The organism is Bradyrhizobium sp. 62 (assembly GCF_023073035.1).
Classification (GTDB): domain Bacteria; phylum Pseudomonadota; class Alphaproteobacteria; order Rhizobiales; family Xanthobacteraceae; genus Bradyrhizobium.
Window position 1 is genome coordinate 1 of the sequence record NZ_JADPIT010000024.1, and the last position, 50,169, is coordinate 50,169.

The 50,169-nt window shown below is 59.2% G+C and carries 68 protein-coding genes; 18 read left to right on the forward strand and 50 right to left on the reverse strand.

Translation table 11 applies throughout. The features are described 5' to 3' along the window. The 6 genes from IVB47_RS25400 to IVB47_RS25425 form a co-directional block, all read left to right on the forward strand. Window positions 1-264 (forward strand): hypothetical protein (locus tag IVB47_RS25400; RefSeq protein WP_247465326.1); only part of this gene is annotated, 264 nt, incomplete at its 5' end. Further along, entirely contained in the window at window positions 261-470 is a 210-nt protein-coding gene (locus tag IVB47_RS25405; protein WP_247465328.1) for a hypothetical protein, read from the forward strand. The genes IVB47_RS25400 and IVB47_RS25405, both read left to right, overlap by 4 nt. A 12-nt stretch (window positions 471-482) precedes the next feature. Further along, the gene (locus IVB47_RS25410; RefSeq protein ID WP_247465331.1) at window positions 483-863 is read left to right on the forward strand and encodes a hypothetical protein; all 381 of its coding nucleotides are present in this window, start codon (window positions 483-485) and stop codon (window positions 861-863) included. Beyond that, window positions 860-1,012: a hypothetical protein gene (locus IVB47_RS25415; protein ID WP_247465333.1), complete on the forward strand. Its 153-nt coding sequence runs from the start codon at window positions 860-862 to the stop codon at window positions 1,010-1,012. The genes IVB47_RS25410 and IVB47_RS25415 overlap by 4 nt, the downstream gene beginning before the upstream one ends. Window positions 1,013-2,053: 1,041 nt before the next feature. After that, window positions 2,054-2,299 (forward strand): hypothetical protein, encoded by a 246-nt coding sequence (locus IVB47_RS25420; protein WP_247465336.1) that lies wholly within the window; start codon window positions 2,054-2,056, stop codon window positions 2,297-2,299. 103 nt (window positions 2,300-2,402) lie between these two features. Further along, complete coding sequence (locus IVB47_RS25425; RefSeq protein WP_247465338.1) at window positions 2,403-2,816, forward strand: hypothetical protein; 414 nt, start codon at window positions 2,403-2,405, stop codon at window positions 2,814-2,816. A gap of 145 nt (window positions 2,817-2,961) precedes the next feature. Here the strand turns inward: IVB47_RS25425 and IVB47_RS25430 are convergent, their stop codons facing one another. The 3 genes from IVB47_RS25430 to IVB47_RS25440 all read right to left on the reverse strand — a co-directional run bounded on the left by IVB47_RS25430 (window position 2,962) and on the right by IVB47_RS25440 (window position 5,700). Then, window positions 2,962-3,843 carry a metallophosphoesterase gene (locus tag IVB47_RS25430; protein WP_247465341.1) on the reverse strand — a complete coding sequence of 294 codons (882 nt, stop codon included), beginning with the start codon at window positions 3,841-3,843 and terminating at the stop codon, window positions 2,962-2,964. A 3-nt stretch (window positions 3,844-3,846) separates the two neighbouring features. Then, the gene (locus tag IVB47_RS25435) at window positions 3,847-5,352 is read right to left on the reverse strand and encodes a hypothetical protein (RefSeq protein ID WP_247465344.1); all 1,506 of its coding nucleotides are present in this window, start codon (window positions 5,350-5,352) and stop codon (window positions 3,847-3,849) included. A gap of 66 nt (window positions 5,353-5,418) precedes the next feature. Beyond that, window positions 5,419-5,700, reverse strand: coding sequence for a DUF4406 domain-containing protein (locus tag IVB47_RS25440; RefSeq protein WP_247465347.1), 282 nt, complete (start codon window positions 5,698-5,700; stop codon window positions 5,419-5,421). Between the two features lie 221 nt (window positions 5,701-5,921). On the opposite strand from IVB47_RS25440, the gene IVB47_RS25445 reads away from it, so the two are divergent. Further along, a complete protein-coding gene (locus IVB47_RS25445; protein ID WP_247465350.1) occupies window positions 5,922-6,437 on the forward strand; it encodes a hypothetical protein in 516 nt (171 codons plus the stop codon). A 124-nt stretch (window positions 6,438-6,561) separates the two neighbouring features. On the opposite strand, the gene IVB47_RS25450 is transcribed toward IVB47_RS25445, so the two are convergent. The 6 genes from IVB47_RS25450 to IVB47_RS25475 form a co-directional block, all read right to left on the reverse strand. After that, window positions 6,562-6,765 carry a hypothetical protein gene (locus tag IVB47_RS25450; RefSeq protein ID WP_247465353.1) on the reverse strand — a complete coding sequence of 68 codons (204 nt, stop codon included), beginning with the start codon at window positions 6,763-6,765 and terminating at the stop codon, window positions 6,562-6,564. A 251-nt stretch (window positions 6,766-7,016) separates the two neighbouring features. Further along, window positions 7,017-7,703, reverse strand: coding sequence for a metallophosphoesterase (locus IVB47_RS25455; RefSeq protein ID WP_247465357.1), 687 nt, complete (start codon window positions 7,701-7,703; stop codon window positions 7,017-7,019). Window position 7,704: 1 nt separating this feature from the next. Continuing rightward, a complete protein-coding gene (locus IVB47_RS25460) occupies window positions 7,705-7,911 on the reverse strand; it encodes a hypothetical protein (RefSeq protein WP_247465360.1) in 207 nt (68 codons plus the stop codon). Window positions 7,912-8,196: 285 nt separating this feature from the next. Next, window positions 8,197-8,583, reverse strand: a complete 387-nt coding sequence (locus IVB47_RS25465) for a hypothetical protein (protein WP_247465363.1) — start codon at window positions 8,581-8,583, stop codon at window positions 8,197-8,199. Window positions 8,584-8,672: 89 nt separating this feature from the next. Continuing rightward, a complete protein-coding gene (locus IVB47_RS25470; protein ID WP_247465366.1) occupies window positions 8,673-9,272 on the reverse strand; it encodes a lysozyme in 600 nt (199 codons plus the stop codon). A 6-nt stretch (window positions 9,273-9,278) separates the two neighbouring features. Then, complete coding sequence (locus tag IVB47_RS25475) at window positions 9,279-9,497, reverse strand: hypothetical protein (protein WP_247465369.1); 219 nt, start codon at window positions 9,495-9,497, stop codon at window positions 9,279-9,281. Window positions 9,498-9,680: 183 nt separating this feature from the next. On the opposite strand from IVB47_RS25475, the gene IVB47_RS25480 reads away from it, so the two are divergent. Next, a complete protein-coding gene (locus tag IVB47_RS25480; protein WP_247465372.1) occupies window positions 9,681-11,021 on the forward strand; it encodes a hypothetical protein in 1,341 nt (446 codons plus the stop codon). On the opposite strand, the gene IVB47_RS25485 is transcribed toward IVB47_RS25480, so the two are convergent. Next, window positions 10,975-13,434, reverse strand: coding sequence for a hypothetical protein (locus IVB47_RS25485; protein ID WP_247465375.1), 2,460 nt, complete (start codon window positions 13,432-13,434; stop codon window positions 10,975-10,977). The two genes, IVB47_RS25480 and IVB47_RS25485, sit on opposite strands and share 47 nt — an antisense overlap. A gap of 69 nt (window positions 13,435-13,503) precedes the next feature. Here IVB47_RS25485 and IVB47_RS25490 point away from each other — a divergent pair, with 69 nt between their 5' ends. Then, window positions 13,504-13,695, forward strand: coding sequence for a hypothetical protein (locus tag IVB47_RS25490; RefSeq protein WP_247465378.1), 192 nt, complete (start codon window positions 13,504-13,506; stop codon window positions 13,693-13,695). Here IVB47_RS25490 and IVB47_RS25495 read toward each other — a convergent pair whose 3' ends face one another. From IVB47_RS25495 to IVB47_RS25540, 10 genes are all read right to left on the reverse strand, one after another. After that, window positions 13,696-15,264: a hypothetical protein gene (locus tag IVB47_RS25495; protein ID WP_247465381.1), complete on the reverse strand. Its 1,569-nt coding sequence runs from the start codon at window positions 15,262-15,264 to the stop codon at window positions 13,696-13,698. It abuts the gene before it with no gap. After that, the gene (locus IVB47_RS25500) at window positions 15,167-18,127 is read right to left on the reverse strand and encodes a hypothetical protein (protein ID WP_247465384.1); all 2,961 of its coding nucleotides are present in this window, start codon (window positions 18,125-18,127) and stop codon (window positions 15,167-15,169) included. Before IVB47_RS25500 ends, IVB47_RS25495 begins: the two co-directional genes overlap by 98 nt. Next, window positions 18,128-20,524 (reverse strand): lytic transglycosylase domain-containing protein, encoded by a 2,397-nt coding sequence (locus IVB47_RS25505; protein ID WP_247465386.1) that lies wholly within the window; start codon window positions 20,522-20,524, stop codon window positions 18,128-18,130. It lies immediately after the preceding gene. Continuing rightward, window positions 20,524-20,982 carry a hypothetical protein gene (locus tag IVB47_RS25510; RefSeq protein WP_247465404.1) on the reverse strand — a complete coding sequence of 153 codons (459 nt, stop codon included), beginning with the start codon at window positions 20,980-20,982 and terminating at the stop codon, window positions 20,524-20,526. Before IVB47_RS25510 ends, IVB47_RS25505 begins: the two co-directional genes overlap by 1 nt. Continuing rightward, window positions 20,972-21,415 carry a hypothetical protein gene (locus tag IVB47_RS25515; protein ID WP_247465406.1) on the reverse strand — a complete coding sequence of 148 codons (444 nt, stop codon included), beginning with the start codon at window positions 21,413-21,415 and terminating at the stop codon, window positions 20,972-20,974. Before IVB47_RS25515 ends, IVB47_RS25510 begins: the two co-directional genes overlap by 11 nt. After that, complete coding sequence (locus tag IVB47_RS25520) at window positions 21,412-24,348, reverse strand: hypothetical protein (protein WP_247465409.1); 2,937 nt, start codon at window positions 24,346-24,348, stop codon at window positions 21,412-21,414. Before IVB47_RS25520 ends, IVB47_RS25515 begins: the two co-directional genes overlap by 4 nt. Then, window positions 24,348-24,971, reverse strand: a complete 624-nt coding sequence (locus IVB47_RS25525) for a hypothetical protein (RefSeq protein ID WP_247465411.1) — start codon at window positions 24,969-24,971, stop codon at window positions 24,348-24,350. The genes IVB47_RS25520 and IVB47_RS25525 overlap by 1 nt, the downstream gene beginning before the upstream one ends. Window positions 24,972-25,133: 162 nt before the next feature. After that, entirely contained in the window at window positions 25,134-25,574 is a 441-nt protein-coding gene (locus tag IVB47_RS25530; RefSeq protein ID WP_247465416.1) for a hypothetical protein, read from the reverse strand. A gap of 52 nt (window positions 25,575-25,626) precedes the next feature. Next, a complete protein-coding gene (locus IVB47_RS25535) occupies window positions 25,627-26,082 on the reverse strand; it encodes a hypothetical protein (RefSeq protein ID WP_247465419.1) in 456 nt (151 codons plus the stop codon). A gap of 67 nt (window positions 26,083-26,149) precedes the next feature. Beyond that, window positions 26,150-27,052: a phage capsid protein gene (locus IVB47_RS25540; protein ID WP_256467921.1), complete on the reverse strand. Its 903-nt coding sequence runs from the start codon at window positions 27,050-27,052 to the stop codon at window positions 26,150-26,152. Window positions 27,053-27,218: 166 nt separating this feature from the next. Between IVB47_RS25540 and IVB47_RS25545 the strand changes: the two genes are divergently transcribed. Beyond that, a complete protein-coding gene (locus tag IVB47_RS25545) occupies window positions 27,219-27,896 on the forward strand; it encodes a hypothetical protein (protein ID WP_247465425.1) in 678 nt (225 codons plus the stop codon). 10 nt (window positions 27,897-27,906) lie between these two features. Here the strand turns inward: IVB47_RS25545 and IVB47_RS25550 are convergent, their stop codons facing one another. From IVB47_RS25550 to IVB47_RS25690, 29 genes are all read right to left on the reverse strand, one after another. After that, window positions 27,907-29,139, reverse strand: a complete 1,233-nt coding sequence (locus tag IVB47_RS25550) for a hypothetical protein (protein WP_247465428.1) — start codon at window positions 29,137-29,139, stop codon at window positions 27,907-27,909. Then, a complete protein-coding gene (locus IVB47_RS25555) occupies window positions 29,139-29,549 on the reverse strand; it encodes a hypothetical protein (RefSeq protein WP_247465430.1) in 411 nt (136 codons plus the stop codon). The genes IVB47_RS25550 and IVB47_RS25555 overlap by 1 nt, the downstream gene beginning before the upstream one ends. Continuing rightward, entirely contained in the window at window positions 29,549-29,857 is a 309-nt protein-coding gene (locus tag IVB47_RS25560) for a hypothetical protein (RefSeq protein ID WP_247465432.1), read from the reverse strand. The genes IVB47_RS25555 and IVB47_RS25560 overlap by 1 nt, the downstream gene beginning before the upstream one ends. A 3-nt stretch (window positions 29,858-29,860) precedes the next feature. Beyond that, window positions 29,861-30,139 carry a hypothetical protein gene (locus IVB47_RS25565; RefSeq protein WP_247465434.1) on the reverse strand — a complete coding sequence of 93 codons (279 nt, stop codon included), beginning with the start codon at window positions 30,137-30,139 and terminating at the stop codon, window positions 29,861-29,863. Next, complete coding sequence (locus IVB47_RS25570; RefSeq protein ID WP_247465436.1) at window positions 30,108-30,869, reverse strand: hypothetical protein; 762 nt, start codon at window positions 30,867-30,869, stop codon at window positions 30,108-30,110. The genes IVB47_RS25565 and IVB47_RS25570 overlap by 32 nt, the downstream gene beginning before the upstream one ends. Window positions 30,870-30,887: 18 nt before the next feature. Beyond that, on the reverse strand, window positions 30,888-31,250 hold the full coding sequence (locus IVB47_RS25575; RefSeq protein ID WP_247465437.1) for a hypothetical protein: 363 nt from the start codon (window positions 31,248-31,250) through the stop codon (window positions 30,888-30,890). Then, on the reverse strand, window positions 31,247-31,429 hold the full coding sequence (locus IVB47_RS25580) for a hypothetical protein (protein ID WP_247465439.1): 183 nt from the start codon (window positions 31,427-31,429) through the stop codon (window positions 31,247-31,249). Before IVB47_RS25580 ends, IVB47_RS25575 begins: the two co-directional genes overlap by 4 nt. Beyond that, entirely contained in the window at window positions 31,426-33,117 is a 1,692-nt protein-coding gene (locus IVB47_RS25585; protein ID WP_247465441.1) for a portal protein, read from the reverse strand. Before IVB47_RS25585 ends, IVB47_RS25580 begins: the two co-directional genes overlap by 4 nt. Beyond that, a complete protein-coding gene (locus IVB47_RS25590; RefSeq protein ID WP_247465443.1) occupies window positions 33,114-33,365 on the reverse strand; it encodes a hypothetical protein in 252 nt (83 codons plus the stop codon). The genes IVB47_RS25585 and IVB47_RS25590 overlap by 4 nt, the downstream gene beginning before the upstream one ends. 231 nt (window positions 33,366-33,596) lie before the next feature. Further along, on the reverse strand, window positions 33,597-33,788 hold the full coding sequence (locus tag IVB47_RS25595) for a hypothetical protein (protein ID WP_247465444.1): 192 nt from the start codon (window positions 33,786-33,788) through the stop codon (window positions 33,597-33,599). Further along, the gene (locus IVB47_RS25600; protein ID WP_247465448.1) at window positions 33,785-34,330 is read right to left on the reverse strand and encodes an HNH endonuclease; all 546 of its coding nucleotides are present in this window, start codon (window positions 34,328-34,330) and stop codon (window positions 33,785-33,787) included. Before IVB47_RS25600 ends, IVB47_RS25595 begins: the two co-directional genes overlap by 4 nt. After that, window positions 34,327-34,749: a hypothetical protein gene (locus IVB47_RS25605; protein WP_247465450.1), complete on the reverse strand. Its 423-nt coding sequence runs from the start codon at window positions 34,747-34,749 to the stop codon at window positions 34,327-34,329. The genes IVB47_RS25600 and IVB47_RS25605 overlap by 4 nt, the downstream gene beginning before the upstream one ends. Beyond that, entirely contained in the window at window positions 34,746-36,317 is a 1,572-nt protein-coding gene (locus IVB47_RS25610; protein WP_247465453.1) for a terminase, read from the reverse strand. Before IVB47_RS25610 ends, IVB47_RS25605 begins: the two co-directional genes overlap by 4 nt. Next, window positions 36,314-36,793, reverse strand: a complete 480-nt coding sequence (locus IVB47_RS25615; protein ID WP_247465456.1) for a terminase small subunit protein — start codon at window positions 36,791-36,793, stop codon at window positions 36,314-36,316. Before IVB47_RS25615 ends, IVB47_RS25610 begins: the two co-directional genes overlap by 4 nt. Window positions 36,794-36,999: 206 nt before the next feature. Further along, window positions 37,000-37,170, reverse strand: a complete 171-nt coding sequence (locus tag IVB47_RS25620) for a hypothetical protein (RefSeq protein WP_247465458.1) — start codon at window positions 37,168-37,170, stop codon at window positions 37,000-37,002. Beyond that, complete coding sequence (locus tag IVB47_RS25625) at window positions 37,167-37,355, reverse strand: hypothetical protein (protein ID WP_247465460.1); 189 nt, start codon at window positions 37,353-37,355, stop codon at window positions 37,167-37,169. Before IVB47_RS25625 ends, IVB47_RS25620 begins: the two co-directional genes overlap by 4 nt. Window positions 37,356-37,546: 191 nt before the next feature. Then, window positions 37,547-37,834, reverse strand: a complete 288-nt coding sequence (locus tag IVB47_RS25630; protein ID WP_247465463.1) for a hypothetical protein — start codon at window positions 37,832-37,834, stop codon at window positions 37,547-37,549. A gap of 598 nt (window positions 37,835-38,432) precedes the next feature. Further along, entirely contained in the window at window positions 38,433-38,609 is a 177-nt protein-coding gene (locus IVB47_RS25635) for a hypothetical protein (protein ID WP_247465466.1), read from the reverse strand. Then, window positions 38,606-39,019 carry a transcription termination/antitermination NusG family protein gene (locus tag IVB47_RS25640; protein ID WP_247465469.1) on the reverse strand — a complete coding sequence of 138 codons (414 nt, stop codon included), beginning with the start codon at window positions 39,017-39,019 and terminating at the stop codon, window positions 38,606-38,608. The genes IVB47_RS25635 and IVB47_RS25640 overlap by 4 nt, the downstream gene beginning before the upstream one ends. 131 nt (window positions 39,020-39,150) lie before the next feature. Then, on the reverse strand, window positions 39,151-41,157 hold the full coding sequence (locus tag IVB47_RS25645) for an AAA family ATPase (protein WP_247465472.1): 2,007 nt from the start codon (window positions 41,155-41,157) through the stop codon (window positions 39,151-39,153). A gap of 33 nt (window positions 41,158-41,190) precedes the next feature. Further along, window positions 41,191-41,931: a hypothetical protein gene (locus IVB47_RS25650; protein ID WP_247465475.1), complete on the reverse strand. Its 741-nt coding sequence runs from the start codon at window positions 41,929-41,931 to the stop codon at window positions 41,191-41,193. Beyond that, window positions 41,918-42,469, reverse strand: a complete 552-nt coding sequence (locus IVB47_RS25655) for a hypothetical protein (RefSeq protein WP_247465477.1) — start codon at window positions 42,467-42,469, stop codon at window positions 41,918-41,920. Before IVB47_RS25655 ends, IVB47_RS25650 begins: the two co-directional genes overlap by 14 nt. A 1-nt stretch (window position 42,470) precedes the next feature. Then, window positions 42,471-43,061 (reverse strand): hypothetical protein, encoded by a 591-nt coding sequence (locus IVB47_RS25660; RefSeq protein WP_247465480.1) that lies wholly within the window; start codon window positions 43,059-43,061, stop codon window positions 42,471-42,473. A gap of 29 nt (window positions 43,062-43,090) precedes the next feature. Next, window positions 43,091-43,528, reverse strand: coding sequence for a hypothetical protein (locus tag IVB47_RS25665; protein ID WP_247465484.1), 438 nt, complete (start codon window positions 43,526-43,528; stop codon window positions 43,091-43,093). 11 nt (window positions 43,529-43,539) lie between these two features. Continuing rightward, the gene (locus IVB47_RS25670) at window positions 43,540-44,361 is read right to left on the reverse strand and encodes an ATP-binding protein (RefSeq protein WP_247465487.1); all 822 of its coding nucleotides are present in this window, start codon (window positions 44,359-44,361) and stop codon (window positions 43,540-43,542) included. A gap of 22 nt (window positions 44,362-44,383) precedes the next feature. Next, window positions 44,384-44,863, reverse strand: a complete 480-nt coding sequence (locus IVB47_RS25675) for a VRR-NUC domain-containing protein (RefSeq protein ID WP_247465490.1) — start codon at window positions 44,861-44,863, stop codon at window positions 44,384-44,386. Continuing rightward, window positions 44,860-45,027 carry a hypothetical protein gene (locus IVB47_RS25680; protein WP_247465493.1) on the reverse strand — a complete coding sequence of 56 codons (168 nt, stop codon included), beginning with the start codon at window positions 45,025-45,027 and terminating at the stop codon, window positions 44,860-44,862. The genes IVB47_RS25675 and IVB47_RS25680 overlap by 4 nt, the downstream gene beginning before the upstream one ends. Continuing rightward, on the reverse strand, window positions 45,024-45,566 hold the full coding sequence (locus IVB47_RS25685; RefSeq protein ID WP_256467922.1) for a GcrA family cell cycle regulator: 543 nt from the start codon (window positions 45,564-45,566) through the stop codon (window positions 45,024-45,026). The genes IVB47_RS25680 and IVB47_RS25685 overlap by 4 nt, the downstream gene beginning before the upstream one ends. Before the next feature lie 58 nt (window positions 45,567-45,624). Next, window positions 45,625-45,990, reverse strand: a complete 366-nt coding sequence (locus tag IVB47_RS25690) for a hypothetical protein (protein WP_247465499.1) — start codon at window positions 45,988-45,990, stop codon at window positions 45,625-45,627. A 30-nt stretch (window positions 45,991-46,020) separates the two neighbouring features. Here IVB47_RS25690 and IVB47_RS25695 point away from each other — a divergent pair, with 30 nt between their 5' ends. Then, window positions 46,021-46,218 carry a hypothetical protein gene (locus tag IVB47_RS25695; RefSeq protein WP_247465502.1) on the forward strand — a complete coding sequence of 66 codons (198 nt, stop codon included), beginning with the start codon at window positions 46,021-46,023 and terminating at the stop codon, window positions 46,216-46,218. Window positions 46,219-46,541: 323 nt separating this feature from the next. After that, window positions 46,542-46,808, forward strand: a complete 267-nt coding sequence (locus tag IVB47_RS25700; protein ID WP_247465505.1) for a hypothetical protein — start codon at window positions 46,542-46,544, stop codon at window positions 46,806-46,808. Here the strand turns inward: IVB47_RS25700 and IVB47_RS25705 are convergent. Continuing rightward, window positions 46,802-47,005: a helix-turn-helix transcriptional regulator gene (locus IVB47_RS25705; RefSeq protein ID WP_247465508.1), complete on the reverse strand. Its 204-nt coding sequence runs from the start codon at window positions 47,003-47,005 to the stop codon at window positions 46,802-46,804. The genes IVB47_RS25700 and IVB47_RS25705 overlap by 7 nt on opposite strands. A gap of 555 nt (window positions 47,006-47,560) precedes the next feature. Between IVB47_RS25705 and IVB47_RS25710 the strand changes: the two genes are divergently transcribed. From IVB47_RS25710 to IVB47_RS25735, 6 genes are all read left to right on the forward strand, one after another. Then, entirely contained in the window at window positions 47,561-47,914 is a 354-nt protein-coding gene (locus IVB47_RS25710) for a hypothetical protein (protein WP_247465510.1), read from the forward strand. Beyond that, window positions 47,911-48,126 carry a hypothetical protein gene (locus IVB47_RS25715; protein ID WP_247465513.1) on the forward strand — a complete coding sequence of 72 codons (216 nt, stop codon included), beginning with the start codon at window positions 47,911-47,913 and terminating at the stop codon, window positions 48,124-48,126. The genes IVB47_RS25710 and IVB47_RS25715 overlap by 4 nt, the downstream gene beginning before the upstream one ends. Window positions 48,127-48,446: 320 nt before the next feature. Beyond that, window positions 48,447-48,917, forward strand: coding sequence for a hypothetical protein (locus IVB47_RS25720; protein ID WP_247465516.1), 471 nt, complete (start codon window positions 48,447-48,449; stop codon window positions 48,915-48,917). After that, a complete protein-coding gene (locus IVB47_RS25725) occupies window positions 48,914-49,264 on the forward strand; it encodes a hypothetical protein (protein ID WP_247465520.1) in 351 nt (116 codons plus the stop codon). Before IVB47_RS25720 ends, IVB47_RS25725 begins: the two co-directional genes overlap by 4 nt. Beyond that, on the forward strand, window positions 49,264-49,449 hold the full coding sequence (locus tag IVB47_RS25730; RefSeq protein WP_247342782.1) for a hypothetical protein: 186 nt from the start codon (window positions 49,264-49,266) through the stop codon (window positions 49,447-49,449). The genes IVB47_RS25725 and IVB47_RS25730 overlap by 1 nt, the downstream gene beginning before the upstream one ends. Next, window positions 49,446-50,169, forward strand: a 724-nt coding sequence (locus tag IVB47_RS25735) for a hypothetical protein (RefSeq protein ID WP_247465523.1), incomplete at its 3' end; no start/stop codon positions are given. The genes IVB47_RS25730 and IVB47_RS25735, both read left to right, overlap by 4 nt.

Genomic DNA, 50,169 nt, shown 5'->3' on the forward strand with positions numbered 1-50,169 from the left:
ATCGAGACGGCGCCGAAGGACGGCACCAAAATCGATCTACTCTTCCCCTACCCGCGCGGCCGCACGATCGACTGCATGTGGAACCAGGGCGGCGCCCATGGCGATGGGCGTTGGATCTGGATTAGGCCGACGTGGGGATCTCAACCCGGCATCGGGATCGAGTGGCACCTTTTGCCAGAGGCTGACTGGGAGATCGGCAGCTACCCGAACTTGGAGCCCACCCACTGGATGCACCCTCCCGCCCCTCCGGAGACATCCCCATGACCGACTTCACCGAGACCCGATCCAAGCTGAAGAAGCTGGCGATGGCCCACGGCGCCGAGACCGCGATCGGCCGGGCCTGTCACAACCTGCTTGAGCAGACGGAGAACTACGCGAAGACGACCGACTTCGACCAGCGCGTCCAGCTCAAGGCGAACATCAACCGGGAGATGGCCCGCCTGGACGATCTTGTCAGTCAGTTGCATTGAGCAGGGGTCACCATGGTAGCGATTAACTTCTCAGCGCAGTTTGCCGACGCCGTGGCCTCCGGCCGGAAGACGCAGACCATACGCCAGACGGCCAGAGCGACCGCTGGACAGGCTTTGCAGCTCTACACCGGCCAGCGCACCAAGGCCTGCCGCAAGCTCGCTGATGCCGTCTGCATCGATTGCACCTATGTCGGGCTCACAGCGCGCGGCGTGACGTTGGGAGACAAGTCCCGCTTTCCCGGCGACATAGACGACTTCGCCAGGGCGGACGGATTCGAGGACTACGCCGCCATGTGGAAGTGGTTTTCGGAGCGGTACGAAACCAACAGCTTCACCGGCAACATTATCCGGTGGCAGATCACTCCCGCAATCAGGCAAGGAGAGTCCAAGTGACTGATAAACCGAAAGACCAGCCGGAGCAGACCCCGCGCGAGATCATGGACAAGCTCTACGCCATGACGCCGCAGGAGGTGAACCGCTTCCTCGGCGATCACTTCCAGCGCCTGTGCAGTAAGCCACTGCCGAATGGAGAACGAGCATGACACCGCTAGAAGCCCTTATCGTCCTGCGAGCGTACAAGAACATGCCCTACAAAAATAAGTACGCCAGCCACGTCTGTTATGAAGCCGAAAAGCTACTGACGGAGGAAGCCACTCGGCTCATGCAGAACGAGTGCCAAGGGCTATGTCTGACCTGCTTTGGAGACGGATTCCATCGCGCGTCTGACAGTATCCTGTCTGGGCCATGCGAGACTTGCGCCGGCACTGGCCAGCGTTCCTGACCGACAAGTGGGGAAGTGAAATGGACTTTAAGCCTGGTCTTAGCAGAAACGCCCTTTCCGAACTCATCGGGAGAGCGAACCGCAGTCGTGGCCGAGCGACAAAGGCGGCGATGGAGCGTATCTTAGCAGACATCCCGCGGCTGGAGGAGCTGGGCAAAAAGCTCAATGTCCGCCTTGAGCCCGAGCGGATAGCAGGACGGCGCAAGCCGCCACATAACCGCAGTTGAGCAGTGAGTTCTGGACATGACACCAATTGCAAAGTGGAAGCGGGTCGAAGGCCTGGGCTATATCTGCTGGGTCGTAATGCCGGACGGCTCGGTCGGGACGATGTTTATCCCGTACCCCAAGTCCTAAGCGACACGTTGTTAAGACAGAGAGACTGACATGACCGCCCCAGAGCCTGTAAAGCCGTTTTGCCTAGACGTTGTCGGGCTCGACACGGGCGCAATTTATTCTACCCATTTTTTCTATGATCGGCGCGACGCCTTTTATTGGTTGCGCCACATCAGAACATCGGAAAATCTTTGCGCAATTTTGCATGACGATGCTGGAAGTTTCATGGGGTCATGTACCGGACCGTTTCGGCGCACCCCGGCACCTGGGCAAGGAGCGGAAGTGTGACGCCAGACAAAGAGGATTTTAACACCATAATTATGCTTCTCGGGATCGCCAGCACGGAAACTCAGATACCGCCGGAGCGACGGTGGGACGCTGCGCAGACGATATTGCGGTTCCTTCAGCAGTTGCGCGACGCGGCGCCCGCCGCAGATCAAAGCACTTAGCAACAAGCGCAAGTGAGGGAATGATGACTCCGAAGGAAGTTGCGACGGCTTGGCACAGCGTTGCTGACCGCTGGATTACTCGCCGGAACAAGATGCACGACAGCCGCCAGTGGGAAGTTGTCCACGATTGGGGCGTGGATGTAATCTCGGAATCCACCATGAAGGTCGTCGGCCGGTTCGAGACATTGGCGGCAGCCAAGGCCAAGGCTGATAAGCTGGAAGACGAGGCTCGGGGCACCGCCGTTCTCGCGGCACTCCCCCGTTGACCCTGAGTGATCGCGCCACACCCTTGAAAAGGGAGTGAACGAGGGACTCGACTTTTCCGCGTGCTGACGCTCAGATGGTCTCTTTTATTGTGCGGAGGAGACCATGAGCGAAAATATAGACCCCATCCAGAGCATCAATGACGCCGCAATTGATCCAGCAGGAAAACTGATCGTCTTCACGATCAATACAGCCAGCGGTAAAAACCTTCGAACCGCCTGCAGCGCAGCCGATTTCGGGAAAATACCGTTTTGGCTATTAGACCTTGGTCAACAGGCGTTCCATAAATGGTCGGAGGCCGAACGATCGGCTGCGGCGGCACCACCAAGGCAGATTCAGGGGTTCGGTCTCACGGCCTTTTCTTTAGACCTGAGAGATAACCAGGCATCCGGGCGGGTTGGGCTATCGATCAATCTTGGTTTTGCTCACCTTCCTGTATCAATTCCCAGACGCTCACTTGAGGCTTTTGTGCAGCATGCCACGAAACTTCTGGCTGGCTCAGGAGCAAAAGACAATTAGTCGCCCCCTCGAACACCAGGTTCGACACGCCATTGACAGTTGCGGGAATGAGGCTTGGCTCGCTCACTTTCTCTCTCCAACATTGGCTGCGTGTAGACCGCCAACGGCGGCCGATCATTGAAAAAGTAGATCGTCGCGACAGGGATCACCCCGGTATCTCGCTCATGTGATACCCCGCCGCGATGATCTTGATTCTACGGAGGTCGGGGTAGACCGTGACGATCGAATGATTGACGGCTGGATAAGCGTAAGACGAAACCGCATCGAGGGTGGCGTACACGCAACTTCCGACCTTCCTGATGTGGTTGTCGTGGATGTGCCCGCACACGCAGGCGATCACCTTGCTTCCGGCAGCGTCGATGATGGTACGCACGGCCGCCGCATTCGTCAGCCCCCATGACTGTTGACCTGGATACAAATAGTAGACCGGGTAATGGCAGAAGATCACGCAGGGGTAGGCAGACGCGGCGATCGTCGCGGCCAACCACGCGCGTTGCGTCGGAGGAATGTACGAGATGAACGGTGAGCGCGTGTAATCAACCGACCCGCTCGGCGTTGACGGGCTCAAATCTGCCGTGTCGTCATCAGCGGTAAAGTTTCCATCCAGAACGATGAAAGTCACGCCGCCATATGCGAACGAATACCACTTTGCAGACTGGCCTGTGACTCCGTGGGTTTGGGCTTTCGTCAGCGTGAACAGCTCGTGGTTGCCGACGTTGTGGTATCTCGGCGCATTTGCTCCGTCGAACACACCTTTGATGGCGGCAAGATCAACCAGAGCAGTCGCCGCGTCCGCGCTGCTGTCAATGAAGTCGCCGTTCTGAAAAACGAAGCTCAAGCCAGGGATCGCGTTGAACGCAGCGACCGACGCCGTTACCTTGTTCACGGCGTCCTGATAGTATTTGCCCAAGCTGGTTGCCTTGGCTGGGTCGTGGTGAGTGTCGGTGATGAACCCGAACGAGACCGAATTTCCGGTAGGTCCGAAAAGGTCGCCGTTGGCACGGCAGGGAGTCTTGAACGTTGTCATTGCTTACCTGCTACCGAGATAGTTTTGAAGGGCGGACGCCTGATCGACAGGAAGCGGCAACGTCACGACCACGGCGACAATCTGGCCTTGCCAGAAACTGACAGCCGCTGACGCATTGCTTGCGCCAAACCGAAGGCGGGTGTTTGTGGTCGCTGGAACCACAGATGAAGCCGTTGGGACTCCAGCATCAACCGTCAGTGCGCTGGCGGTGGCGCCTATCGTGTACCTGATGACGTGGCTTCCAGAGAGGTCCGTTGCCGTGTCGTCGGCGTTCGTTGCCGCCGCACCAGTTCCGGTCCTGCCTCGTGCTCGGTTGGTGCCAGTTGTGACGATGCGGGAGATCGCTCGCCCCGTGATGAGGCTGCTATCTCCAACCGCTACAACAAATCTCTCAGTCGTATCTGCGGGCAAGGCGTCTTGGGATACGAGCGCCCAAATCTCGTATGGGCTGGCGCCGGAAGGCAGCGCAGCTAGGAACGCTGCATCCGTACACATCAGGAAATCATCCACGCCATCGAAGGTGATGCCGGGACTGCTGTTGAAGGAATTTGCGCCGTATATCGGCTTAAGAGTTGGCGTCCCCTGAATGGCCGGATATCCGGCAACCACGTCATTCCATGACGCAACCGCGCCAAGCAAGACAGTAAGGGTGTCCCCTCTAGCCGCATCCCAATAGGCAATTGCATTCGAGCCAAGCGCAGGGATGACGCCGGGGAAGCTGTAGCTACCGCCGGCCTTCCGGCGCGTAAGATAGGATTGAAGCGCTGCCGCCTTGGCCGCGCTGAGCGGCTGCGTGATGAGGATTGCCGCTATCTGCCCCTGCCAGAAGTTGACGGCAGCGGTCGCATTGCTTGCGCCCAGCCGGAGGCGTGTATTCGTGGTTGATGGTACGACCGAGGCCGTGCTTGGCGTGCCGCCATCGACAGTGAGAGCGCTCGACGTCGCGCCAACAGCTAGCCGGAGAACGTGCCGAGTAGACAGATCGACAGCCGTATCGTCAATGTTGGTTGATGCTGCGCCATTTCCGGTTCGACTGCGAGCGCGGTTGGTTGCAGATGTCACGATGCGCGACAGAGCGCGGCCTGTCACGAGGCTGGCGCCGCCGACCGCGACCGCGATCCTCTCGGTCGTATCCGCCGGCAATGCGTCTTGCTGGATCAGAGCCCAGATCTCATACGGGCCTGCACCTGAAGGAAGCGCCGCCAGGAAAGCCGCATCCGTGCATGTCAATTGCTGGCTTGCGCCATCGAAGGCGATGCCGGGGGCGCCATTGAACGAGCTGATCGAATAAACCGGCTGCGCAGAGCCAGTCGCTTGAACGGCAGGATATCCGGCAACGATGTCACGCCACGACGAAACGTTAAGCCCAGTGATGAGGTCGGGCCGGTTCACGTCCCAATAGGCGATAAGATCGGCTCCGAGCGCTGCTACCGGGCTGTACCCCGCTGTCCCAAGGGCACCGAGGTGGCCAAATCCCCGGCCCATTGCGCCGAGCTTTCCAAATGACATTCATTGTCTCCAAGCAGCAAAAAGGCCCCCGTTAGGAGGCCTCGTCAGGTCAGGTGTTGGGGTGGGTTAGAGCTTGATGATCTTCAGCCCGAGATATCGGGCGAGCAGGTATTCGATACGCGCGCCACCGCTGCGCCACCAGCCAGGAAGGAGCGCGATGGCCTCGGCCTCAAGGCACAGATACGGGAGCAGATACGCCATGATCTTGTTGAGCGGCGTTCCTTCGAGATTCGCAGCGGCGGGGTTGAAGACCTCATGCCCACGCTTGCGGAGGTCGTCTGCGGCGCTGGCGAATACGTCGAAGTAGTTCGGCCTGCCGGAGATCTTGCCCGCGAGGTAGACCTTCATTTCACAAACCACCATAAGCCGACGTTGCTGAAAGCATATTGTGATATACTGCCCCAACTGATTTGGAGGGGGTTCATATGCGCGGTTATAGAGCCGAAGATTTGTCTGGCCGTCGATTTGGTCGGCTTACTGTTCTTCATCGATATGATGGCCCTTCAAGCGACGTAAAGTGGGTCTGCAAATGCGACTGCGGGAACACAACGAACTCATTTCGAACGCACTTGAAGACCGGCAAATCGCAAAGCTGCGGTTGTCTCAGGTCAGAACTCACGTCTAAGCGGGCGGCGACTGGCGATATACGCCGCACCCACGGTATGAGAAGAACTCCAGAATACGGCGTCTGGTGCGCTATGCGGCGGCGCTGCGAAAACCCGAAAGTCGATAGATATCCACAATACGGCGGACGAGGAATCAAGGTTTGCGAACGCTGGAAACGCTTCGAGAATTTCATTTCCGACATGGGGCAGAGGCCGGACCCAAGCTTCAGCATCGAGCGACGCGACAATAACGGCAACTACGAACCCGCGAACTGCAAGTGGGCTAAAAACGAGGAGCAGACATACAACAAGAGAACGACGCGCCTTCTAGATTACAAGGGACGTAAATTAACGGTGCAGCAGGCCTCCGAGATAGCGGGCACCCCGAGGGCCAACATATTCAGCCGCCTCTACCTTGGTTGGTCCGTCGAGCAAGCCATCGAGACACCAATACGACGGGCCTACCTGAGTAAAATGTAGATTCCGCAGTTCGACACGGCATATCCAGCATAGCATATTCCCATCGCCGGGTTGTCTAAATAGAACTGCTCAGCGGCAATATATGCGTAGATTCCGCCAACAAGGGCGACAAGACCAGCGCTCATCATTCTTCTCTGAACCTCGTTCGTGCGCCGCCGGTAGCGCGATGATCCCTGAAGGTCTGGATGTGAATGCGGCCCTTCTCATCCACCTTGAAATTCATCATGTGAACGAGACCGCAGTCGCAGCATTGCTCTTTGTAGCCACGCTTGGGGACAACGATCCATTCGCCGTGGCTAACCTGGTAGTAAGCTGGCTTTTTAGACACGATGTAGCGCTCCCCGGAACTGTACGTGCTTGTCGTCCCATTTGGTGAATAGCTCGGGATAAAGCAGCTTGCCGTCCCGATAGGTCAGGAGGGCGAAGCCGGATCTCCAGTCGAGCGGGGAATCTTCCGTGTACGAGAACGCCCGATGTTCCTTGTCAGCCACGCAGCCAGTATCGACGCCATAACGATCAAAACTACGATAGTCAGAAAGCGGTCGAACATTCTGGCAGTGCAGATGGCCCGTGACGACGCTAACCCCAGCGTTGAGGGCGTTCGCTCTCGTTGCACCCTGCACCACCCTTCAAGCGGTGCTTGACCATGGTAGCGCCGCCCTCGACGCCCTCATTGATGAAGCAGGACATGGCCTTCTGCCAGCATCCGAAATGGTCTGAGAGATGCACGCCACGAACGCCGCGATACTGGGGCGCCGCGCTGGCAATCATCAGCTCGAACCGGGCGTCATGATTACCCAAGGTCCATATTTTGTGAGTGCCGCGCTTGCAGGAGCCGACAATATCATTGAGATGGTCCTGTGCAGCCTCGATCTCTTCCTGCGGATCTGGTGCGCTCTCCCAATTCTGCGGATGCCGGCTGATCCTTGGAAAGTCCATAACGTCGCCATTCAGGATGACGGCGGCTGGCTTGATCTCGCCAACAAACTTCTTGAAGGCGCGGAGGCAGGTTGACGGCTCGCCGGGCCAGATGTGGAAGTCGCTGCCGACCAGAATGGAGCCGTTCTTGATGTCGAGAGGAAGCCGTCCGGCGACTACGGGTCGCGGTCGGTTTGGTGCCGATATGGGACCGAAGAAAGCCTCTAATCTCCGGCGGCGTTTGTAGATGTTGTGTTCTTGAACCCCTAGGATTTTGGCTGCTTTGGCGCCCCCTACGGCATCGAATAACGCGATGAACTCTTGATCCGTCGTCGTTGCTGCCGACAATCTAGATTCCCTTTGATGGAGTTCCGATGACGCACTTCCACCCGGCCAGACGTTGACTGGGATGCTCCTTCATCCAATCCGCAAGCTGCGGCGCGCCCATCAGGCACGACTGCATCGAGACATCGGCGAAGTCCGAGGTGGTGACGGTTTGCTCGTGACAGTCGGCCGGAGATGACAGGCTGCACAGGACGGCGATGATCTGGATCATTGAGGGCTGATCCTGACGTTGCAGAGGAGAAGGATCAGAGCGACCATTGCACCGAGAGCAACCAGGAGCGCCGGGTTCTTCAGCTCTCGGAATAGCTCCTTGAGTTCATCCATCATTTGCGCTTGACCTGATGCAGCCTCACAACGATCTGCACGCAAAGCCAGAGAACGCCGAGGATGGGCAGGACAAGCGCCGCCACCTCGGAGACCCCGTGAAGAGCAGGCAGCCACCAAGGGCTTGCGATGGCGGCGATAGCCCCGGTGTCAGTCACCATTTCTCCGTTTGTCATTGGGCAGGCTTGTGCCTGAGAAAGCGGTCATACCAACGCTTGCGGAACGTCGTCGGCTTCGGGTCGTCAGCGCAGGTTCGGCCTTCGCTCATGGCCTTGTATCGCTCCGCCCCAAAGCAAGCGTATGCGTCTGGTGCGACGTTGGCTGCTACCGGCTTTGGATTGAGAGTCGTCGGGCGCTTTGCCGGCCGCTTCCATCCGAAGCCGGCGATGCCCGCCTCAGTCGTTTGATCGATCCACTTCTGATCGTATCGGGTTTTACCGAGCACCTGATACTTTGGGGCTACAAAGCTATTGCTTGCGCCCTTCAGCGTGGCGAAGCTGCCGTCAGTTACACACCCCGCCAACAGCATCCCACTGCTTGCCAGCAGCATAACAGTCATCAACGGTTTTGATCGCGGCTTTAACGGCATTGGCTGCCCTCTCATCCTTTGCTGCAATGGCTGCAATTGCTTTGTTCCAGCCGGCGTTTTCATAGTGAAATTTTAGAAACAAAAATCCGCCACCAATTGCGGACGTAATCAGTCCAGCGATAATGATGCGCAGCAGGTACGGGGCCGCGATCTGCTTTAGCAGCGCGATTAACATCGACATCGGTCAGTCCTTCCAGGCACAGTTGCCGTTCTTTGGTTCTGCGGTTGACGAGACCGCGCACAACTTTCCCCTGCGCTCTGGTCCACTGCATGAGGCCGTCGCATGCGCCGCGATAATCGCCAGCGTTAAGACGGCGAGCAGAGGAAGAACGGCAAAAGCCAGCAGAACCCACGTTGTAGGCAAAGGAGATGAAAGCGGCCCGCGTCTTGTCGGATATCGGGACATGGATGCACCTCGATATCTCGTCGTTGTAACGAGGCAGTTTTGCCGCCAGCATGTCTTCGCATTGCTTTGGCGTGAACTTCTGGCCGACCTTCACTGGACCTTCTGTCTCGCCGTAACACCACGTCACGGGTCGGCCGGTCCCAATGGTGTCAACCTTTGCCGTGGTCCATAGACCTTCCCACGGTTGGATGAAGGCACAGGCGAGGACGATCGCGCCGGCACCAGCGGCGCCAGCCTTATGAGCAGTTTTCACGGTTGATCAGTCCCTCGATTGAGCCACGAAACGGGCGAGGAAGGCTGCGATTGTCACAAGACCGGACAGAGCGGCGAATGTGCCGGGGGGCACGCCGGTATCGACCTGGTAGGCCGACAGGACCGAAAAGCAGACCTCAAGACCGGACAGGAGGCCGGCAAAAACGATGAGGCGGACTGACCATGCCTTGCGCCATAGCCACCGCCATTCGTCTACGAGGCGCATCAGATCTTCGCCACTAGAGCATCATACCAGGCCACGAGCTTGGTTTTGATCGCAGGCCAGAAGTAAACGGTAGCCACGCCCATGGCGAAGCCGAGGAAAAAGCCCATTCGAGCCTCCTTGTTGGGGTTGATGAACCTGGGGTTGTGGTGGTAGCGTCCCGCCCGGTTTCGGGATGGGGACACCATGACGGCGATAGATCAGCCACTAATTTCAGTGGCTATTTCCAGGAATTCAAACCTGACGGGCCTAGTCCTTGCGGCGCTCCTGTCAGCCAATTCCATCAATGTTCTTATTTACTTCTTCGTCGGCAGCAGTAGCGAAGTGACTGCCGCCTTGCTCGCGGTCTACTTGGTAGGTCTTTTCGCGCTCACGTTCAGAGCCGATGTCGTGGTCAACTCCGCAGATTACCTGTTCGCGCTGTTTGTTTTTTGCGTGCTCATGTCGCTTGCGAGCAATGGAAACACCGCGCTCACGAAGGAATGGCTTATTTTCGTAACATCTCTGTCGGCTTACCCGGCGTGTCGCTTCTTAACTGTCAGCCAGCTTCATGAGTCGCGGCGCGCGTTCAACTGGACAACCGGCGCCGTCGTCGCGCTGGGAGTGATTGTCACGGCGCAGGCACTCGTACATCAATGGTATGAGATGCACGGCAAGCCGACCATCGCGGGGTATGATGCCGCCTCAACCATATTTATGGGTTCGCTCGCCTTCTTATTGATTTCACTAGCCACAGACAGGCTAACCAGGCACCGCACGATTATTCTTGTCGCCTGCGCTTGCCCGGCCGTTACAATCTTTGCGGCCTCGCTGGTCAGGGGCACCTTTGTTGCGCTCATTGCCACTCTGCTTATTCCACTAACCATGAGCCGAGGAGCGCGGCGAAGATACATCGCCATCACCGTCTCTGTTGTCGTTGCGTCGGTCGTTGGAGGCGCCGCCTCCCGGTCAATGCACTCAAAAGTGCTGCTGTCCTACATCTCTGCTGACGAGAGCCCCGTAGCTGCTGCACCCCAGTCAGCCTCTACCGTAGCTGCACCACAAGCCCCGACACCCGCTGCTACCGCACCCGCCTTGCCACGAATCGAGGAGGCTCGACCGCCGAGTTGTTCCACCCAAGTTGACCTGAACAACTCAATCTCCGAGAGGAAGGCATTATTGCGCGATGGACTCTATCTGCTTCCACTCTCCGGGGCATTCGGCTTTGGCTTGGACGGGTTTATGAAGCATTCCTGCATGACCGGATTTCAGGTCCACAATTCAATTTTGCAGGCCGTCATCGAGTTCGGCTGGGTCGGTGGATCAACTTTGACGATACTGATAGCCATCAGCCTTTGGCGATTGTTCCCATTGGCTAGGGGGAGCATCGATGCGCAATTTGCGTTGTGCAGTCTCGCCTACATCGTGCTGATAAGCCTCATGCACGGGCGCACCAGCCGCGACATTGCGCTGTTTGCGCTGCTCGGACTATCGGCCGCCGTCAGCCACCAGTCGGAAGCCGGCGCGGAAGCCAGGTCGCGCCCGTGACGCAAACCCATCCAAGTATGGTGTATTTCGGCGTGACGCCGGCCTCGGTGTAGGCTCCACTGGAAATATCCTGAACGACATCGCCGGTGATGCCGTTGAACACTGGCGCGGTATATCCCATCGAGCCGACAACAACCCGCAGAGTGCCGGAGCAGAAGCGGAACTTGATTCCCTCCATGCCTCCCGTCGCGCCAATTGCGGTAACGCAGGCGAGCCCGGCTGACTTGTTCAAGAATACGGAATCATAGAAGCCAACATTCGTTGACGACCCGATATTGATGCCGTAGCCGGTGTTGCCTTGCAGATCGAACGTCTCGCCTTGGACGACGAGCGCCGAGGTAATTCCGTTAGCCAGGACGGCCGCCGACGAGTTCGCGCCGCTGTACTTATTGCCCTTGATCGTTACCGTCCCAACGGTCGTCATGGCGCCGAAATCGATGCAGGCATACGGAGAACTAAAAACGTTGTTCTTTACAGTGACGGTTCCTAGATAGCTTGCGCCGCTGGTAATTTGCCTAATGCCGATGCTGGCAGATCCCGAGAGCTTGATGTCATTATCGCGTACAACAATGCGCGAATTGAGGGTTGTGCTGACGGACGCCGTCAAGACCACGCCGAACGAGTCGGACGCGCTGCTGCCCTCAATCTGGTTTTCCGTCGCCTCCACAAGAACGGTATCACTCGGACCCGTTAAGGCGATTCCTCCCCAGCAATTTATAAGTCGATTGCGCGAAACCCGGCTGCCCTCCAGCGGATTCGTCAGAGAGATGCCGGCGCGTCTAATCGAGGTTTCGTCAGTTCTGAATTGCCCAGTGATAAGGTTATCAAGGATATCGATGTTGGCAGCGCCAGCAGTATAGATTCCAGCCGAAGGCGGGCTGACGATGATGTTGCTCTGGATCGTTCCGTTCTTCGCTGCGCTAGTCGTTCCGGAACCGACGTTATCGTAGGCGAGAATGCCATAGCAGTTCTGGCTACCGACGGCCGCGTTGAACGCTGAATTCGCGCCTACATTTTTGATAAGGTTGTTGCGACAGATGAAGCGATCGTTGCCACTCCAGAACGCAATGCCGATGGTTAGAGCGTTCCCATCGATGACGCAATTCTCAACAATCGAGTCGCGCCACTTACCCGTCGCGCTACCGAATAAATTAATTCCGACTCGCGTCTGATCTGTGTAAGTCCCGAGCGTCGAGTCCAACTTGATATTGCTGCAACGAAATCCGTCAATTCCACCACTCCCCGTCATCTGGCCGATGATGATGTAGTTATCGGCAAAATTCGTGAGATAGCAGTCCTCTATGGCAATTCGATTGAATGCCGTTGAAGTCGTGTTGGTGAATTGAAGCGCACCGTTTTTTGACGAAGAATAATCCAGAGTTGTCGAGCCGTCGCCCGCGAACCAGACACGGCGAATTTGCCAGTTCGTCTTGTCAGCAAAATTAATGATGGGATGCGCCGCGTTGGTACTCTGGACCATCTTACAGTTCCGGATTTCAATGTCGGAAATGCCGGTCAACGTCGTGGTGATCTTGTACGACAAGCCGTCGCCGTCAAGAACCCCGCCGGCCGAGGCGGTGATTGTTGACTGAAATGCCGTGGTGTCGTCGGTCGTCCCGTCCCCCTTGGCCCCGAACCATTGCGGAAGTATTGGACCATCAAACGAGCGCACCCAACGCCCAATGCCGCCAGCGTCTGGTTGTACAACGATGCCAGTGTTTGGCGTCGCCGTAGATGATGCATTCCAGATAAAAACGCCCTCGCCGCCATCGTTGTTGACAGCGTATCCCTGCATAAACACGACAGCACCAGCGAAGGGTGTCATCGCTTTGAGGGTCGTAATGGTGGCAGTCAGGACAATCCGATTGAAGCCACCGCTCGTTGCAAGCGCGCCGGACAATACGGTGTCCAACGTGGCAATGGTGTTGTCGCTGACGATCGGCGTCCCATCAGCCGGAGAATATCCCGCAACCTTGCCCTTGCGGATTTCGATGGTCGGAATCGCCATGTCCGCAATATCATCACCATCGCTCAGATGCATCGAGCGGGTGACCAGGTCGCGCGTGCGCTGGTCGATCGTCAGAGCCTTATCAAGCGCAAGCTCATGGCTCTTCGCCGGGAACGGATCATTGTTGTTATAGGATGTGGTCTGGGTAAGCGCCGGGTCGCGATAGATGACGACGCTGTAGGTGTTGGCCGGCGCTGTGATGAAGGTGCATGTGCCGCCGGCAGACAGGGTGGCGCCGGTCAGATTGTAATTTGTGCCGAGCACCTGCAAGGTGCTATTGCCGCCCGCGTCCCGCAGATACACCACAAGATCGGCATTTGCAGCAAAATAGAACGGCACCGAAAAAGCGGTGGTGGAGCCGTCGCCATTGTAGCTGATGCGGGAGGTTTGGCTTGCGATGGTCATTGATACCTCAAAGGAAAGACCCCGCGAGGGGCCTTGAGTAAAGTCCGGTACGGTGGTACGGCAGCCACCATGAGCCCATTCAAGGCCCGCTGGCGCGGCGTCGTCTATTGGTGGTCCAAGCGATCCGATTGGCTGTTGCCGTTGCTGGCCGCCATGATCGGCATCTCAATCATTGTTGTGTCTGGCGGTCCTAAGCCGGTCGGGAGCGATCCCAACCCGCCGCAGGAATGCGGCTCAGGTCTCGCGCGCGAGATATGTTGATCACTGCGGCTGCTGCGGATTCACGACATACCGGATCATTTGCCTGATGCCGGGGTAAGACGAGAAAGGCATCAGCCGCTCAACCGCGTTCTTTTGACCCTGCGTGACCTCTTGCCCGTCAATCATCTTCTTCGGCAGGCCCATGACTTGGGTTGCGTCATCGATCAGACCCGCAGTAGGACCGACCACCGAGCCAATCAGGCTGCGGTTTTGGTTCTTCTGAGAGATCGCCGAGCCTTGGTCGAAAGCCTTCATTGGCGTCTTGATCGGGTTAAAGCCCGTCGCCTTCTCGAATGTGTTGGCTAGCTCCATGGGCACCGCGAAGATGCCGGCCTTGTCGAACCCCTCGGCCACCCACCAGCCGGGATTCTTGCCGGCGTCCTGAAGCTTCTCCACCCGATTGCCGGAGACTGCCTTTAGCCAGGTCGCCATCATGCCAATGGTCGTCATGGCAATGAGGCCGCCGACAAACCGAGCCCGGTCTTCCTGCAATCCCCGCAAGAGCACCCGTTGATGTGAGGCTAGGGCGAACGACTTGAACTGGAGCATCGCCCGCCCGGTTGGCGTATTCGCAAACAGCGGGGTGTCCGCGACGCCCTTGGTGGTGATGATCGAATCCACGTCCTTGGACAGTGCCGCGCGATAGGTACGGGCCGCCACTTCATCCGACCACTTTTCATGGCTGGCGACGCGGACTTTATCGACGCTCTCGCCGTGTTCCGCGAACTGCTTGGCGATGCGCTCAGCCATCGACTGGTCGATCCCGAGATAGGCGAGATACGCCTTTTCCTTTTCGGCCAGTTCCGCAAAATTGGTAGAGCCCTTGATGATGCGATTCTGTGTCATCACTGCCGCGATGGATTTCTGCATATCGGTCAGGAGCCGAATGCCGTTCCACTTCGAGGCAACGTTCGTCATGTTCTCCAGGAACGCCTCCACAGGACCACGGGAGGCGTAGGGGTCGATGATCTCGGACAGGGTAGCCAACCGAGTGCCTAGCACGCGCTCCGTCACCACACCCGCTAGCTGGGCATCCTTGACCGACGCCTTGATGCCCTTCAGGTTCGTCAGCGTCTGGCCCAGCGTTTCCATGTACGGCATCAGCCCGTGCACCATTGCCGGCCGCACGGTTTCCGTCAGGGACGCGATCGCGACCTCGCCCATCGAGCGAAGGTAGTTGAAGTGGTTCACCGCCCGAACGATCCGGGAGTAGTTGGCGTCAACCGAGGCGCCCGGGTTGGTGCCGCGCAGCATGTCCCGAACGGCTTCCAGATCCTTAATGTCGGAATCTTCCCGCTTCTGCAAAGCCAGCAATTGCTTTTCGTCGGTAATGCCGGCGCGCAGGTTGCGGTAGTCGTCCCTGATTTTTGTGAACTGATCAGCCATATCGACCGAGCCGAACTTGCGGGCAAGTTCTACGTCCGCGCCCATGACGCGGGTATACCGCCGGCCGACGTGCTCAACATCGTGTTCAAGGTAGTCTTCCACGGCGCGACCGTTGGAGGCCTGAAACAGGTCTTGAATATTGAACGTGCGTTCCTTCAGAGGCCCGCGCGCCTTGATCGTCATGAAGTCGTTTCGCACGCCCTGCCCGGTCCTGCCGGACAGCGTCGAACACCTCGTCAGCAATGCTCTTTGCCAATTCCTTGGGATCGCCGAGGAAGCGACCTTCCCGGTCCACCCGGATATCTGCCTGCCGCTCGTTCAGCTTGTCCTTGAGGACCGCAAGCTTGCGATCGGCCTCGGCATCCAGTGCTTGGTAAACCCGCTGGACCGCGCCCTTCATTTCCTCAGACGTGGAGAACCTGGGCGCCTTGCCATCGCTACCAACGCCGGCCCGCGCAAGATCGGCCTCAAGCTGGGCAACCAGTTCGTTGAGCCGGTAAGCATCCTTGTCGCCGTGCTTCAGAACCGCGCGAACTTTATGGAAGTCGTCGTTCAACGCTTCCACGAATTCATCGATTGACGGGCGCTGGCTATGGTCCGGGAAATAGTCGTTTTCCCAAGCGTGCCGCGCCATGTCATCCAGCGTCCAGCCGCCGTTCTTGCCCTGAGCTGTACGGCGCTCCTTGCGGATGAGGCCCGGACGGGCTTTGTTGGTGATACCACGATGGGCCAGCTCGCCGGCATCATCGACGAGACCCCCATTCTCAAGCACGAATTGCGAGAGCGTCTTGACGCCCTTGGGCCTCGGAGCTCCGCCCTCTACGATCCGCAGGGCCTGCCGGATATCGTTCTCGGTCATCTCGGAGGTGTCGGCCACGTCCGAGCGCCCCTTCAACTCCTCAGCCCGCCGCACCTTCTCCATCTCCAGAGCGGAGATTTCCTGGTGCATAGGGTTCAGCCGCCGTTCGGCAGACTTGTCGAACTGCTCGGCCCAGGTCGGAACCTGACGCTCAGCCCAATCCTGCACCATGCCCTTGAAGCCCTGCTCGTCGGCAGAGATCTTCCGGCTATTCCACATGCGGGTGAAATAGGACACCGCCGTATCAACCGAGACATCCTTCGGCAGAAGCCCGGCCTTGATGGCCTGCTCCTTCAGCGGCTCGAACACCTTCGCGCGCCACTCTTGCGCGGTCTTGGTCACGACCGGATCGGCGTCCTCATCGCCCCGGCGCATGGCCTTGCCGACAGCTTCCCGGAACTCCTCCCGGTCCAGTTGCCCGCCCGCCTTTCGATGCTCAAGATAGGCATCGTTGGTGGACTGGATCGCCTTAGCCAAGCCGCCGTTGTATTCCTTCATCAAGGTCTCGACGGCCGGCTGAGACGCCACGCCCTCGAAGTTCTTGGTCATGTAAAGCGGGTTCTCCACCAGATTGGTGGCAATGTCGCGGTATGCCGCCGAGGGGCTATGGAGCGCCCTCAGGAGCGGGTTTAGCTGGGCCGTAGCAGCCGCCGTGGCGCGTGCAGCGCCTCCGGCAATGGTATTGCCCACCAGATCGCTAGGCTCATTGGCGGCTGCGCCTACGGACTTCAGAGAGCCGCTAGGGCTAATATCTAAAGGAATACCATTGCGGTCTAGGATGTGAACCAAGCCATCATCAAAGACAACAAAGTTGCTGGTGCCCTTACCCTTATCGCGAGAGAATGCGTCCAGATATTTTAGTCCGACAATACCAGCCTTTTTCAATACTTCCGATGCCGCAGCTTCCCGGCCAACCGTATCGGCCATTTCGGTAGGACCAACTCGAAGGCCGATCCTTCGGTACATCGCCTGAACATCATGCCCCCATTTTTCAGCCGTACCAGCAATGGCCGCGTCTGGGTGTTCCAAGAGCGCCTTCCTTATGAAGTCGCTCTGCTCGCTCAGAGGCTTATCCCAATCCAATATTTTCTCAGGGTCGGCATTGATGCGGACCCTGTAAAGATTGCCCTCGGTTCCGCGCAGTGATAGCTCGGCCTGCTCTCTCGATGGAAAAGGTCCAGCTTGAACACCAAAGTCGTCAACAATATTAAACTTACCGTCTCCGGTTCCTTGAAGGCGGCCGTTAACTGTTGGTATCGCCCGCGAAAGATTGTCACGGTACTGCTCGGCAACCTTACGGTTTTCAGCGAAGTAAAGGCCGTGGCCTTCAGCCTGATAGCCTTCACCCGTGCCGATCTGCGCCAAATCGAATTTGTCGAACTTATGCGGAGACCCGTGCCAAGCTTCGAAGCCCGGATAGTGCCTCGCAAGAATGTCAGCCGACACTCCGCCTTCGTTGAGAAGATCGGCAGTAACCGGCGTCCCCCGAACATTGACCCCAAGATGGACATCGCGATCTAAATCCCGCGTTGCCCTAAACCACTCTCCCTTTGACAACAGCGCCTGACCGCCAGCCCCGAGCAACCCGCCCAGAAACAGCGACGATCCGATAGCCGTAGCGCTCTCGCCGGCCGTCCGGGTCTGCTCGACTGAGTGCAGCGCGCCTTCTTGCAGCGCAGCGCTGGCCGCATTGGCGATGCCGACCTCGGCACCAGCCTTAACCAGCGCGATACCACCCTTGGCACCCTTCACGAACGAGCCGCCGGGGATCAACGAGGTAGGGCTGAGAACGCCGGCCGCGCCCTCGGTTACAAGACCCATCCACCACGGCTGCGAGTCCAGAAGCTTCCGGTCGGCCTGCTCGCGGGCAATGTCCGACTTGATCGCGTTGAACTTCTTCTCGTTCCGCGCCTCGGACAACTGCTTAAAGTTTACCTCGTCAGGCGTGCCCTTGATCTTGTCCCACGGGTTGAAGCCGGGCTCGGGCTCGTTGACGATCCAATGGCTATCTGAGGCGGCAAGGGCGGCCACTTCGTTGTTGCGCCGGAACGCAGCGCCCCAATTCCACTGAGGTTTTTGCGAGCCGTCCTCAAGGTCTTGAGCGCCCGGCGTCACCGCAAAGCCCTTCGGAGTGTCAATCCGCTGGCTCAGATCGATCGGCTGGCCGCTATCTTCCAGAAAAGGCAATTACTGCACCCCGAAATTAGCGCGACCGAGATCCGCATTGTCCGCGTCGATATCAACCCGCGTCTGGATCTTGGCCGATTGTGCCGCCCGTTCCGCCGTTTGCTTGTCGCGCATGGCGTTCGGATCAGCGTAGAACTGCTTCGGGATGGTCTGGATGTGACCGTTTTTGTCCACGTAGCTCAGCACGTAGACCGGAGGCTGGCCGCGCATGTAGCGCTCAGCCGTGTTCTTGACCTCATCAAGCCGAATGGCTGAGCGTGGCACGTCAGCGCCGTTCAAATCCTTCACGGCCTGGATCGCCTGCCCGGCAATATGCTCTGGCGCGTTCTCAATCCCGGCGTAGACCGAAGACCGCTCCGGCGGATACTTCATCACCGTCTTTGAGCCATTGACCTGAGTTGTTCCCCAGGTCTTCTTCATCTCGTCAAGCGCGAGCTGCTTGCTCAGCGTCACATCGCCGGTCTTGGCGAAGTTCTCCCGGAAACCTTCCTCATAATCCCCCATGGCACGCTGGCGCATTTCGGGATTGAAGGTCAGTTTCGGGTCGTTGAATGGTATCCAGGAGTCGTCGAAGGCGTGGCGGATATCGCCGTCGCTCAACTGCTTCTTGACGATTTCGTTCACGTCTTCGGACTTGATGCGGGCCTTGACCTTCTGCTGGTACTCCGGCGTCCGCTCCTCGATGATGCGCTTGGTGGCATCCGCAGCCGTCAGGCCGCGATCATAGACGTAGTGGCGGAACGTGTTGGCCGTCGTCGTCAGATCATCCCCGCCCTTGGTGTTGGCGAAGACATCCGGGAATTTTCCGCCCACCAAATTGGATGAAACCTGCAAAGCCTGCTCGACCTTCTGAGGATCGGCCGAAACAAGGTTGCCGCGCAGCGCCGTCACCGCCCCCTCAGGCACCATGCCCGTGCGGTTGGTCACGATCTCCAGCGCCTTCATGTCGCCGCCAAGCGAGTTGAAGATACGGTCAACGTTCTTCTTTTCGTCGGTATCGAACGGATTGAAATCGCCGCCGTTGGGATCGCTGAACTTCTTCATTGCCGATTGCAGCTTGATCACGTCAGACGCGGCGCTGTCGTATTTGGCAAGCAGTGAATTGCGCGTGCTCTCGCCAAGGAATTGATTGGCCTCGATCTCGGAACGGGACGGCAGCGAGCCAATGCCGGCGCTGGCGTCAACGAGTTGCCGAGTGAACTGGGTTTCAGCCGCGTCCGAGGCGGTAGAGACAGCCCGCGTTTTGGCCGTTCCGATCTGCTGATGCCAGTACAGCGCCCGCTCAGGGTCGGCAATCTCTGCCTTCTGCGGCTGCTTCCCGTTCACCCGGCCTAGCACATCCGAGACATAGGACGAGACGGTCTTGCCGGTCGGGTCTGCTCTGTCCTGCTTCCAAGGAGTCGGGCTGCCGGGAGGGGCAATGTTGCCAGCGCCGGAGAAATATCCCACCGCAATACGCGCGGGATCGCCGCCGGACTTGGCGCTCAAATCATCAATGATACGCTTGCCGACAGCTTGGTTATCGGACGGGTTGTCGATGTTCTCGCCGGGACGCGCATACTGCTTGAAGGTCTCGGGCTGAATCTGCATCCCGCCACGAGCGCCTGTGACGCTGGTGGACGTGTTGCGCCCCCCGCCGGACTCCTGTGCATAGATCGCGTCGTAAACCTTCTGGCTCGGCTCAGGAACCGAACCATAGAACCGCTTGGTCAGCGCCTCGGCCTGATCATAGTTACCGGCCGCCTTCATGCCGGCAATGACGGAATCGACGACAACCTTCTTGGATTTCGAAGCCTGCGTATTCAGATCGTTCTCAGGCACCACGCCGCGCATGGCACCAACGGACTGATCAACCTGCTTCAGAGCCCCGTCAACATCGCCGGTTGCCATCGCATTGGAGGCAATGGTCTTGACCGTCTCGTCATGCGCTGTACCGAGCCCGGCAACGATCTGGTTGTTAGCCTGCGTGACTGCGCTCACCACGGCATGACCGCGCAGTGTCGTCAGGTGTCCCGTCAGCTTGGCCGCGTCGAGATCGTTCAGGCCGTATTTTTGCTTGGTCTCGTTGACGATCTGCTCTTGAGTTGGGGCGAGATCAGCATCAACCTGCTGGCCCGTGCCTGCCGCGCTGGTCGGGTTGCTGGTCGCAATCTTCTGCTGGCGCTGGATCGCCTGTAATTGGAACTTGGCCGTCGCCTCCGGCACAGCCATGGCAGCCGCAGCGGCTTCCCGCTTGCGATCCATGAGAACTCCGACCTCGACCGCAGCATTGCCGAGGTGCTGCATCCCCTCGCCGATCTGGGAGCCAAAATCCTCCGGCGAGGCGCGCACGCCCGGATCACGAGCCGGGCCGACGCTGGCAATGTTGTCTGCGCCTGGGATGCGAACAGCGACCACTAGAAGCCACCGCCCTTGCCAAACTTACCGGCAGTCGTCAGCAGCGAACTACCGGCATCCAGATACGACCCCGTAACCGCATTCTCGCCCCTCATCTTCTGCAACTTGGCATCATCCTGCAATCGACCGGCCCTCAATTCCCCGCCCTGCAACGTGCGGGCCGCACCCAGCGCGACTTGGCGCACCGTGTTCTCATCCACCATCAGCGGAGAACCCTCACCGGTGACGCCCGTAACGCCTCTGGCGGCCACGCCGCTCTCAACCGTGTCGGAACCCTTTCGGATGTAATCCTGCGTATCCGCCTGAGCCTGGTCCTTTTCCTCGGCCGCGCGCTGGGTATCAACGGCAGTATTGTACTGCGCCGCCTGATTGGTAGCCTGCCCCTTCTGGATCGACCCGGCCGCACCTAGAACGCCACCGCCGATCGTGGCAGCAAGCGCCAGCGTCTCAAGTCCCATGGTGATCATTCCTGAAGACGAACCTGCGGAATTCCTTACCCTCGGGGGTAAAGCATCGCTCGCCGTGAACCGGCTCGAAACCCAAACACTTCACCCAGCGGTGGGACTGATAGAACGTCTCCACGCAATGAGCCTCAATCCACTTGTACGGCGTCGCCTTCATGTACTTTCGGAACGCCCGGACCAGCCCGACATAGGCCGTCTCAGGCACCTTGCCGAGAATCGACCACGCCACAGCGACCTCGTTGCCTCGGTCCAAAAACCCGCCAGCGGCGACTGGATAGCCGTTTACCGTCGCAACATTGGTGTGCGGCTTTTCAAGCAGCCCCGAGAAGTCAGCGCCATTGCGAAACCGATCGCGCACCCACTCCTCTGCGGCGTCCTTGCCGATCGTTTCAAGATCGCCATGCACAGGCGCCCTCACCTCGATCAAAGCTCAGACTCCGAAATGCGCGGCTGGATCGCCAGAAGCGTCCAGGGCATCGGCGCCGTGCCCTGCATGACCACACGAGGATCTGTGCTGAAGCCGGAACCGGAAGGCGGATCAACCAGAACCTCGCCACTAAACAGCGGATAGGCCTCAGACATCGCATCGCCAGGACGGCGAAACGGCACTGACGAAAACTCCAAAGCCCCGGCCTCCTCGTCGCCGTCTCCGGCAAGGTCAATGGCATAGTCGAATGATGCGGAATCACGCAGCACAAACACCAGGCCGTTGACCGTCTTCGTCTGCCCCAGACCCGGCCCGGTTTGTGAGCCATACGGCAGTTTCATGCCGCGATAAATCCAACCATAGGACAGGCCGACTTGAACCTTTGAGGCCGCCAGGCTCAGAGTGATAGCGCCGCCCGTCACGACCTGATCGGGCTGAACCGCGCCATCGGCCACAACCTTAACCGTCTCGCCTTCAAGATGAGTAAGGTTGCTGATCGTCGTGGTCGCCGTGCCGCTGTAGGTCAGGCCGCAATCGACATAGAACGCATCAACCTGCGCCGCCTTCATGTCAGTGCGCCATTCGCTCTTGTCGAGATAAGTCGCGCGGTTCGGCCCGTCGAAGTAGCCTTCCATCATCTCGATATAGCGCTTGGTCACACCGTTGATCGTGCGCTTGACGATCATCCAGACTTCATCGCGATTGATCGAGGTGTAGACCTGACCGGGATCGCTGTTGCCAGGAATGACTGAGATCGACTCGACAACGGCAGCGCCGGCATCGGTCGCCGCAAGTACGACAGGCGTCCAGCCAACCACGTTCTGATCGCGCTTATAGGTCAGGCAAGCAAGCGTGCCGTCTTCCAGCCTGCCCCAGACGCTCGATATCGGCTCAGCCTGATAGACGATCTGGGCAAAGCTGGCCTTACCGATATGATCCGAGAGGATCGTAATGTCGGAGGCCTTGAGCGCATCGATCTGGTAGGCATAACCAAGATCGTAGACCGCGCGCTTGGCGCGTTGAATGAACAGGCCGCCGCTGTCGATCTCAAGTGGGGCCACGTCGCGCGCCTTGACCGACGACTGAGGATCAGCCGAGAAGTCGGATGGCGTGAGCGCAGCGCCCTTGGACGAAATGTACCACTGCCCGATTGCCGTTCCAGCGATCAGCCGCCGCGCGCTCATGAGCCAGGTAATCGGCGCCGCAATGCCGGAGGCCAGCGTGAAGTTCAGCGCGTTGCTGTCCTGAACCGATTTGGCGCCGGCAACCCACGAATCCGGCCGCATGTTTTGGAAGTCGCCGGACTGAGAGGCCCAGATCGTCTGCGGCTGGCTGGTCGTGCGCGCCCCAAAAAGCCGCTGCTGATAGAACGTCCCGCAATGCGGCCAGCCCGTGGTATCTGACCACGCACCCATACGCCATGATTCCAGCGGCGCCGAAGACGGGATATTCCTGTAAAGCAGGACCGTAACGCTTTGCGTCGAGCCATAGGCCGTGATGACGCCCCAACCCGGCTCGCGCCCCGGATACTCAAACCGTAACGAGCGGCCAACATCCGTGGACTTAAACGGCTTGAAATCAGCCAACGCTGTGACCGAGATGCTTCCCGTGGTCCCGCCGGGCTGGAGAAGCCGCGAGCTAGTGTTGTAGCAATACACCCCCGTCACGCCGCCCAGGATCGCCGCCACAGCATTTGCCGTGTTGAAAGTCACGTAGAACGGAGATGCCGTCGGGGTGAACGAGACCGTGTACCATCCCGCGCTGTAGCCGGTCAGGGCCGCATATGTGCCATCGTTGGCCGCAGTGCCGACGCCGAATGTGATGTTGCCGCCGCCGACCACCTGGAAGTGGATCGTATGAACCTTGTTGACGGCGCCGGTTGTTACTGCCTGAGAAATCTGCGATGTGCTCGCGCCGTCCTTGGCGCAAGACAGATAGATCGCGCTGGTCGTGGTGCTCGACGTGTTGTAGTTGACAAACCCGTTCCCGGAAGAGACGGGCGTCCACTCAGCCAGGCCGCCTGAAAACAGCCCGTTCTTAATCAGGTTGCTTTTGTACAGATCAGTGTCGGGGTTCAATCCGAACCATGGGCCGTCCTGAAAAAACACCTTCACCAGCGACCATGACGTATCGCCGCGCCGCTCCAGCTTATGGGTCTGATAGCTGTCGTGGAAGATGTATTTGACATCGCCCGACTGCGACCACCTCAAGGAGCCCATGACCGAAGCCGGGTAAGGCGACGTGACCTCGATCGGTTCGTTGGTCAGGAACACCAGACTGGAGACGGTGACAGTATCTGAATTCTCATTAATGAATTGCAGGAATACAGCAGATGCCCCGCTCGGATTGAAGCCGACCGTATGCCAGCCCATCCCCATGTTGCGCAGCAGAGCAAGATCGGAAAGCCTCGACGCCGAGCCAACCTGCACCGTCGCCAAGCTGCCGGCCGAGCCGCTGAGCTTGAATTTAACGACGTGGATCTGGCTGCCGTATGTAGTAGACACACCGGCCGCGTTCTCGGCCCATGCATAACCATTGCCAGCGCCAGTTAGGACCGCACCCGAGCCCGCGCCCGCGCCAGTGGCCGATCCGGTTGAGCGATCGGTCCAAGCCCCGAGAACCGTAGAGGTCGCCAGCGCCGTGACCTGGCCTTGGTTGCGGTTGAAGCGGAAATAAAAATCCCCGGTTTCGACCATGTAGGCCTGATCGGCTACGGGCTCGAACGGCATCAGAGCGCTTGCCGAGGTTGAGGTCTTGGTCTCCTTGATAAAGCGAGTTCCGGGACGTAGCGTCACACCGCCTTGCGGAAGGCAGATCAGGTTCAAGCCACGCGAGATCGCCGAGCCGTACTTCTCGAAATCAATTCTACCATCCATGCGCGGCGACATCTCGCCGGCATTGAATGCGGTTAGCGCAGGCGAGGCCTTGACCATTACCGCAGCGGCCAGGTCGAGTTGTCGCGCTGCCAGTTCCTGGAGCGGCGAGAAGAGGCCCAGCTACCTTCCGGCAGCCGCTCGGGATAGTCCTCGATGCCGTCGATGGAACGAGCCTGCCGATAGGCTCTCTGTTCTTCCTGGTCGAGCGCGGCGAAAAGCGGGTTTGACTTGGCGATCGAAATCGCGAAAATCTTCGCCATGCGAAGGATCAAAACCTGACGGAACGAAGCCGTCATCAGGTTCGGATCGGTGATCTGGCGGCAATAGCGCAGGTAAATGTCGCTCGCATCCGTGGCAATCACGTTGATATACGAGCTATCCGATTGAAGAATGGACTCAACCTTGTAGGGAACGACGCCAGTACCATCCGCATTGTCATGCACGGAAACAACGCGCTCGCAATCGGACGGAAGAGAATAGGCATAGGTCCAGCCGAATGCTGGAGCCGTCGAGAGTTGACCAAGCTTGATCCTGGTAATGGCGAAATTCCAGACACCCGAGCGCAGAAGATCATCACGCTCGGAAGTCAGAACGTCAGCCGCGATGCCAGCGCTGCCAACGGAATCCGTTAGGGCAAGAATGCGCTTGGCACCGCCACCTCGCCTTAATGCCGCGTTCACAAGTTCAGTCTCGGTTGCGATCGCAACCTCCTATATGATATAAATGACGAACCCGCCGAAGCGTTGGAGCGCTACGACGGGTTCTAACCGCCCATGATCGCGAAGGGATCACAGATGGCTAAATCTCGTCTATGCTCACAGGCGCAATTGGGCTTGGCTGGACTAGGCAGCCATCCTCTTGGTGAGAGCGGCGTCGGCCTCAGCCTTGCTGCCGTATTCCTGGATGATGTTCTCGCCTTCCATCAGCTTGAACTTGCCGGCCTGACCGCGCCGGACTTCATAGCCGCCCTTTACTGGACCATCGCCCAGGATGACGATCTGACCGACAACGGCCAGTTCAACAGCAGTCGCGGTCGGGCTCGACTTGGCGATGATGACCTCGCACGTCTCCAGCAAGCGCGCGTCCTTCTCGTTGCTGTCGATGCGGTCGAAGCGGCAGATGCGAATCATGTCGCCGGCCCGAAGCGTCTGGCGCATGTTCAGAAAATATTCGTCGTTGAGCACATCGGCCAGCGGCCATGTGGTGCGGCACGTCCAGCGTTGCGCAAACGGCATCGAATCCGACATGCAGACATCAAGCGGACGGGCGCGAAGATCGCTCATGAAAACCTCATGGTTGAAAGGAAACGGGGCGCCCGAAGACGCCCCGCCGTGGTTAGTTGTGGGAGTAAACCAGCGTCACTTTGAGGTTGCCCGACGCAGGGGCGGTGGCCGCTGCGATGACGCCGACAACGATTTCGTCCGAGGTCGAGGCAACGCCAGTCGCGGCAGTGACACCAAAGAACGTCGGCGTGTCGGTCGCGGTGAAGGTCGCGGCAGCGCGGTACTTACCGGCAGTCACAACGGTTGCAGTCGTCGCGGCGGAATTCAGCGTCGCGGAGCTGATCGCGAGGGTCGTGGAACCCAGCGACGTATCCGTTTCGAGAATGCCGTACAGGAACACAGAGCCCTTGGGGATCATACCGAGGACAATGATGTCAGCCGCAGCCTGCGAGGCGAGAGTCACCTGCTCGGTGTAAACGCGCGGCGTGCCGTGCACAAAGCCAGGGTTAGGCGTGGATTTCGTCGCGCCAAGAACCTTGGCCGACTGAGTGCCGAAAGTAGTAGCCATTGAATGGCCCTCCTATGAGAATGATGGAAAAGGAAAGCCCGGCGAGTTGCCCCGCCGGGTCAATGGCCTACGAAGTCGGCAGCGAAGCCGTGTCGTCCACGGTGCCCTTGATGACGCCAGTGTCATCGATCAAGCACGCGCCGCCGCTCATCATGTTGTTGACGAAGTACGACGCACGATCACCGTGCCAGGTGATGTCGGCCGAAACCGCAGAGCCACCGTCGGTCGCCGCGATGTTGCCCGCAAAGGCGCCGGTCGCATAACCGATCGACTGCTTGTGCCACATCAGCAGCGTGCAAGTCGCAGTGCCCGCGCCGGCAACGCCAGTATGCAGGCCCCAGTTCACGCCCATCCAGTTCTTGAACCGCATGACCGGCGCACCCTCAACATAGGGCAGACCGTTCGACTGCGTGCCGAGGTAGTCGGAGCGCTTGAACTCATCCACGGTCATCAGGAAGGCCCAGGCCTTCGAGGAGAGAGCCGCGAAGATCTGGCCATCGTTCGGCACGTCGTTGGCGAACAGCGCCTGCACCATGTTGATGGCCGAGTTGCGGATCGCGGCCTGCGAGGTGACGGTCCAGTTCGACGCGGTCTGGGTCGTGGTGCCCAGCGCCGTGATGATCTGGTCGTCGGTCTTGCGGCCGAGAGCCCACGCACCGCCCTGCGCAATAGCCATGCGCTCGTCGATGTTGGTCTTGGCCTCGTCGAGCTTGTCCACCCAGTCGCCGGCATAGAAGTCGGCGAGAGTGCACGGGATCGCAGTGTGGTCCTGGTTCATCGGAGTGATGACGCCAGCACGCGCCTTGACGGTCGCGACGCCCTTACCGATCTTCTGGAAGGTCGTGGTCGAGCCGACAATGCCGTCCTTGACGCGGACGGTCGGGCGCAGGATCGAGCCCTGACGCTGATACAGCATCTTGACTTCTTGCTGATACGTTTGTACAAATGCAGTGGAGACGGAAGTGCTCATCTGGATGATTCCTGTCGTGAGCGTTGAGGAATCACCTGCGGCAGCGTGGCTCTTCGTATGCGAGCGGGTAGCCTTTCGGGGCCACTCAACATTCGACTAGGGGCGTTGCAAGTGCGTGGTTGTGGGCGAGCGTTTCGCCGGGGCTCTTGAACAGAGGTGGCCGACTATGGCTCAGAAGAAATCCGTCCAAGGACGGAAGTGGGTTGAGGCAGGCGAGCGGAATGCACTGCTCGTTGCCGTTCGATTTAGTCACCGCGACAAATGGCGAGCCAACTACTGGCTATTCAAATGCGACTGCGGCGAAGAAACATTTCAGCGGCCGGATTATGTTAAGCACGGCCGCGTGCTGTCCTGCGGTTGCTACCGCGACGACATGAATGCGGAACGGATGACAAAACTTGCTGCCACTCACGGGCACACGAAAAATGGAAAGCTAACGAGCGAGTACAACTCTTGGCGCAACATGCGCGATAGGTGTCGCTACCCAACAAGCGACAACTGGCTGATGTACGGTGGCCGGGGCATCAAGGTTTGCCAGCGATGGGACACTAGCTTTGATAACTTCCTTGAAGACATGGGCTTGAAGCCGACACCGAAGCACACGATTGGGCGCGTAGACCAAGATGGGGACTACGAACCCAGCAATTGCCAATGGGAAACTGTGCCGCAGCAAAACCGGAACAGAAGAGACAATCGGTTCATCATTTACTGCGGACAGACAGTCACAATAGCCGAAGCCTGTCGGCTGGCCGGCCTACCTCGCGGCCGAGTGAATGCCCGCCTCCGCGCAGGCTGGACTATTGAGCGCGTATTCAGTGATGGTGACGGACGTAAATCTGGTTGAGTCTTCGAGATCAGCGCACTCGGCGAGCGCGAAGCGTGCCGTAAATCGTGGTCGTTCCAGTGAACGTTGCCTGCATGACGAGGAATACCGTCGTCGTCGCATTGAGCGAAAGCCGCGAGGCCGGCACGGACAGAAGATCGTCGCCGGCAGCGAACGAGGCAATCAATTGCACTCGGGCGCCGCTATCAAAGGTTGGCAGGGTCGCCGTGGTGGTGGAGACGCCAGCCTGAAGGATTGTTGCCGAAGTCCCGTGGGCGAAACCCGCAGAACCGGAAACCTCCCAGTCGCCCGCAGTAAGGGAAATCGTAGTGATGTCCTTTGGTGTCGCCGAGGTTAGCGATGTATTGGTCGCGCGCGCAACCGTGGATGTAATCAGCTCGCCGATGTTGCCTGCCGTGGCGCTTCCAGTAGTAGGCTCGGCAGGGTATTGGCCGGCGCTAATGGCTATGCCGCCGTCCTGGATAAGCTTTCCGCTCGTGCCGCTGAATGTGGCGACGCGCCCAGATACCGCCGACGCCGGCCCGACCACAGCGCCATCGATATTGGCCTGGATGATATCCCAATTGGCACCAACGGCGGCCTGCGTTCCCGATGCACTGCCGTCAGTGATGCACATCATCATGTCGCCGGCTTCGACGTTCGTTCCCGATGCGCCGCCGATCTTGCCGGCCACCGAAACACGATAGGTCCAACCAGCGTCGGCCGCAGGATAATTCGGGTTAGCGGAGCAGTCGATAACGCCCTTGAACACCGCCACATCGAGCGAGGCGACGCGGGCCAGGATCTCCGCGACCGTAAAGGCAGTCGTTGCCAATTGCGTGGTATTGGTGCCGGGCGAAGCCGTTGGAGCGGCAGGAACGCCCGTAAACGTCGGGCTGGCAATATTCGCCTTGAGCGCTGTAGCTGCCGCCGCCGTGGCCGCTGTGGCCGCATCCGCCGCATCCACATAAGAGGTGGTCGCATACCCAGTCGTGCTGGCAATGGTCGTGACAACGCCGCCGGAGATGCCGGACACGAACAGATCGGCGTACTCAACCAGCGTCGTTCTGGTCCTGCTCTCGAACGCATCGACGCGGGCCACAACGATATTGTCACCGATGCCGAGCCGGGTTGCTACCTTGTTGAAGTACCCGGAGGCAGCGCACGTAGCTATGCTATCCGTGACAGTCGTGTAGTTCCACGACTTGGTATAGCCGCCGTTCGCCGACGTGTCGGGGTAGAGGTTAGTGTAATCAAAGGCCATTAGACGGACAACGTCGGGCGGCTCAAGGCGCCGGTATCATCGTGGATCGCGTCAACTGTCGGCAAAGGCGCCGGGATGACTGGCGCGGAGTCGGTAGTAGTCTCCAAAGGGGGCGCACCATTGCCAAGTTGGCCGATTGCGCCCTTGAGTTCGACGTTCGCTGATTTAAGCTCGTCCGTCAGCGACTTGACCTGAGCCACGTTCGCCATGACCTCGGCAGCAGTGCTTTTCATTTCGTCGGCAACTGCCGGCAAGTCGGCAAGCACTGAGCGGGTCTGCCGAACGATATCAGCCAGGCCGGTGATGTGAGACGATGACATTCTATATTCCTGGTTGATGTCGTGAACGGCAAGCGTCAGGCGAAGCTCAAGCCAATCCATATCCGCCTGTAAGAGCGGATAGTGGTTCATTAGGTGTTGATGATTGCCGAGACCTTGTAAGAGCCATTCAGCGGCACGCCGAAATACTCGGTGGAGTCCGCCGGCATCCGCTTACTGTTGGTCGTAGCAGTCGGCGCCGTTCCGAAGGCGATCGAACAGATCGAATCCGTGTGAATGCGAACATACGTGGTCGCTGCGTTGAACGCCGCCGAAGACGCCACACCGCCAGAATAGTCTACGGTCTGGTTGGCGATCGATGGCTGCTGCGCGATCTGGGCGCCACCGCGCACAGTCTGCGCCATGTCCGCGTATTCGGTGATGTAGAGCTTGCTTGCCATGGTTTACCCCAGCCTGCTCGCCGGCTCATTGCCGTAGAGGGATTCGTTGATTGCCTTGATGCGCGCCTGAACCGCCGGCTGCTTGTACTCCGTACCCGGAGGATTGTCGCTCATGAGCTGGTTAAGCTCAGTCTGGAGCGAACCGCGCTGGTCAGCGCCAACCGCGCCGATGAACTCACCCTCGCCCATGCGCCGTCCCACGTTACCCATAATCCGGCGCATTACCGGATGATCTCCGATCTTCACGCCATCAACCGTCTTGTGTTCGAAGAACTCCAACACCTCGGGATGGTTCTTGATTTCGCCAAATGCCTGAACTGCGCGCTTGCCAAGTTCCTTCCTGCGCGTTGTAATCGGCACCCAACTCCTTACGGAGAGCCGCGTCCGCAGCTTCACGCCCAGCAAGAGCGACGCGGTTCTCTTCGGCCTTGGCAGCGGTCGCCAGTTCGGTAACGGCCTTGGACAGCGCCGTCATGGCCGTGGCGGGGATGCCGTTGTCAAAGGCGATCTTGGCAAGATTGCCCTGGATGGCCTTGTCGGCTTCCGTGGGCTCACGGCCGAGCTCGAACTTGTAACCCTCGGCGGTCTCGGGAACGCCGATCGCCTTGTTGAACTTGGCCCGGTCCTCAGCCGAGGCATCCTTGCCAGGCACCTTGATCATGGCCGAGTTGGCCTTGCGGAGATCGAGGGCCACTTTCACCGCATCGGCGGGGGTCGCGAGCCGGGTTGCGAATTCCTTGTGCTCGGGATCGGTGATGCCAGAGCGCCAGTCCGAAGCAGCGGGAGGATCGCCAGCGGGAGACGCTACAGGAGGATCACCCGCCGGAGCCGCAGGAGGTGCAGCAGCGGCGGGAGGCGGTGCAGCAGCAGCCGGCGGATCGCCAGCAGGCGGCGCAGCGGGAGCATCACCACCAGCCGGATGGTCAGGGGCGCGCATGAACCGGCCCATGGACCGTTCACTTGCAGTCATCATCGCGCGGCTAAGAACATCGGACTTAGCGAGCAAGGTCATCAATCACCGTTGGTTTGATTAAGTTTTGATTTCGTCTTTGGGTGGCGGGACCGAGGCCCACGCCGAAATCAGCGCTCCAACCCTTCGGGTCCAAGCCCGAGCGGCCAAAAGCGCGTGATTGTTTAGTTCAGGCTCAGTGAGCGGAGGGCCTTCGCAGGCGTCCACAATCTGGGAAAGCACGCGCCGGCCCTCGGGGGTGCCGAAGAACACGCGGTTAAAGTCACGGAAACGATCTGTTCTCGTGTAGTTCTGCCGGCCAACCCTGACCGGGCGAAGCGCCTCGATCAGCGAGGCAATGTCTTCCGTCTGCGTGTTGGGCTTGCGCCCGGCCCCGGCACGTTTGCCGCCACGCTTTGATTTGGGCGGCGTTTCAGTTGTCATTCAACCGAAACAACCTTGAAGCCGCGCGCCCAAAGATCAGCAAGTATCCAATCGGCCGCAGCCGGCGCGTCCCAATCGGCAATGACGTGCGCTTCCACCGTCTTCATAGTTTCAATCAATGCACCCCGCGCCCCATTGCCCTTCGGGGGTTCAGGGAATCGGATCAGAACAGCCGTCAAGCAGGCACCTCAGTAGCCTTCGCCGCGTTGCCCTTGGCCGTGGCCGCATGAGCGTCAGCAACCGTCTTGACGACATCCGCAACGCCCTGAGCGCCCTGCACCATCGCAGGACCAGCAGCCTGTTGCTGCCTCGCCTGACGCGCAGCCTGCACGCGATCCACACCCATGATATATTTGTGCGGTAGATTGAACATGTCGGGCCAATCGCGAACGATCTCATCGCCGTCAATGTTGTCCGCAGACTCCGGCTTGATCTGAAGCACCGGACCAATGACTTGGAATGAGGCCGCGATGGCGTGAGCTTCAATGGCCTTTCTGGCCTGCTGGATCGGGCTCATGAACTCGAATTCGGCTTCCCGGTTCTGAAGCACGTCAGGCGCCGGAGGGATCGGGCCGCCCTCGATGGCGTTGCCCTTTACGTCAACCGAAGCACGCAGCAGAATGCCGAACACGCGGCGCACAATCACGCCGATGTAGTCGTTTTCAAGCTGGCCCATGGTCGGGCCAATGGTGCGAATGAACTCTTCCTTGCGCTCCATGACCTCGGTCGCGGTCATGTTCTGATCGGTTGGAAGCGTGAACACTTCCTTGAAGAAGCTATTGCCGACCATCTTGCGATAGTCGTCCTGCATCTCCCGGCCAATCGGGATGTTGGCGCCCATCTCAAGCTGGCCAATGGGCTTGCCGCCTGAGCTGCGGGCAGCCTCGCTATCGATCACCGTCAGGCCGCCAGGGAACGTCCTGACAGCCGACAGCACAGCATCGTCCACAACCCAAGTCGGCGGATCAACCGCACGCTGACCGCCCACCAGGAGCGTATGGCCCATGGCCTGGAGCGTTCGGGCATCCGGCAATGCCATCATGCCCGGTGAACGCGGATAGATCTCGCCAGGGGCACATTCCCAACGCGGGATGGCAACCGGGAATTCCTGGAAGCCGCTCTCTTCAACCAGTGTTTCGTCGGCCTTGGACACGATGCAGTTAGCAAACGGCATGTTGAGATTGTTCTTGTAGCGCTCATCACGATCCTCACGAGGATAGATCGCCTGCACGTACTCGAACATCTTACCCTGATGCTTGCCGTTCTCTTCCTTCAGTGCCTCAAGCGCCTTCTTACCGGCCTTCTCGCCGAAGCGTTGGAATGCCTGCCGCGCCGTCCACTTGCGGGTGATGTAGATCGTATCGACCTGACCGTCCGCGTTCTCGTCAATGGCACAATCGCCGATATGGATTGAACGGAAGTTCAGCCCGTCGCGGTTGCGATTTTCGCCAATCCAGAGATAGCCAAGACCAAGAGCAGCAAGGTCATTGTCCACAGCGCCGGAGTGTTGAATGAACCTGGCAAGCGGATCATAGATCGCAGACCACATGCGATCGCCAACCGCGTCAAACCAAGCCTTGGCCTGATCGTCCTCATTGATCGCCTCGTCCTTGGCCTTCATCCAGAACCAACGGGTCGTGGACGGCTTCAGGAGCCCGTCTATGGCCGTCGCCAGCCCACGGCGCGCAAGCATGGGGGTCGTATCGTAAATCTCTGTCTGGGTCTCCTGGCCTTGGAGGATCGGGAACGTGAAGCCGCCACGGTTCGGATAGTACATATCCGCAAGCGACTGCCACATGGGCAGCCAGATATCCCGCTTGGTGCAGAGCGACTTGTTCCGTTCGAGAACGTCGATCACTTGGCTCATGTAGCGGTAAGGCTCGTATTGCCGCCAAGGGCCGTGGTGCGGTTGAGATTCGATCCGCCTGCCGAGGTATCGCCCAGGCCGGCAGTCAGAATAGTCTTGTCGGCGCCAAACTTGGCGTTCTGGCGCGAGCGCTCCTCAAGCCCGGCGGATTCGCTGGCAGCATCCGAGATCTTGGGCGCGGACGAGACAGGCGCAGGAGCAGCGGACGAGTTGTCGCCGCCGCCGAAGAGATCGCCGATGAATGACATTCTGTTTTGTGTTCCGATGTGGTATGCTTCGCGCTTCAAATCATGGGTGAAGCATGAGCGAGAAGTTGACGACGCACACTGCAATCCGAGCAGGCACGAGAGTTATCTATGTTGGCGAGCCGGGCGAGATCATCGCGCTAGTACCGAATGCCAAACGCGCCGTAGTCGCGCACCCAGATCGGCCGCCGAAGTTCGTAAACTCAGACGGCAGCGAAGAGCCGTTTGTCTGTGTTACCTTACCGACCGAGTGAACGGCGAATAGCCGCGCGGTCCTTCAACAACGACCGCCGGCTTGCCCCGCTTGAATTCTGTCACGACATTGCCCGGAACGAAGTCATCGGCCTTGTCACGCTCACGCTGATAGGCCCGCAACTTCTCAATCGTCCAGCCGCATTTCTTCTCTTCGTCCGTCAGAACAATCATGCAGCCCGAGGGACCGGCTGAAACGAATGGTCAATCTGTTTAGCGGCCAAGTAAGCCTCATGAGCCTGCTCTTTGGTGTCGAACAGACCTAGGGCGCGCGACTTGCCATTCACTTTGATGTCCGCGCGCCATTTCTGGCGGAGCTTGTGCCAGCCAACGCCCGTTAGCCCACTGGCATTGTTGGAACCCACTCCGCGATTTTGGTGGTTCTCTGCATGGGAGCATTCGCGAAGATTGGAAATCCGGTTATCGTTTGGATTCCCATTGACATGATCCAACTCACTCGCGGGCCACTCGCCGTGCACATAAGCCCAAATTAGACGGTGTGCAGGATACATAGCCCCGCCGAAGCGCACCAAAACGTAACCCAAACGACCAGCACAGCCCGCAGCCATTCCTGCGTATCGCGTATTCCACATCTTGAATGTGCCGTCGCAAACAAAAGCGGCCCTATCCCGCCTACGCCAGATCAAAACACCAACAGCGGCATCGTAATCGAAAAGGTCGCGGACTTGCGAAACGTCCAGTTCTTTTGCCTTCAATGCAAAGCCCGTTCAGCCAGCGCGCCGGCCGCAACAGGCCCCATCCGATCAATGATCTGATCGCAGATGGCATCCGGCAGATGACGCCCCTGCGCCTCTCTGGTGGCCTTCCTGAGCTTGCTCAGATCGCGCTTGTCGAGGCCGTCAATGAACGATTCCGCTTTCACGGTCTCAAACCCAAGCACCTCAGCCGTCGCAACCAGAAGCCTGACATCAGGCCCACTGATGCGATCAGGCACCTGAGGATCGCGTTCCTCACCGGGCTGTTTAATCTCGAACGACAACGGGCCGAGCTTCAAAGCCGGCTCCTGCGACTGAACCATCATGAAACCGCAGTCGGCTTTCCACTGGCGCAGCATCTGTTCGGTCTCAGTGCCATCAACCCAGATGGCGTATTCTGCGAGATCGCCGAGTTTCATCGTTGGGCACCATAGCTGCCGGCGTGCGGATTGAATTTGCCAGCGCCCTCATGAACCACGTTGCCTTTGCGGAGCGCCCGCTTCACAGCCTTCGTTCCTTCAGACCAGCACATCACGACCGCATCACCCTTGCCAGGAGACCGCCCGAGACGCTCTCGCAGCTTGTCCTTGCTTTCGATCAGCAGCCCGCGCGCTGCAACTTCGTACACAGGCGCCGTCAGGTCAGCCCGCAACTCAGGATCGGCCGGCAAAGCAATCTCGGAGCCGCCCTCTTGATCGGGATTAAGAGCCTCACGAAACCGCCACCAGGCCTCAGCCCGCTTGTTCGCAAATGCTAGTTGGCCGTCAACCGTCTGAGCGCCTGACGCGCCAGCTCCATTAAAGCCAATATGAGCAATCGAATTATCCTTCAGGCGAAGCGTAACCGCCCCGCCGTAACCGCCGCCGACATCCACCACAACGGGCGCAGAGCCTCGCCTGTGCGAGATAATCAGGCCAGCAGCCCGAGAGCCGTCCGCCGTGATCTCGCCCTTCTCGCTCACCAGTTCAGCGTACCAGCCGCCATGACGCCAGCACAGTTCGGCAGCGTCAGCACCACCGCCGGCAGGATCGAACGCCATCGCGGTCATGGCGTATTCTTTGTGGCCGTCCGCTTTCCATCTGCCTTGGGCTTCAACAACCCACTGCGTCGGGATCACCTGAAAGTCGGCATCTTGGCGCATTGCCATGAAGTTGCCGTCACGAACCGCCGAGCGCAGCGGCTCAGGCAGGCCGTCCAGGTTGGCTTGGTAGCCGGTATTGATCAGAAACGGGTTGTCGCTCAATTTCGCGGGAATGAATGTCCGCGACATTGGCGTTAGCACCCGCCCGTCCAACTCAATGGGCGTAGAGTCCGGCACCTCAAGATCAGAACCATCAGGCGCGGTAACGAACCACCTTAGCTCGCCGTGCTTGGCCGGATTGGGATGCGTGATGTCCAGCCATGGCCGGAACATCCCGATAATCCAGTCTCCGTCAGCATTGAGCGGAGGATTGGTCCCGAGCACCGCCCGGACCCTTTGCCCTGCCGTTGTCGATCGCAGCCAGCCTAAGTGAAACCGGACTTGGCTTTCAAGAAACTGCGTCGCTTCGTCAAAATACTTCAGGTCGAACGGATGGCCCTGCCAATCCTCCTCATCGCCTGCATGTTGGTTGCCGGCGAATTGGATGTATCGGGTATCATCCGGCCGTAACAAAGGCGGCGGAGAACCGTTGAATCCGTTCCTCGACCCGTTGATCTGGATCGCGCGCTCCGTCAGCGCCGAAAGATTCGCATACTTGCGCCGCAGAATAAGCGAACGATGGTGCGCCGTGAACGCCAGCCCAAGACCAAGATCAGACTTGCCGCCGCCGCCCTGCCCGCCGTAGAGCAGGACATCGGCGAGACAGAAGTAAGCCTCGGTCTGAGGCCCCGGATTCGGTATCCACTTCATGCCGCCTGTAACGCCCACAGCGGCATCTACAACGGCCTTCCTGTCTTCTGGCGCCAAAGCCCCGAGCTTCCCAAGAAGCTCATCCAGCAGGCTCACTGAGCCGCCTTAGCCAACGTGAATGCAATGCGCCTCGCTGCCTCGGTCTCACTCAGTTCGCGGGTTTCAATAGGCCCGCCATCCTTGCCGACCATCTCGTTGGTCACCCGCTCGCCGTACTTCTTCGGCGCCATCCGAGCCATCAACCACTTGCGCGTATCAACCCGCAAACGAGACCGGCCGATCACCTCATGGTTTTCGACCTCGATTGTCTCCTCGCCGCGCTTGCGCTCCATCCAGTCGTTGGAGCCGTCGTCGGCAATTTCTATAATCTCTTCAGCGTAATAGTCAGCCTGCGCTTCTCTCGCGCCCGCGTATTGGTCGCGAAATTCCTTGTGCGCAGCCAACCACCGCATCACAGTGGACTTATCGGGCATCTGCTCATCCCGGCAGATTTCCCTCAGGCTTTCGCCAAGTCCAAGGCGCACGCAGATATCAGCAGCGGTCTGCTGGCTGTAGTCGGACGGCCTACCCATCTCAGTCCAATTGCCCAAACTTCAGCTTCTGGTATCGGTTCTCAACGAACCCGCGCCATTCAAAGCCAGTGCCTGCGTAGGGCCAACCAGGATGGGCAAGAGACCGAAGTTGCTGGCCCAATCCGTTCCCGTTCTCAGCGCCTCGTAATACGCTACCGACATCGGCTTCAGTCTCAGTGGAAACACGCCCCATTGGCTGCATGAGATCACGCGGCATCGGTCTCAGGCGCCGCAAACGGCATCACGCCATAACCCCACTCAGGGGACCAAACGACCTTGTTCGGGTCAACCTTCGGATTCTTCTCCTCGAACTCGGCCTTCTGCTCTTGGCGTTCGAGCTTGCGGCGGATTGATTTGACGTCCCAGATTATACTCATGCCGAATCCTTATCCGGCGCGCTGTAGCTCGGCTGAACCGGCGGCATCTCGCACGGACTTGTGTCAAGGATGTACAACGTCTCTCCGCTTGCCACAGTCGCAACAAACAGCAAATCGTCAATGCCCCCGCCCTTGGTATAGCGCCGGTCCTTCGTCTGGAAATCCGGGAAGATCAAATCGCCCATTACGCGTCCGTCCAATTGCAAACCAGCCAAGCCAGGGCCAAGATCCCGGCAGCAATGATAGCCGCAGCCTCAATGGCCTCGATGCCCATTGCGATCTCCGCTATCTCGCCAGGAAAGCCGAAGTTCATGGGGACAATTACCAGTTTCGAGGAAGCGAGACCTGTTCGGTTATCTAAGACTGACTATGCGGCTCAATCGCCCCGCTCTGCGGACCTGTAGCCTTCGAGGAAGGCCTTGCGCGGCGAGAATGACTTGTAGCCGTCCGCGTACACCACGTAGAAGTCGCCGGGGATGGGCTTGTAACGCGCCCACACCTCCGCGTCGGTCTTGATGGATGCGTACCCCTTGTCGCGGAACGTCAGCTTGCAGAGCATCGGGTCTGCTGTGTCAATTTCCAGCGCCCAAACCTTCTTGTGGCTCACGTAGCGCGGCATTTCCATCGCCGGGGCTTCATCGTGGCCGTCTTCAGTCGGATGCATGTTTCAACCTTTCCTCGTTGATAAACCCTCGGTCCCTGATGACCGATAGGCGTCGATGCGAACTCAGTGGTTCCTTGAACCAAACTAAATCAAACTCACGGGCACCAGCTTGCCGTCCTTCTGCTCAACCAGCTTCGCCTGGCCGTTCTTCAGCATCTGGGCGAGCAACTTGATCTGTTCTGCGGTCATGTAAGCCTCATACGCTCTCGCGTATTGATCGGGTTTATACGGGGTAGCGTATGGGTTTCTGACTGTACCGATGTCCATACGGCTTCGAGACAACGGGATCGACGGTCCTAACTCCGTTCCCGCTGATGCGTTAGGCTTACCTATCAGTCAGAAGGGTTTCGCGCGCCACTCGCCTGTAAAGCGCTCTCGCGTTTTAACGCGGCAGGGGAGCTTATAGGCGCTGTGGGTGGCTGAGGGCGCGCGAACTGTGAAAGGGAATTTTGGGCACAAGCCGCCAACTGCGGCTAACCCATTTGTTAGCCCGGCGGAAAGGATGAACCACATCACCGAGCCCACAAGATCAGCGATTTGGCCCAGAAAGTCTTTCAAATCTTTTGTCATGGTTTTGTATGAAACGTGTACGTTTTGGTTACGCGCCCTTCGGCTTGAACGAGCGCAGGAAGTCAGCGGCCTTGCGCCATGCGCGCTGGTACTGCTCCGCTCCGCTCATGGTCTCCAACTGATTGGCGGCCTCCTCAAGGGCCTGGCGAGCCGCGTCAGCGCGTTCCAGCTCGATGACGCGGTTGATGCTTGTCATCTCGTTCACGCCGCCCTCGCCCTTCGGCTGGCCCTTGGCTTGCGGCTTCCCCGCTCTTGCCTGCGCTGTCGCTCCAGCCCGGTGATATCGATATCGTTCTGCGCGCCCGTGATGTGATCCACCACAAGCCGGTGCATTTCCTTGGCTGTGACCTTGCTGGCGCCCTCGTTGTTCGAGATCACGTCGTACACGCCATAGACGTTCTTCACGTCCGTCCAGCGCCCAGGCTCGGGCAGGAAGAAAAACAGATAGCCCGGCATCAGGGGACGCTCACGGCAGAACAACTTGCCGTCGCTGGCCCTGACCTTGGCGAAGGTCGGGAGGAATGTCCCGTGGTCGGTCTTCTCGATCTCCGACCGGACAATGTGAACTCGGCTGGAGTATGCGCGGCAGACTGCCCAGTGTGGTGTTGCGTTCATGTGATGCCCCGTTGGCTGGTTGGTTGGTGTTGGTCTAGTGGCGCTAGGGGCGTCCCCTATAGGGAGACGCCACCAACGCCACCACTTTTTGACTGGTGGCCCGCCACCTCAAACGCCACTAACGCCACTAGTCACGCCAGACCCCAAGTTTTGCGGTTTTCGTCCCCGTCGTCGGTACGGATTACGAGGCCTTTTTCGTTGAGTGTATCGAGCGCCCTGGTGATGGATTTGTTGTGCGCGCCGGTCATCAGAGCCAGCCTTGTGAGGCCAAGCGACTCCCCGGCGGCCTTGTTCAATGCGGCAATAATCTGCTTCTCAACCCGGCCTAATGGCTGCGCTGGGTCTTCCTGTTTTGGTGCCTTCTCATCTTCTGAATTCAGGTTCAAAATTAGCGTGCTGTGTTCTTTGTCGTTCATCTGGTAGGCGATCTTTACGGATCTCAAACTGATGGTCGGGAATTCTTCGGCGTCCTTTTGCTTGCCTTTGGGAGCTTCGTTCACGAGTTCGATGTTGTCGTCTTTGCGGCGAACGTGGATTACGGTGTCGGATGCGTTGCGGAAGGATTCGTTGCCGAGTTCGTTTTTGTCGCTGTCCTTGCCGCCATGGTGGACGACAAGCACATGGGCTCCGGTGGCTTCCTTTAGCCGATCGCAGGCGGTCACGAAGGCATTCATATCGGACGGCTGGTTAGGATTGCCGGCCCCGAATGTTCGCGACAGGGTGTCGATCACGATGAATGCAGGGGCTTCCGGCCGCTCCTGGATGGCAGCAATCAAGGCGTCCAGGTCTGTTTGGTTGACCATCGTTAGGCCATGCGGGATGACCTGGAAGTCTGGTGCCGGAAGATCACGGCCGCGGTTTTGCATCCATCCAGCGATACGGCCAACCAAACCCTGCGAACCTTCGGCGGCGAGATAGATCACCCGCCCCTGCTTGACGGGCTTGCCGTGCCACTGGAGCCCGGTGGCAATGCAGAGGCCCATGTCCAGCACTGCGAAGGATTTGAGCGATCCTGAGCGGCCCCAGACCATCGACAGGCCGCTCTCGGTAAGAATGTCCTGGATCAGCCAGGTGGGTGGTTTCATATTGCCGAGGTCGGCGATACTGACGAGTCGAACCCGAGGCTTTGGGGTGGTGGTCGGGGCCAGCTCACGCGCAGCGGAGATCAACGCCGCGGCGTCCGACCCTTCGGCCACACAATCCGCGGCGTCCCATTTCTCCCGTGCACCTTCGGGTGGGGTGAGGGCCAAGACGCGACAGCCCATGGTCGCCAGTTTCGCGGCAGCCCGCTTGCCGTAGTCAAAGCCGGCGGCGTCGTTATCAGGCCAGATGATGACCGTCTTGCCGGCGAGCGGGGACCAGTCGGTCTTTTCGATCGGGGCGTGAGCGCCCTGCATTGCAGAGGTGGCCTCAATGCCTACCTTGGCCAGCGCGTCTGCCTTGCCCTCGCCCTCGACCAGGACGATGGTGGAGGCCAGCGATATCTCGGGCAGGCGATACAGCGGCCGGAGATCCGGGGCGCCTGGGGACCATTTGGTCACGCCATCGATCGTCTTGTGACAGAACGGGCGGAAAGTCTTGCTGTCCCTGGTGCCGTCAGGCTCGAAGCGAACGACGGAGGCGATCACGTTGCCGCGGGTGTCGTAATAACGGTAGGTCGCGACCGGGGCGCCCAGCTCCAGCATATCGGCCCGCGGTTTGGTGCCGAGCTTGGTCTTGTTCTTCTCGATCTTCTCGATCGGCGTCGGCTGCCAGGTGGCGCGCTCGACCTCGATTGGGTCGTTAAAGAAGTCCTTGGCGATCTCTTTCAGGGAGAGAACGAAGTCGGCCGTGCCGCGGTAGCCCATGCAAGCGCGGTAGAGGCCGATCAGGTCGCCGCCCTCTTCGGTCGCGTGGTCCTTCCACAGCCCGGCGTCCGGCCCTGAGAGCGAGATGGAGAGCGAGGCGCCGGGCGTGCCCGAGGTGTCGCCTACCCTGGCTTCGCCGCGGGAAATAAGTGCACGGCCCGAAAAGAGCCATTGAACAAATTCCTGCGCAGATGCGTTGAGACGTTCGCGGATGGTGTCAGCGCTGATCTCGCCTTGGCGAGCGTCGCCTTGGCGCTTAGCGCTGTTGAAGTCGAGAATTTGCCCCGTCAAGATACCCTGCGTTATTGAAACTCGGCGGCCTGACTAGGCCTGTTCAGACCAGCAACGGTCTTTGTGGCTGCACATCTTGCAGCGCCAGTCGGTTGGCCCCTTCTCGGTGATGCGGGGCAGCAACTCGCCTGCTTTGGTCGCTTTGATAACGGAGACAGCCCGGTCACTCGCGGCCTGCGCTGCCTCGCCGTCGAAGGGGACGAGCAGATGTAGGATTTCACAATTGTCCGAGTTGACTGCGCTGAAGAGAGCCGGGTTTTCATCCAGCCCCAGGTAAGCCATGTAGAGTTGGCACTGGTCGAAATACTGCGGATAGGCCTGGCGCAAGCCGTACTTCTCGATCTTCTTCCAGCCTGACGAGCCGAGCGCCTTGTGCTCGAACAGGCAGGGATATTTCAGCACATCCGGCCCGGCCACGATGATGCCGTCAGCATGGCCCTTGAACAGATCCTCAGCCGCCGAGAAATGCGTTGCCGCTGTGCCGCGCTCCATGCGGAATCCGGCCTGGCCGAGGGCCTTGACCGTGATCTCCTCAAACATATGGCCGCGGGAGAAAATGCGCTTGGTTCGCGCCGCATGGACGGAATCGCACTGCCAGTCATACTGCACGCGGCGCAGACACTCAGAGCCGATGCCGGAGGCGCCGAGGTATGTCCGGCGCTCCTCCCGCTGCTCGACCAATGCTGCGGCGTCCATCAGGGCGTTGATGGCTGCGTTGATGTCGGTCGTTGATAGGTTCGAGCGGTTGAAGTCCAGCCCTTCAGAATGGGACATCTTCGTCCATTTCCCCTCTGGAGAGCAACGGCCCACCATGCGCCGCGGAAATCTCCCGCTCGGTCTCCGGCTGCGAAAGCCGCTGAACGATCTTGTCCCCGGCCCCTTCGTCGCGCGCGGCAAGCGCGGCGTCGGTCAGGCGATGGATCTGCCATGAGAACGAGACAATCTCAGCCTTCGACCACGCCGACAGCGGCTTGTCGAAATCAACGCCTGTCACGCCCCCCAGCGCCGGCAGAATCGTTTCCACCGCGCCAGCTTCCCACGGCGCCGGGTCTCGGCCGGTCATGGTGCGGATTGGAATGTCGTAGCTGCTGCCTTCGGCAACGGCCTGCTTGGCTTTGGTGTTGATCCAGCCAAAGATCGCAGCGGCAACGATCCAGCCCCATTCGATCTGCGAAAGGGATGAGACCATGGCTCGCCCGTTAATGCCGTCGCCGGAGACGACAGCCTTCGCGGCATCGATAGCGGCCTGGGTTGCTTGCACATCCCAGGCTGCCTCGATATCACGCGGCTTGATTTTAGCCGCTGCTGCCATGCTACTGAGCCCACGCGGGCTTGCCGGCCCCGGCGGTAGCCTGAGCTGCAACGGCAGCCGCGGCCACGTTGGCGGGGGCAGCACTCGCCGGCCTCGCAACCTGCTCGACCTTGATCCAGGTCTTGCGGTCAGGAGTTACCGCGGCATCCAAGGTGTTCTTGTCCTTGTAGCCGGAGCCCTCCTTGGCCTTCTCGATGCCGATCTTGGCAACGAACCGGAGGCCGTCAAAGTCGCCCCATGAGTTGACACGACGGCCAGCCTTGGCCGCTTCGCTTTCGTCGTCTGGCCGAATGCCCTTTGCGCTTTCGAGAATGCCACGCAGACGAGAAGCCGAAATATCCGCTGCCTTGGCGTGGCCCTCCGTCGTGCCCTCGACAGTGAATAGCGACCAGAATTTCCGCTTTGCGGAAGGACCGTCAACGACGGTGAATTCGCAATCGAGCGCCTGGCTTGAGCCGTCCTTGGACCGCTTCAGCCACCCGCCCTCGCCGGCATTGCCGGGCCTCACGGTGAGATGCACAACGGCAATCGTGCCGTCCGCGATCAAGCCGCCTTCGCGCTGCTGTTCTGCTCCGTTGAAATCGAACGCCATGTGACTGTCTCCTTTGGTTGCTGTGTGGATTAGGCTGCTTTGTCGATGGGAAGATCCGGCTGGTCTTTGTCTGCCTTGGCCGGTGCACGTTCGCCGATGTACATAGCTGGCTCGGCGAGAACCAAAACCGCAGCGCTGTTGCCGTGCTCGGCGAGTGCTGTGATATTTTCGACCAGGCTGGAAGCTTCCAGCTCAAGCTTGATACCGTCCTTGACGGTCCACTTGCTGACGGAACCGATGATGTGCGGGAGCCCGCGCCGCGCCATCAGTGCCGCAATCTGGCGGACAGCATGAGCCGCTGTCTTCTCGATTGCGTCGATCGCGTTCTGCTGCTCGTCTTCGGCCAGCATCGCCCACGGCACTTGAATGCTGCGAACATGCGTCAAGAGCGCGTCGCGGATATCGCCGGAGAGCGTTTCCGCCTCGGCCATCTCGATAAGTGTTTCAGGCTCTAACGTCGCGTACATTGCATTCCCCTTTATGCTGCTTCGGTTGCTGTGGTGGATTGCGTCGGGATCGTGTGATCCATGGCCTTGCGGGCGCCCTTGCCGGTGATCTTCGCGAGAAGCTTGCCCAAGTGAGGCTCCTCGATTTGCTCCAGCCGCCCAGAGCGGTCCTTAGCAGGGTATTTCCAGACGTTGGGCTGTGTGCACACCAACGCGCGCACAGGCTTGCCGTCGCCGAAGTCGAGAAACTGCATGGTGACAATCTGATCGACGATGCCCGGCAACTCCTTGCCGGTCTTGCTGCCTTCGATCTGAAGCTCCCAGGACGTGACGTTGAACTCGTCCTTGAGATTTTCCAGAATGCCGACGAAGAACACGTTCTTGCCGCGGGCGTGCTGCAAGTGAGTGAGGAACGCGATCATCTCCCGGCCCATCAGGCCGTAGGTGCCGCGCACGTCCTTCTTGCCGCGGTCGTTGAAGCTCTCGGGCTGTTGCTCGCACCAGCGGAAACAAAGCCGGCCGGCAACGGTGATCGAGTCCACGAAGTAGGTGTCGTACTTCGCGAGCGCGTCGGCGCCGCCCATCGACTCCGCAATAGCGTCATAATGCGCCTGGCTGTAGACAGCCGTCGCCGGCAATGCCGGGTTGGGGCCGCCGAGATAGACGCAGAGATCGCGGCATTCTTCCCATGTCCGCGGCTGGAAGGTGTCAACGGTGACATCCTGGACCGACAGGTCTCCGGCTTCGAGGTCAACGAAAAGCGTTGACTTGGGGTCGAGCGTCCGCAGCAACGTGGTCTTGCCCACGCCGGCCGGGCCGACAATGAGCGCCTTGACGCCCTTGTCCTGCGACATCCGCTCGTCGGCGGAAATGATCTTAAGCTTGCGTTCCACTGGTCTCTCCTTTGCTGCTGTGTTTGATGCTTTCGAGGTGGTTGGTCTTGAACAGCGTTGTGCGTTGGTATGCCGGCTTGAGCGCGCCCCACTTCGTCAGGTACTCAATGGCTTCATCAACGGACTTTGCGAGTGCCCACTTGTGGCCCAGCAAAGCGCAGCGATCGCGAAAGGTTTTCTGTGTCGGCGACATCGAGCCGCCGGGCTTCTTCATCTCCAGCCAGCCAACCTGCCCCGCCGGCAACATGAAGCAGAGATCGGCAACGCCTGAGCGCACGCCCTCGGCCTTCATCTTCGTGGCGTTGCGGATGTGGCGATTGCCCTGGTTCGGAATGGCGAAATAGTAAATCTCTGGCCGCGCCGCATAGACGAGATAGTCCATAAGCTGCACCTGGATCTTGTGCTCGCTCAGACCGACCGGCTTGCTGCCGTCGATGACGCGGAATTTGGCGGGGCGCTTCATGCCAGCCCCCGTGCACGAACGAGCCTAAGAGCGTAGAGGGCATGAAGCCCGAGCGACGCTGCGAGCGATTGCGCAGCCTCGACGCCGTCGTCCAGGAATGTCTGGATGATGCGGTCTCGCTGTTCTTTGGAGATGCGGTTCTTGTGGCCCCCACGGTCGCTCATGCCACTGACTCTAAGTGATTTGGCGCTCCAGACGCAGGAGCTTGATATCCGGGCGATGACGGGGCGCCCCAACGCTTCAGCGGCTCGACATAGCAGCGCGCAAAGTGATCTGCGCAGTAGGAGCGCTGCGAGACGGGATGGCCGCAGTAGAGAGCACCTTCGCGCGGGTCGCCTGCGATGTACTTGCAGTCGTTGGCGCCGAGTTCGAGCAGGGTCTTGTTCAGCGGCGCCGCGTCGATGCACGCAAAGACCGGCATTTCGGACAACATGACGGACGAAGCAACGCGCAGCCCATTTCCATAGCCAGCCCTGACTATGCGGAGAACCGGCCTGTTGATTGCCTTCGCTCTCGACGGCCTCTGCTTGCGCGGCTGACGCTCTGAGGTACGCCGCTTGGAGAGCTTCAGCCGCCCAGCTTTGCTGATGCAAGAGTTCTTACTCATCCCGATTGCATCCCCGATTAGGGCAAACGAGAAGCCGGCGGCGTGCATCTTCTGGAGCGTATTCATCCGCTCCTCAGTCCAGGCTGTGTCCCTCATCCCCTACCCCTGTGTTTGCCCGTGTGTGGTGATGCTGACGGGCTAGTTGCCTTTGATCTCAGGTGCGATCCAGACCGCCAATGATGCGAGCGATGCGCTCAAGGCGATCAATTTCCGTGCGATAAAAATCCGTATCCGTTGCACGCATTCCTCCGGCGATCTGTTGATATTGCGAGGCCAACTCGGCCGCCTCTTGCCTCGCTTGTATCAACTCAGCTTCACGCCTTATGTCCCTAGCAGCCCAGTGTTCCGGGTCTGAAATTTCTCCGTACCAAAGTGCCTTTACGGTGCGGAAGGAGACCGTCTTGACCTTGCGCGGCACTCGGCCGAGCCAGCTCTCGCGGGTGTCACCCCAGTCCTTCGGTCCTGCGACCATCGCGATTTCTCTACGCACGTTTTTCACTCCGGATTGATTTTCCGACACTTGGACACTCCATGCTGTTTATTCCCCGGCATGGACGGCACGAACGATAACGACACCTGGACACGCATCGGCTTGGCGGCAGCGCGCGTCCTAACCCAGATCGAACAAGAAAAAGAGTTTGTAACCGGCGTACAGCAAGGCGCTCATCGCCACGACGAAGCAGGAGAAGACGACAGCAAGAGCGCAAGTAAGGCCCGCGTCGTCAGAGATAAAAAGCTCGCGCTCTGAAGCGCGAGAGTTGTCCGGCAGGGAGGTTAGCGCCGGAAACCGAATTACGTTGTCGCGCTGCGTATCATGCGCGCTGTGAGGAGCCGGCAGTGGACAAGCCCCCGTCGTCACTGCCGGCTTCGTCAATCCGAAATGGCGAGTCATGCTCGCCCCCAAGCTGCATATGTACCAAAATGCTCCAGCGAGCGGTTCCACATGGGAACCATCTGAGTTATGCAACCGTAGTAAAGCGGATGCGACGCAAGTTCACTTGCAAGCGGGATTAACAAATGTGAATTTGGTTCCCTCGCGGTTATCGCGGCTATATTGTCGGGGGAATTGGAATGTCGGGAATTGCGGAGCGGCGGCGAATTCCAACCATTCATGCAGACGGATTCGACGACTTCTTTTTGGTCAACGGAGTTTTGCGCTGCACGGCATTCGTGCTGGTCAAGTCGGCCTTCGAGAGACGAGAGCCGGAGCACCAGCCTGTGCTCCATATGAGAATAGCTCTGGCAGGCGCCGCCGAATCTCAACTCGAAGTCCAGCGGTTGCTCGAACAGCAATCCGGCGAGGGCTTCAGGTTGATGCGCAGCGAGATTGCTCATTGAACCAGCTCCGCCTTCATGTGCTCGACCAACGTGGAGGGGGTGATGCCAGTCACCTCCTCGATCTTGGCCCAATGCTTCTTGCGCGGCAGGTGAACACCGCGCTCCCAACGTGAAAGCGTCATCGAATCCACCCCCAGAAGCTCGCCGGCTTCGTCCTGGGTGCGTTCGCCACGCCATGCCTTAAGAGGATTTGTCATTGCCCGGTCACTATAGGCACAAAACGTTATAGACGTCAAGTCGTATAGCATTTTGTGAATAGTGACGTAAACACAAAGTGTTAGTAGTGTTCTCGGGTCATGCCAGCAAAAATTTATCCGCGCCGACGCCGAAAAGTTTACCTCGCCGAGTGGCGCCAGGCGAAGGGCCTCTCTCAAAAGCAGCTTGCCGATCGGCTTGAGAGTGACGTGATGACTGTCTCCCGGTGGGAGCTGGGGAAGACAGCCATCAGCACTGATGCGCTCGCTGCGCTAGCAGAGGCTCTGGGCGGAGATATGATGGAGCCTGAAGATCTCTACCATCATCCAGGCGAGCCTACCCCGAACCAACTCCTGCGGGACCAACCACCCGAAGTGGTAGAGAACGCCATGAGAATGCTTAGGGCCATCCGGCGCTAGACTGAGCACCAGCTAACCCCGTGATTCTCGCGGGGTTTTCTTTTTACCGATTTTCTTATAACTTTTTCTGCCTAGTGCTATTGCTATGCATAACGTTTTGTGCCTATAGTCTTCTCGTCAACACGACGGGGAACGACAATGCAGCAGCAGCTTCCAGCCTCAAACGTCCGCGAGATCAATGCAGCCGCATTTCGCGGCCCCTTCTACATCGTGGTTTGCGGCCTCTCGAAGGATGACCCGTACACGCCGGAGCGTAACATCGGCGACACGACTTGGGCCGGGACCGTCAAAGACATCGCCGACATGCAGTTCGAGAACCTGCTTCAGGTGATCGAGCTTGGCACCGGCCGGGACGTGACCGACCGAATGGTGCGCGAAGCCGCCGAGCTTCGCATCCACGATGGAGCCGACTACAGCCACAAGTTCTTTGAGCTGGTCGAACTCCACATCGGCACCCGCACCGCTCGCTCCCTGGTTCGGGTGACTGCATGACCGCAGTCATCCTCTCCCTCCCCCGCGACCCCGAGCCGAGCTTGCGTCAGCTCCTCGCCGTGTCGGCAATCATCGTCTCCGCCGAGAAGATCGCATCGCGCGGTCTCCTGGCTGAGCAGGAAGAGACCGAGCTGCGCGAACTGATCGTGCGGGTCTGCAACGTATTCGGCGTGGACACGATCGCCGAGCGGCCGATCGAGATAGTCGCATGATTGCCGTCCTCTGCCTGTCCGTGATCGGTTTCTTCGTGCTCGTCTACGTGATGATGGGAGCAACGTGATGCACATGGTCATCATCTTTCTTGGCGTGATGCTTCTGTTTAGCCCGCCGCTCTGGGTTCTTGGCCTTTCGCTTATCGCGATCGGGTTTGTGTGGGCAGTGCTGCATTGAGGCTGTCGCTACGCCACTGATTAAGACAACGGGGATGACATGAGCCAGAGAGATTCCGGGTACGAGCGCAAGGAGCGCGACCTGTACGAGACGCCCTCCTTGGGTTACTCGGGCGCTGATGCCGCATGTCCCGGAGCGCATCATGCGTGTTTGGGAGCCGGCGAAGGGTGGCGGAAAGATGTGGGCGGCACTCTGCGATGCCCGCCGATTCCGCGAGGTCTATGGGACGGACATCAATGACGGCCGCGACTTCTTTGAGCAGGGCAACCCGGAGGCGTTTGAAGCCATCATTACCAACCCTCCCTATGTGGCTGCGACCGAGTTCATCCACCACGCCTTAAACCTGACTGGCGGAGCGGTTCAAGGCTTCGTTGCGATGCTGCTCCGCACGGATTTCGACCACGCGAACAGCCGGCGAGAACTGTTCGAGTTGGCGCCTTTCGCAAAGAAGGTCGTGCTGACGAAGCGCATCCAATGGTTCGAGGACTCTAAGGGTTCGCCGTCCTTCAATCACGCCTGGTTCATTTGGGACTGGACGCACGAAGGGGCGCCGACGCTGGCCTACGGCCCCAGTCCCTCGCTCACATCGCCTCAATACCGGAGTGAACCATGACGTTTCGTGTTGGGCAGAAGGTCGTTTGCGTCAGCGAACATACCTGCACCGATACCCGCCTGTTGCCGGGAGGCAAGTATGTTCCGATTTGGCCTGTTGTTGGGGAAGTTTACACCGTGCGCGGACTCACGAGTGGAGTGCCCCTAAAGAGACCGCTTCTTTTTCTTGAGGAATTGGTGAACCCCGTCGCGACATTTCTTGAGGGTAAATTTGAGATGGGGTGGAATCCAGAGCGCTTCCGCCCACTCATCGAGCGCAAGACCGACATCTCCGTCTTCACCGAGATCCTGCGCAAGGCGACGAAGCCGGCGCGCACTCCCGCAATGCCTCAACAGGACCGCCAGTGATGTTCGGCAAATTCATCTTCGAGTGCGACGAGGACAACATCGTGCTCGCCATGCGAACCGCGAAGAAACTCTCCCAGGATGAGACAAACAGGGAGTGCCTGGTGGCGTTCGGGGAGGACGGAGGAATTCAGATGTTCGGTCGGAAGCTCAAGCGCAGCATCAGCGTCAAACAGGTGAAGCCATGACCGAACCTCGTGATCAATCTTCCGCTGAGATCTGCGACGCTGCAACGCTGGCCGACAAGATTGCAGCTTGGTCCCCATCTTCCAGGTGCCCGCTCGTCTTCATCGCCCGTGAACGTCGGCTGATTGAAGATGCGCTTCGCACTTTCTCTGTTGCCCAACCGCTCAACCAGCAAGCCAAGGATCATCCGCCCCTGGACAACCCGCGCGATCCGTTTGCGTCACCGGATCGCATAACTGGTGGTGCCCAACCAGCGCGCGACTTGTCGAGCGACCAGATCATGGAGATCTTGCGCCGAACGGTCCAGGGAGAGCTTTTGGCGCTCCTTACCGTCGGCCGCCGGCAGGGCCTCGGAGCCGACGTAAGAATTCCAAGCATGTCTGCGGAGGTTTTGGCGCGCGAATTTATCGCCGCCGCCCAATCAGCCCCGGCGCTTACTGCGTCTCACAATTCCGGTGAGCGTGCGCCAAGCAGTGATGCCGCGCGGGCCGGGGCTGGTACTCAATGTTCTGCCGCGACTGAGGACGAGATGGGAGTGATCGAAAGCGATCGGCTGTTTGCCGAACAAATCATTGCGGATTTCGGGTCGTTTGAGGAGGGCATCACGGACCAGGAGAAGCTCGCGCAGTGGATCAGGAACATCCGCCGTGCTTGCAGCACCCCCGATGAACCGCAGTCATCTGGGTGGCAACCGATCGAGACGGCGCCGAAGGACGGCACCA

Bases quoted from the DNA above. Each gene is read 5' to 3' on its own strand.
- IVB47_RS25405 (WP_247465328.1), top strand. From the start codon at position 261: ATGACCGACTTCACCGAGACCCGATCCAAGCTGAAGAAGCTGGCGATG.
- IVB47_RS25410 (WP_247465331.1), top strand. From the start codon at position 483: ATGGTAGCGATTAACTTCTCAGCGCAGTTTGCCGACGCCGTGGCCTCC.
- IVB47_RS25420 (WP_247465336.1), top strand. From the start codon at position 2,054: ATGATGACTCCGAAGGAAGTTGCGACGGCTTGGCACAGCGTTGCTGAC.
- IVB47_RS25425 (WP_247465338.1), top strand. From the start codon at position 2,403: ATGAGCGAAAATATAGACCCCATCCAGAGCATCAATGACGCCGCAATT.
- IVB47_RS25430 (WP_247465341.1), bottom strand. From the start codon at position 3,843: ATGACAACGTTCAAGACTCCCTGCCGTGCCAACGGCGACCTTTTCGGA.
- IVB47_RS25435 (WP_247465344.1), bottom strand. From the start codon at position 5,352: ATGTCATTTGGAAAGCTCGGCGCAATGGGCCGGGGATTTGGCCACCTC.
- IVB47_RS25440 (WP_247465347.1), bottom strand. From the start codon at position 5,700: ATGAAGGTCTACCTCGCGGGCAAGATCTCCGGCAGGCCGAACTACTTC.
- IVB47_RS25460 (WP_247465360.1), bottom strand. From the start codon at position 7,911: ATGATCCAGATCATCGCCGTCCTGTGCAGCCTGTCATCTCCGGCCGAC.
- IVB47_RS25465 (WP_247465363.1), bottom strand. From the start codon at position 8,583: ATGACTGTTATGCTGCTGGCAAGCAGTGGGATGCTGTTGGCGGGGTGT.
- IVB47_RS25475 (WP_247465369.1), bottom strand. From the start codon at position 9,497: ATGCGCCTCGTAGACGAATGGCGGTGGCTATGGCGCAAGGCATGGTCA.
- IVB47_RS25480 (WP_247465372.1), top strand. From the start codon at position 9,681: ATGACGGCGATAGATCAGCCACTAATTTCAGTGGCTATTTCCAGGAAT.
- IVB47_RS25485 (WP_247465375.1), bottom strand. From the start codon at position 13,434: ATGACCATCGCAAGCCAAACCTCCCGCATCAGCTACAATGGCGACGGC.
- IVB47_RS25490 (WP_247465378.1), top strand. From the start codon at position 13,504: ATGAGCCCATTCAAGGCCCGCTGGCGCGGCGTCGTCTATTGGTGGTCC.
- IVB47_RS25495 (WP_247465381.1), bottom strand. From the start codon at position 15,264: ATGACGATCAAGGCGCGCGGGCCTCTGAAGGAACGCACGTTCAATATT.
- IVB47_RS25510 (WP_247465404.1), bottom strand. From the start codon at position 20,982: ATGGGACTTGAGACGCTGGCGCTTGCTGCCACGATCGGCGGTGGCGTT.
- IVB47_RS25520 (WP_247465409.1), bottom strand. From the start codon at position 24,348: ATGGTCAAGGCCTCGCCTGCGCTAACCGCATTCAATGCCGGCGAGATG.
- IVB47_RS25530 (WP_247465416.1), bottom strand. From the start codon at position 25,574: ATGAGCGATCTTCGCGCCCGTCCGCTTGATGTCTGCATGTCGGATTCG.
- IVB47_RS25535 (WP_247465419.1), bottom strand. From the start codon at position 26,082: ATGGCTACTACTTTCGGCACTCAGTCGGCCAAGGTTCTTGGCGCGACG.
- IVB47_RS25540 (WP_256467921.1), bottom strand. From the start codon at position 27,052: ATGAGCACTTCCGTCTCCACTGCATTTGTACAAACGTATCAGCAAGAA.
- IVB47_RS25545 (WP_247465425.1), top strand. From the start codon at position 27,219: ATGGCTCAGAAGAAATCCGTCCAAGGACGGAAGTGGGTTGAGGCAGGC.
- IVB47_RS25550 (WP_247465428.1), bottom strand. From the start codon at position 29,139: ATGGCCTTTGATTACACTAACCTCTACCCCGACACGTCGGCGAACGGC.
- IVB47_RS25555 (WP_247465430.1), bottom strand. From the start codon at position 29,549: ATGAACCACTATCCGCTCTTACAGGCGGATATGGATTGGCTTGAGCTT.
- IVB47_RS25560 (WP_247465432.1), bottom strand. From the start codon at position 29,857: ATGGCAAGCAAGCTCTACATCACCGAATACGCGGACATGGCGCAGACT.
- IVB47_RS25570 (WP_247465436.1), bottom strand. From the start codon at position 30,869: ATGACCTTGCTCGCTAAGTCCGATGTTCTTAGCCGCGCGATGATGACT.
- IVB47_RS25575 (WP_247465437.1), bottom strand. From the start codon at position 31,250: ATGACAACTGAAACGCCGCCCAAATCAAAGCGTGGCGGCAAACGTGCC.
- IVB47_RS25585 (WP_247465441.1), bottom strand. From the start codon at position 33,117: ATGAGCCAAGTGATCGACGTTCTCGAACGGAACAAGTCGCTCTGCACC.
- IVB47_RS25590 (WP_247465443.1), bottom strand. From the start codon at position 33,365: ATGTCATTCATCGGCGATCTCTTCGGCGGCGGCGACAACTCGTCCGCT.
- IVB47_RS25595 (WP_247465444.1), bottom strand. From the start codon at position 33,788: ATGATTGTTCTGACGGACGAAGAGAAGAAATGCGGCTGGACGATTGAG.
- IVB47_RS25605 (WP_247465450.1), bottom strand. From the start codon at position 34,749: ATGAAACTCGGCGATCTCGCAGAATACGCCATCTGGGTTGATGGCACT.
- IVB47_RS25615 (WP_247465456.1), bottom strand. From the start codon at position 36,793: ATGGGTAGGCCGTCCGACTACAGCCAGCAGACCGCTGCTGATATCTGC.
- IVB47_RS25620 (WP_247465458.1), bottom strand. From the start codon at position 37,170: ATGAGTATAATCTGGGACGTCAAATCAATCCGCCGCAAGCTCGAACGC.
- IVB47_RS25625 (WP_247465460.1), bottom strand. From the start codon at position 37,355: ATGGGCGATTTGATCTTCCCGGATTTCCAGACGAAGGACCGGCGCTAT.
- IVB47_RS25630 (WP_247465463.1), bottom strand. From the start codon at position 37,834: ATGCATCCGACTGAAGACGGCCACGATGAAGCCCCGGCGATGGAAATG.
- IVB47_RS25640 (WP_247465469.1), bottom strand. From the start codon at position 39,019: ATGAACGCAACACCACACTGGGCAGTCTGCCGCGCATACTCCAGCCGA.
- IVB47_RS25650 (WP_247465475.1), bottom strand. From the start codon at position 41,931: ATGTCCCATTCTGAAGGGCTGGACTTCAACCGCTCGAACCTATCAACG.
- IVB47_RS25655 (WP_247465477.1), bottom strand. From the start codon at position 42,469: ATGGCAGCAGCGGCTAAAATCAAGCCGCGTGATATCGAGGCAGCCTGG.
- IVB47_RS25660 (WP_247465480.1), bottom strand. From the start codon at position 43,061: ATGGCGTTCGATTTCAACGGAGCAGAACAGCAGCGCGAAGGCGGCTTG.
- IVB47_RS25665 (WP_247465484.1), bottom strand. From the start codon at position 43,528: ATGTACGCGACGTTAGAGCCTGAAACACTTATCGAGATGGCCGAGGCG.
- IVB47_RS25670 (WP_247465487.1), bottom strand. From the start codon at position 44,361: ATGTCGCAGGACAAGGGCGTCAAGGCGCTCATTGTCGGCCCGGCCGGC.
- IVB47_RS25675 (WP_247465490.1), bottom strand. From the start codon at position 44,863: ATGAAGCGCCCCGCCAAATTCCGCGTCATCGACGGCAGCAAGCCGGTC.
- IVB47_RS25680 (WP_247465493.1), bottom strand. From the start codon at position 45,027: ATGAGCGACCGTGGGGGCCACAAGAACCGCATCTCCAAAGAACAGCGA.
- IVB47_RS25685 (WP_256467922.1), bottom strand. From the start codon at position 45,566: ATGAGGGACACAGCCTGGACTGAGGAGCGGATGAATACGCTCCAGAAG.
- IVB47_RS25695 (WP_247465502.1), top strand. From the start codon at position 46,021: ATGGACGGCACGAACGATAACGACACCTGGACACGCATCGGCTTGGCG.
- IVB47_RS25700 (WP_247465505.1), top strand. From the start codon at position 46,542: ATGTCGGGAATTGCGGAGCGGCGGCGAATTCCAACCATTCATGCAGAC.
- IVB47_RS25705 (WP_247465508.1), bottom strand. From the start codon at position 47,005: ATGACAAATCCTCTTAAGGCATGGCGTGGCGAACGCACCCAGGACGAA.
- IVB47_RS25710 (WP_247465510.1), top strand. From the start codon at position 47,561: ATGCAGCAGCAGCTTCCAGCCTCAAACGTCCGCGAGATCAATGCAGCC.
- IVB47_RS25715 (WP_247465513.1), top strand. From the start codon at position 47,911: ATGACCGCAGTCATCCTCTCCCTCCCCCGCGACCCCGAGCCGAGCTTG.
- IVB47_RS25720 (WP_247465516.1), top strand. From the start codon at position 48,447: ATGCGTGTTTGGGAGCCGGCGAAGGGTGGCGGAAAGATGTGGGCGGCA.
- IVB47_RS25725 (WP_247465520.1), top strand. From the start codon at position 48,914: ATGACGTTTCGTGTTGGGCAGAAGGTCGTTTGCGTCAGCGAACATACC.
- IVB47_RS25730 (WP_247342782.1), top strand. From the start codon at position 49,264: ATGTTCGGCAAATTCATCTTCGAGTGCGACGAGGACAACATCGTGCTC.